The sequence below is a fragment of the Burkholderia glumae LMG 2196 = ATCC 33617 genome (genome assembly GCF_000960995.1).
In the GTDB taxonomy this organism is placed as follows: domain Bacteria; phylum Pseudomonadota; class Gammaproteobacteria; order Burkholderiales; family Burkholderiaceae; genus Burkholderia; species Burkholderia glumae.
The window spans coordinates 3009633-3067303 of sequence record NZ_CP009435.1 but is presented as its reverse complement, the minus strand read 5'-3'; the positions used below and the strand labels follow the sequence as shown (position 1 = coordinate 3067303).

48 protein-coding genes, 1 tRNA gene, 6 pseudogenes and 1 other annotated feature (2 of these 56 cut by a window edge) are annotated in these 57671 nt (G+C 60.4%); of the genes and pseudogenes, 34 read left to right on the top strand and 21 right to left on the bottom strand.

The features are described 5' to 3' along the window. From KS03_RS26215 to KS03_RS26205, 3 genes and pseudogenes are all read right to left on the bottom strand, one after another. Window positions 1–147: pseudogene (locus KS03_RS26215) on the bottom strand (transposase); its annotated part reaches 147 nt to the left of the window's first position; the annotation flags it as partial. Window positions 148–225: 78 nt separating this feature from the next. Then, window positions 226–1224: an IS481 family transposase gene (locus KS03_RS26210; protein ID WP_045678915.1), complete on the bottom strand. Its 999-nt coding sequence runs from the start codon at window positions 1222–1224 to the stop codon at window positions 226–228. A gap of 239 nt (window positions 1225–1463) precedes the next feature. Then, window positions 1464–2456 (bottom strand): IS5 family transposase, encoded by a 993-nt coding sequence (locus KS03_RS26205; RefSeq protein WP_015875913.1) that lies wholly within the window; start codon window positions 2454–2456, stop codon window positions 1464–1466. A 331-nt stretch (window positions 2457–2787) separates the two neighbouring features. Here KS03_RS26205 and KS03_RS31780 point away from each other — a divergent pair, with 331 nt between their 5' ends. From KS03_RS31780 to KS03_RS30555, 4 genes are all read left to right on the top strand, one after another. After that, on the top strand, window positions 2788–3672 hold the full coding sequence (locus KS03_RS31780; protein ID WP_015875930.1) for a phytanoyl-CoA dioxygenase family protein: 885 nt from the start codon (window positions 2788–2790) through the stop codon (window positions 3670–3672). A 48-nt stretch (window positions 3673–3720) separates the two neighbouring features. Next, on the top strand, window positions 3721–4509 hold the full coding sequence (locus tag KS03_RS26200) for a thioesterase II family protein (protein WP_015875929.1): 789 nt from the start codon (window positions 3721–3723) through the stop codon (window positions 4507–4509). Window positions 4510–4708: 199 nt separating this feature from the next. Beyond that, a complete protein-coding gene (locus tag KS03_RS26195) occupies window positions 4709–6028 on the top strand; it encodes a vanadium-dependent haloperoxidase (RefSeq protein ID WP_015875928.1) in 1320 nt (439 codons plus the stop codon). Then, entirely contained in the window at window positions 6025–6972 is a 948-nt protein-coding gene (locus KS03_RS30555; protein WP_015875927.1) for an NAD-dependent epimerase/dehydratase family protein, read from the top strand. The genes KS03_RS26195 and KS03_RS30555 overlap by 4 nt, the downstream gene beginning before the upstream one ends. A gap of 60 nt (window positions 6973–7032) precedes the next feature. On the opposite strand, the gene KS03_RS26185 is transcribed toward KS03_RS30555, so the two are convergent. The 3 genes from KS03_RS26185 to KS03_RS26175 form a co-directional block, all read right to left on the bottom strand. After that, window positions 7033–7671, bottom strand: coding sequence for a CDP-alcohol phosphatidyltransferase family protein (locus KS03_RS26185; RefSeq protein WP_015875926.1), 639 nt, complete (start codon window positions 7669–7671; stop codon window positions 7033–7035). A gap of 77 nt (window positions 7672–7748) precedes the next feature. Then, window positions 7749–8795, bottom strand: a complete 1047-nt coding sequence (locus KS03_RS26180; protein WP_015877383.1) for an IS481 family transposase — start codon at window positions 8793–8795, stop codon at window positions 7749–7751. A 91-nt stretch (window positions 8796–8886) separates the two neighbouring features. Beyond that, window positions 8887–9738 carry a UDP-2,3-diacylglucosamine diphosphatase gene (locus tag KS03_RS26175; RefSeq protein WP_080942768.1) on the bottom strand — a complete coding sequence of 284 codons (852 nt, stop codon included), beginning with the start codon at window positions 9736–9738 and terminating at the stop codon, window positions 8887–8889. Window positions 9739–10072: 334 nt separating this feature from the next. Between KS03_RS26175 and KS03_RS26170 the strand changes: the two genes are divergently transcribed. The 7 genes from KS03_RS26170 to KS03_RS26150 all read left to right on the top strand — a co-directional run bounded on the left by KS03_RS26170 (window position 10073) and on the right by KS03_RS26150 (window position 19454). Then, on the top strand, window positions 10073–11503 hold the full coding sequence (locus tag KS03_RS26170) for an MFS transporter (protein WP_015875924.1): 1431 nt from the start codon (window positions 10073–10075) through the stop codon (window positions 11501–11503). A 39-nt stretch (window positions 11504–11542) separates the two neighbouring features. Next, the gene (locus tag KS03_RS26165) at window positions 11543–14773 is read left to right on the top strand and encodes a non-ribosomal peptide synthetase (RefSeq protein ID WP_015875923.1); all 3231 of its coding nucleotides are present in this window, start codon (window positions 11543–11545) and stop codon (window positions 14771–14773) included. Continuing rightward, window positions 14770–15822 (top strand): nucleoside-diphosphate kinase, encoded by a 1053-nt coding sequence (locus tag KS03_RS26160; protein ID WP_015875922.1) that lies wholly within the window; start codon window positions 14770–14772, stop codon window positions 15820–15822. The genes KS03_RS26165 and KS03_RS26160 overlap by 4 nt, the downstream gene beginning before the upstream one ends. 47 nt (window positions 15823–15869) lie before the next feature. Next, the gene (locus KS03_RS31775) at window positions 15870–16208 is read left to right on the top strand and encodes a N,N-dimethylformamidase alpha subunit family protein (RefSeq protein WP_015875921.1); all 339 of its coding nucleotides are present in this window, start codon (window positions 15870–15872) and stop codon (window positions 16206–16208) included. Between the two features lie 58 nt (window positions 16209–16266). Beyond that, window positions 16267–17325 carry a zinc-dependent alcohol dehydrogenase gene (locus KS03_RS26155; protein ID WP_015875920.1) on the top strand — a complete coding sequence of 353 codons (1059 nt, stop codon included), beginning with the start codon at window positions 16267–16269 and terminating at the stop codon, window positions 17323–17325. 189 nt (window positions 17326–17514) lie between these two features. After that, window positions 17515–18219 (top strand): cupin domain-containing protein, encoded by a 705-nt coding sequence (locus KS03_RS31770; RefSeq protein ID WP_015875919.1) that lies wholly within the window; start codon window positions 17515–17517, stop codon window positions 18217–18219. Further along, window positions 18216–19454 (top strand): Gfo/Idh/MocA family protein, encoded by a 1239-nt coding sequence (locus KS03_RS26150; protein WP_015875918.1) that lies wholly within the window; start codon window positions 18216–18218, stop codon window positions 19452–19454. Before KS03_RS31770 ends, KS03_RS26150 begins: the two co-directional genes overlap by 4 nt. A 25-nt stretch (window positions 19455–19479) precedes the next feature. On the opposite strand, the gene KS03_RS26145 is transcribed toward KS03_RS26150, so the two are convergent. Beyond that, window positions 19480–20454 (bottom strand): phosphotransferase family protein, encoded by a 975-nt coding sequence (locus tag KS03_RS26145; protein WP_015875917.1) that lies wholly within the window; start codon window positions 20452–20454, stop codon window positions 19480–19482. Window positions 20455–20570: 116 nt separating this feature from the next. On the opposite strand from KS03_RS26145, the gene KS03_RS26140 reads away from it, so the two are divergent. The 4 genes and pseudogenes from KS03_RS26140 to KS03_RS30545 all read left to right on the top strand — a co-directional run bounded on the left by KS03_RS26140 (window position 20571) and on the right by KS03_RS30545 (window position 24524). Next, window positions 20571–21743, top strand: a complete 1173-nt coding sequence (locus KS03_RS26140) for an aminotransferase class V-fold PLP-dependent enzyme (protein WP_035983864.1) — start codon at window positions 20571–20573, stop codon at window positions 21741–21743. A gap of 117 nt (window positions 21744–21860) precedes the next feature. Continuing rightward, window positions 21861–22703: a nucleoside-diphosphate kinase gene (locus tag KS03_RS30550; RefSeq protein WP_373419880.1), complete on the top strand. Its 843-nt coding sequence runs from the start codon at window positions 21861–21863 to the stop codon at window positions 22701–22703. Further along, window positions 22693–23367, top strand: a pseudogene (locus KS03_RS26130) (IS110 family RNA-guided transposase); the annotation flags it as partial. The gene KS03_RS30550 and the pseudogene KS03_RS26130, both read left to right, overlap by 11 nt. 284 nt (window positions 23368–23651) lie before the next feature. Beyond that, complete coding sequence (locus KS03_RS30545) at window positions 23652–24524, top strand: gamma-glutamyl-gamma-aminobutyrate hydrolase family protein (RefSeq protein ID WP_169511805.1); 873 nt, start codon at window positions 23652–23654, stop codon at window positions 24522–24524. On the opposite strand, the gene KS03_RS26125 is transcribed toward KS03_RS30545, so the two are convergent. Further along, window positions 24494–25549: a hypothetical protein gene (locus KS03_RS26125; protein WP_017432258.1), complete on the bottom strand. Its 1056-nt coding sequence runs from the start codon at window positions 25547–25549 to the stop codon at window positions 24494–24496. The genes KS03_RS30545 and KS03_RS26125 overlap by 31 nt on opposite strands. Before the next feature lie 412 nt (window positions 25550–25961). On the opposite strand from KS03_RS26125, the gene KS03_RS26120 reads away from it, so the two are divergent. The 8 genes from KS03_RS26120 to KS03_RS26085 all read left to right on the top strand — a co-directional run bounded on the left by KS03_RS26120 (window position 25962) and on the right by KS03_RS26085 (window position 36164). After that, window positions 25962–26954, top strand: a complete 993-nt coding sequence (locus KS03_RS26120; protein WP_015875913.1) for an IS5 family transposase — start codon at window positions 25962–25964, stop codon at window positions 26952–26954. A gap of 12 nt (window positions 26955–26966) precedes the next feature. Beyond that, a complete protein-coding gene (locus tag KS03_RS29025) occupies window positions 26967–27986 on the top strand; it encodes a nucleoside-diphosphate kinase (RefSeq protein WP_080763615.1) in 1020 nt (339 codons plus the stop codon). Between the two features lie 35 nt (window positions 27987–28021). After that, window positions 28022–28309, top strand: coding sequence for a hypothetical protein (locus KS03_RS31765; RefSeq protein ID WP_017433090.1), 288 nt, complete (start codon window positions 28022–28024; stop codon window positions 28307–28309). Window positions 28310–28355: 46 nt separating this feature from the next. Beyond that, complete coding sequence (locus tag KS03_RS26105; RefSeq protein ID WP_015875911.1) at window positions 28356–29522, top strand: nucleotidyltransferase family protein; 1167 nt, start codon at window positions 28356–28358, stop codon at window positions 29520–29522. 81 nt (window positions 29523–29603) lie between these two features. Further along, window positions 29604–31262 carry a class I adenylate-forming enzyme family protein gene (locus KS03_RS26100; protein ID WP_158335152.1) on the top strand — a complete coding sequence of 553 codons (1659 nt, stop codon included), beginning with the start codon at window positions 29604–29606 and terminating at the stop codon, window positions 31260–31262. Further along, on the top strand, window positions 31259–33532 hold the full coding sequence (locus tag KS03_RS31760) for a N,N-dimethylformamidase beta subunit family domain-containing protein (protein ID WP_015875909.1): 2274 nt from the start codon (window positions 31259–31261) through the stop codon (window positions 33530–33532). The genes KS03_RS26100 and KS03_RS31760 overlap by 4 nt, the downstream gene beginning before the upstream one ends. A 65-nt stretch (window positions 33533–33597) precedes the next feature. Continuing rightward, entirely contained in the window at window positions 33598–34551 is a 954-nt protein-coding gene (locus KS03_RS26090) for a cupin-like domain-containing protein (RefSeq protein WP_015875908.1), read from the top strand. Beyond that, window positions 34548–36164: a condensation domain-containing protein gene (locus KS03_RS26085; protein WP_015875907.1), complete on the top strand. Its 1617-nt coding sequence runs from the start codon at window positions 34548–34550 to the stop codon at window positions 36162–36164. Before KS03_RS26090 ends, KS03_RS26085 begins: the two co-directional genes overlap by 4 nt. Before the next feature lie 118 nt (window positions 36165–36282). On the opposite strand, the pseudogene KS03_RS30540 reads toward KS03_RS26085, so the two are convergent. Together KS03_RS30540 and KS03_RS30535 are read right to left on the bottom strand one after the other, a co-directional pair. Continuing rightward, window positions 36283–36603: pseudogene (locus tag KS03_RS30540) on the bottom strand (transposase); the annotation flags it as partial. A gap of 197 nt (window positions 36604–36800) precedes the next feature. Further along, window positions 36801–37606 (bottom strand): IS5 family transposase gene (locus KS03_RS30535; protein ID WP_085962353.1). Its coding sequence is split into 2 segments (ribosomal slippage): window positions 36801–37276 and window positions 37276–37606, totalling 807 coding nucleotides; the frame shifts between segments, so codons are not numbered across the junction. Window positions 37607–37715: 109 nt separating this feature from the next. Here KS03_RS30535 and KS03_RS30530 point away from each other — a divergent pair. Beyond that, window positions 37716–38520, top strand: a protein-coding gene (locus KS03_RS30530; protein ID WP_085962352.1) for an IS5 family transposase whose coding sequence is annotated in 2 segments (ribosomal slippage) — window positions 37716–38050 and window positions 38049–38520 — 807 coding nt in all. Because the reading frame shifts where the segments join, the coding sequence is not laid out codon by codon here. 18 nt (window positions 38521–38538) lie between these two features. Here the strand turns inward: KS03_RS30530 and KS03_RS30525 are convergent. Beyond that, window positions 38539–39356 (bottom strand): IS5-like element ISBugl2 family transposase gene (locus KS03_RS30525; protein WP_085962362.1). Its coding sequence is split into 2 segments (ribosomal slippage): window positions 38539–39008 and window positions 39008–39356, totalling 819 coding nucleotides; the frame shifts between segments, so codons are not numbered across the junction. A gap of 114 nt (window positions 39357–39470) precedes the next feature. Continuing rightward, window positions 39471–39575 (bottom strand): annotated as a pseudogene (locus KS03_RS33450) (IS110 family transposase); the annotation flags it as partial. A gap of 51 nt (window positions 39576–39626) precedes the next feature. Here KS03_RS33450 and KS03_RS26075 point away from each other — a divergent pair. Next, window positions 39627–40864 (top strand): IS3-like element IS1416 family transposase gene (locus KS03_RS26075; RefSeq protein WP_085962428.1). Its coding sequence is split into 2 segments (ribosomal slippage): window positions 39627–39918 and window positions 39918–40864, totalling 1239 coding nucleotides; the frame shifts between segments, so codons are not numbered across the junction. After that, window positions 39908–40024 (top strand) — a sequence feature (AL1L pseudoknot). It overlaps the preceding gene by 117 nt. A 33-nt stretch (window positions 40865–40897) precedes the next feature. Here the strand turns inward: KS03_RS26075 and KS03_RS32375 are convergent. Further along, window positions 40898–41250, bottom strand: a pseudogene (locus KS03_RS32375) (IS110 family transposase); the annotation flags it as partial. 653 nt (window positions 41251–41903) lie between these two features. Here KS03_RS32375 and KS03_RS26065 point away from each other — a divergent pair. The 4 genes and pseudogenes from KS03_RS26065 (at window position 41904) to KS03_RS26050 (ending at window position 47820) form a co-directional block, all read left to right on the top strand. Continuing rightward, window positions 41904–43442 carry a hypothetical protein gene (locus KS03_RS26065; RefSeq protein WP_015875902.1) on the top strand — a complete coding sequence of 513 codons (1539 nt, stop codon included), beginning with the start codon at window positions 41904–41906 and terminating at the stop codon, window positions 43440–43442. 830 nt (window positions 43443–44272) lie between these two features. Then, window positions 44273–46114, top strand: coding sequence for a pectate lyase family protein (locus KS03_RS26060; RefSeq protein ID WP_088499465.1), 1842 nt, complete (start codon window positions 44273–44275; stop codon window positions 46112–46114). Window positions 46115–46637: 523 nt separating this feature from the next. Beyond that, window positions 46638–47685: pseudogene (gene dusA, locus KS03_RS26055) on the top strand (tRNA dihydrouridine(20/20a) synthase DusA). Between the two features lie 59 nt (window positions 47686–47744). After that, a tRNA-His gene (locus KS03_RS26050) sits at window positions 47745–47820 on the top strand. A gap of 23 nt (window positions 47821–47843) precedes the next feature. On the opposite strand, the gene KS03_RS33105 is transcribed toward KS03_RS26050, so the two are convergent. The 3 genes from KS03_RS33105 to KS03_RS26035 all read right to left on the bottom strand — a co-directional run bounded on the left by KS03_RS33105 (window position 47844) and on the right by KS03_RS26035 (window position 49817). Further along, window positions 47844–47975 (bottom strand): hypothetical protein, encoded by a 132-nt coding sequence (locus tag KS03_RS33105; protein WP_254985960.1) that lies wholly within the window; start codon window positions 47973–47975, stop codon window positions 47844–47846. Window positions 47976–48220: 245 nt separating this feature from the next. Further along, window positions 48221–48511, bottom strand: a complete 291-nt coding sequence (locus KS03_RS26045; protein WP_015875900.1) for a hypothetical protein — start codon at window positions 48509–48511, stop codon at window positions 48221–48223. Window positions 48512–49340: 829 nt separating this feature from the next. Continuing rightward, complete coding sequence (locus tag KS03_RS26035; protein ID WP_015875899.1) at window positions 49341–49817, bottom strand: winged helix-turn-helix transcriptional regulator; 477 nt, start codon at window positions 49815–49817, stop codon at window positions 49341–49343. Window positions 49818–49977: 160 nt separating this feature from the next. Here KS03_RS26035 and KS03_RS26030 point away from each other — a divergent pair, with 160 nt between their 5' ends. The 3 genes from KS03_RS26030 (at window position 49978) to KS03_RS26020 (ending at window position 52464) form a co-directional block, all read left to right on the top strand. Further along, the gene (locus KS03_RS26030) at window positions 49978–50415 is read left to right on the top strand and encodes a PaaI family thioesterase (protein WP_015875898.1); all 438 of its coding nucleotides are present in this window, start codon (window positions 49978–49980) and stop codon (window positions 50413–50415) included. 441 nt (window positions 50416–50856) lie between these two features. Continuing rightward, window positions 50857–51918, top strand: a complete 1062-nt coding sequence (locus KS03_RS26025; RefSeq protein WP_015875897.1) for a permease — start codon at window positions 50857–50859, stop codon at window positions 51916–51918. A 123-nt stretch (window positions 51919–52041) separates the two neighbouring features. Beyond that, window positions 52042–52464 carry a hypothetical protein gene (locus KS03_RS26020; RefSeq protein WP_015875896.1) on the top strand — a complete coding sequence of 141 codons (423 nt, stop codon included), beginning with the start codon at window positions 52042–52044 and terminating at the stop codon, window positions 52462–52464. Window positions 52465–52669: 205 nt separating this feature from the next. On the opposite strand, the gene KS03_RS26015 is transcribed toward KS03_RS26020, so the two are convergent. Together KS03_RS26015 and nodI are read right to left on the bottom strand one after the other, a co-directional pair. Further along, the gene (locus KS03_RS26015; RefSeq protein ID WP_015875895.1) at window positions 52670–53500 is read right to left on the bottom strand and encodes an ABC transporter permease; all 831 of its coding nucleotides are present in this window, start codon (window positions 53498–53500) and stop codon (window positions 52670–52672) included. Between the two features lie 5 nt (window positions 53501–53505). Continuing rightward, window positions 53506–54420 (bottom strand): nodulation factor ABC transporter ATP-binding protein NodI, encoded by a 915-nt coding sequence (gene nodI, locus KS03_RS26010; protein WP_015875894.1) that lies wholly within the window; start codon window positions 54418–54420, stop codon window positions 53506–53508. Window positions 54421–54636: 216 nt separating this feature from the next. On the opposite strand from nodI, the gene KS03_RS26005 reads away from it, so the two are divergent. Beyond that, window positions 54637–55140 carry a universal stress protein gene (locus KS03_RS26005; protein WP_015875893.1) on the top strand — a complete coding sequence of 168 codons (504 nt, stop codon included), beginning with the start codon at window positions 54637–54639 and terminating at the stop codon, window positions 55138–55140. Window positions 55141–55300: 160 nt separating this feature from the next. Here the strand turns inward: KS03_RS26005 and KS03_RS26000 are convergent, their stop codons facing one another. The 3 genes from KS03_RS26000 to lexA form a co-directional block, all read right to left on the bottom strand. Then, window positions 55301–55990, bottom strand: coding sequence for a DUF2939 domain-containing protein (locus KS03_RS26000; RefSeq protein WP_088499466.1), 690 nt, complete (start codon window positions 55988–55990; stop codon window positions 55301–55303). A gap of 53 nt (window positions 55991–56043) precedes the next feature. Beyond that, a complete protein-coding gene (locus KS03_RS25995) occupies window positions 56044–56376 on the bottom strand; it encodes a hypothetical protein (RefSeq protein WP_015875891.1) in 333 nt (110 codons plus the stop codon). A gap of 86 nt (window positions 56377–56462) precedes the next feature. Next, window positions 56463–57110, bottom strand: coding sequence for a transcriptional repressor LexA (lexA, locus tag KS03_RS25990; protein WP_035983643.1), 648 nt, complete (start codon window positions 57108–57110; stop codon window positions 56463–56465). Window positions 57111–57381: 271 nt separating this feature from the next. Here lexA and KS03_RS25985 point away from each other — a divergent pair, with 271 nt between their 5' ends. Beyond that, on the top strand, window positions 57382–57671 hold the beginning of the coding sequence (locus KS03_RS25985; RefSeq protein WP_015875889.1) for a sulfate ABC transporter substrate-binding protein. The gene runs 745 nt beyond the window's last position; only the first 290 of its 1035 coding nucleotides appear in the window; the start codon lies at window positions 57382–57384; its stop codon lies beyond the right edge, outside the window.

The window sequence follows — 57671 nt, the reverse complement described above, 5'->3', positions numbered from 1 at the left end:
CCAGTGAAAGAGCTGGTTCGGATTCACGCCGTGCTGGCGCGCTACCATCGAAACCGATTTCCCCGGCTCGAAACTCTCGCGAACCATCGCCAGCTTTTGCTCTGCCGTCCAGCGCCGCCGACGCTCCGGGCCCGTCAACACGTCCATCACTTCCTGCCTGGTGTGAGTCAAAAACACGGTCTTATGCCTACCCGTTATTGTAAGTGGGTGACTGTGTCCGGTGTTTCAGGGGGCTGCTCCAAAAGGCGTGCGACCACAACACATCTTACCTTGATGCGTTCGCTCGCCGTTGTAGTACATCAGCCAAGTATCGAGATCGACCTGCAGTTCCGCCAGCGTCAGATAGAGCTTGTGGCGGAACGCGACCTGATAAAACTCCTGCAGGATGGTTTTATGGAACCGCTCGCAGATGCCATTGGTCTGCGGATGTCGCGCCTTGGTTTTGGTGTGCTCGATGTCGTTCAGCGCCAGGTACAGCTGATAATCGTGCGATTCCGGCTTGCCGCAATACTCCGTGCCTCGATCGGTCAGCATGCGGATCACACCCATGCCGTGCTCCTCGAAGAACGGCAACACCCGGTCATTGAGCAGATCGGCCGCCGTGATCGGTGTCTTGGTCGTGTACAGCTTGGCCATCGCCACTTTGCTGTAGGTGTCGACGAAGGTCTGCTGGTAAATCCGGCCTACGCCCTTGATCGTGCCCACGTAGAACGTGTCCTGCGAGCCCAGATAGCCGGGATGAGCGGTTTCGATTTCGCCATGAGCCACATCGTCGTCCTGCTTTCTTTCCAGCGCGGCCACCTGGTCCTCGCTCAGCACGATGCCTTTTTCAGCGACCTGCTTCTCCAGCGCCACGAGCCTCAGCTTGAAGGACGACAACGCGTGACGCAGCCAGATCGAACGAACGCCGGATGCAGACACGAAAATGCCGCGCCGGCGTAATTCGTTGCTGACCCGAACCTGCCCGTGGGCGGGCTGCTCGATGGCATAGGCCAGCACGGCGATTTCCGTCGCTTCATCGACTCGATTCTTGGGATTCGGCTTGCGCCGATTGCTGTCGAACAGGGCATCGACGCCGCCCTCGGCCACGGCGTTCTGATAGCGGTAGAACGTATCGCGCGACAGCCCCATCACCTTGCAGGCCTTCGACACGTTCCCGAGCTCGGTGGCCAGATTCAGCAGACCGATCTTGTGGCGGATGACATTTTGGTTGAGACTACTCACGGGGTTACTCCTTGGCGCTTGCGCGCTGTTTTGATGAAGATTCGCACCTCTATCAAAACGGGTAACCCCGCCTCTTGGTAAGGCCTTACTGTCAGATCAAGTCTGAACTTCTACAACTGATTAATAGGCCAACGCGCGAGCTTGTCGGCGATGCTGACGCGCAAACTCCGGATGCCGAAGTGAAGCGCAGCGAATTCGGGGAAGTTTGACCCGGGAAAGCGCCTCATTTCCTGCGTTTTTCATACACGTGACGGACTACTCCCGTGAACCGACCGAAACCGGTTTTGCGCAATCACCAAGTTCGCCAAGGCGAACAGGCTGAACAGTTGCGCCGTGTTCTTCGCTAGTCCCTTGCAGCGCACCTTGCAATGGCCGAACAGGTTTTTGACAACATGGAACGGATGCTCGACCCGCGCGCGGATTTGCGCCTTGGTTCGCTCAAGCGCGATCATCAGATCCTTCAGCGCACCATCCTGCATCGCCTTGATCTTTCCGCGCTTGGCCGCCACGCGCCACTTCACCGACCGGCCCTTCATTTCATTGCGCTTGTCTACGCCGATATAGCCCGCGTCGCCGAGCGCTTCTTGCTCGTGATCATGCAACAGCGCGTGCGCTTGCGAAACATCCGACACGTTGGCGGAAGTGCCAACCACGCTGTGAACCAGCCCCGAATCGGCATCGACGCCGATGTGGGCCTTCATGCCGAAGTGCCACGCGTTGCCTTTCTTCGTTTGATGCATGTCCGGATCGCGGCGCTTCTCGGCGTTCTTGGTCGACGGCGGCGCTTCGATGATCGTCGCGTCGACCAGCGTGCCTTCCTTCATCATCAGCCCGCGTTCGCACAGCGATATGCCAATCTCGTCGAACAGCTTGCGCGTCAGGTCATGTTCGAGAAGCAGGCGCCGGAACTTCAGCAGCGCGGTCGCATCCGGCACGTTCTCCACGGCCAGATCAATCCCGGCGAAGGCCCGCATCGCGATGCTGTCGTACAGCGCATCCTCCAGCCCTTCGTCCGACAGGCTGTACCACTGCTGCAGGAAGTAGATTCGAAGCATCCGCTCCAGACCGATCGGCGGGCGGCCGAGTGTTCCTTTCGGGTAGTACGGCTCGATTGCCGTCAGCAGTCGCGACCACGGCACGAGCTTCTCCATCTCGTCCAGGAAACGCTGACGCCGGGTCATGCGCTTCTTGCCCGCGCTTTCCGCTTCCGCAAAGCTCATTTGCCGTTTCATCGTCGTGGGCTCGTTCCGTGAACTATCTTCTACAACGTCCTCGGCTGCGTCAGCGATGACCACCGAGCCGGATTAATCAGTGTTTCCCTAGCGTATAAAACGCTTCGCGTGGGGAAAGCACGCTCGCGAGCAATAATACTTTCGATTTGTAAGAGTTCCGGCGAACAGATTTTGGCTGATACACTGCCAGTCGATGTCAGTAGACGAGATGTTAAAAAACCGGGGGTGCCCGTGTATCAGTGAAAAATTGTATCCAAACATAATTAGCTCATCTACACTAGTATGTCTCCCTGCCTAGGGGCATGCCGCATGCAGATTATGGAGGTTTTGAATGAGCTCGCTGCTCCATCCCTTCGATCTTACGGAAGAACATGTTAATCAAATGCGAACCGAGGGAGCTTTGGTTCTTAGGCAGCTTTTTACTCCCACGGCTCTGAGTGCCTTGGATGAGGCAGCGTCCAATTTGACCGTACCGCCTGATCAGGAGCGTAGGCGAAGGTTTCGGCGGCTTGCATACGGTGATGGCGCTCCGGCGGCAATCGTGCAAACGCTGTGCCAGACCAGCAACTTCAGTTCTCTTCTTGGTCGGCTCATCGGGAAGGAGCAGGTGATCACCAACCTCGTTTCTTTCGAACTCGCTCCAGGAATGAATGGAGAGCCTTGGCACTTCGGACGCCGTAGCTTTTGCTTCATCGGCCCTGAGGTACCGGCCTACACGCTCTGGATTCCCCTTACAAACATCAGGGAACGAGAAGAGGGCGGGGGGCTGGCGTGGGTGCCTGAAAACGTATTCAGTGCCTATAGTCGCGTCCAGCAATGGAGCTTTCTTTTTCGTATGTTAGGCGAGGGCGAGCCCGACTTGGCACTGGCGCGTGCGCTCGCCAAGCAATTCGGAACGGACGGGGATCCATGGGTGGGACCATTTGACCTTCTGGTTCTAGAGGCACGGAAGCTCGAGCAGGACTTTGCTCCAGGGGATGCGTTGATCTTCTCCCGCAATGTTTGGCATCGAACCTCCCCCCTGCTGTCACCCACGCTCGCGAATCGCAAGGCTGTTGTCATGCGATTCGTGGACGGGCGTGCGAAACTCGACAAGAAGATTATTTCCGGTTTTTCTAGAACGCTGCGACCCAAAGTAGACAATTTTCTTTCTTTTTTGTTGGATTCAGACGATTCTCTTCCTATCGGTGAACAGGAATTTTCGCTACACTTCTGAGTGCCCTGATGACTTCCGGATCAACATCGAATTACGCGGAGGCATGCCTTGCCATTTCCCCCTGATTCCGAGACCGAAAGAGAAAGCCGGCACGACCTCCGATGGCTAGCCCCCAATCTTCTCGATCCAACTGCAGTCCCAATTGGCCGCGTGTTCTGTATTCCGCACGCGGGCGGCACTTCTTCACTATTTGCACGGTGGCCCAGCCTTTTTTTGCCCGACATTGAAGTCTGTGGAATCGATTTGCCTGGCCGCGGAACCCGTTTCAAGGAACCGTTCGTAACCGATATGCTGTACCTCGCTTCGCAAATCGCAAGGGTCATCGCAAGAATTGCCGACGTACCTTTCGCGATCTACGGAGAGTGCAGTGGCGGACTGATAGCGCTGGCTACCGCGCGCGCGCTGGCAAGCGAGCATCAGCTCGTGCCTACGCACCTGTTTGCAACAGGCATGAAGAGTCCCCGCGTTGGCAGTGGCCGTGGTGTCTATCGATTTTCCGATGAGGACCTGCAACGCGAGATCGTCGAAAAAGGCCTGCTCGATCCGGCAATTGCCTCGAATAGCGAGGCCATGGAATTTTTCCTGCCGCAGATCCGCGCCGATTACGAATTGTGCGAAACCTATGAGTCGTCCTCGCATGATCGCATAGGCTGCCCAATCACCACCATCGCGAATTCGAGAGACTTTCATGCCGCACCGGCCGCTTTCGAAGACTGGAGGAACGAGACAGCTGTTGTCTGGCAGCATTTCGCAATCAACTTCCCCATGGTGGCGAGCGACCCAGACAAATTACTGAAGTCGCTAATTCGACAGACCCTGGTCGGCGGCGTGCGGTAGAAAACACCACTGTCGGTCACGATCGTCGCGACAGGAGTGCATGCCAACGAGCTTTAACCGCACACCTTCGCTCGCGAGCCGGGCGCAAAGAGCGGCCGGCAGCAGCGCTTGTGCGAAGCAAGCCGGATGCTTCGGAACGACAATCCAGGGCTGAATAACCGAGCGTAGCAGCCATCTCAACTCCAATAGAGAGAGGGTCATGTCGCAATCGAACTTACTTCAATTCTTTAGAAAGTCGATCTCTGCTGGATTAGGTGCGTGGTTACTCATCGGTCCGACAGTGCCAGCGCACGCGGCCGCCGAACCTGCGCCGCGTGCGCTGGAGTGGTCGGACCACCAACTTACACTCTCCATTGTGGAATGGGCCGAGCGTGCCAAGACATTCACCCAAAAATCATTGGCGGGCGGGGCGACACCGTCGGTTGCGACGACTCGCGCACTGAGTTGGACGACGCTTGCGATGTTCGAGGCGCTGAATGCCGTCGATCATCGTTACAGGTCATATGCAGGCGTTACGCTAGCGGACGGTGAAGCGTCGGGCGACGCGGCAGTCCTCACGGCTGCGCACGAAGTGCTTGTCAGTCTTTATCCGGATCAGCGCAGTGACCTAGATCGCATCTATGGCCGGGAGTTGGATGCGATAGCGGATGGCGCAGCAAAGGCCAAGGGTGTAGCGATCGGCGCCAGCGCCGCAAAGGCCTCGCTTCGCCTGGGGGGACGGAACCTGCAGGTTCCGATCGAATTGTATCGTCCTTATACGCTCGCCGGTACGTGGGTGCCGACGACGCTGCCCGTCATCGAGCCGTTTCAGTTGGTGTTGTCGCCGTGGTTTCTGTCTTCGCGCGAGCAACTCCGACCTAGCGGCCCCCCTGACCTCACCAGTGCCCGATATGCCGAGGACCTGAACGAGGTGGCAGCGCTCGGCGCCAAGGACAGCCAGATGCGCACGCCTGCCCAGACGAACGAAGCGCTGTTCTGGAATCGTATCGATCTCATGCCCGTTTTGCGCCAGATCGCTTCGATCGGAAGCCGCTCGGCGGTACAGAATGCCCACATGTATGCAGTACTTAGCATGTCGCTCGATGACGCCGACCTTGTCGCCGAAGATGCCAAAATGCACTTCTCGAGATGGCGCCCCATCACGGCCATACGCAATGCGGATCGCGATGGCAATCCTGCAACGAACCGCCAGGCCGATTGGTTGCCATTGCTCACTACGCCGATTCATCCCGAATATCCATGCTGGCATTGCATCACGGCAGCGACGGTTGCTACTGCGTTAGAGGCTGAACTTGGAGCCGATCGCGACATGCCGCTGGTGTTTTTTTCCGAAAGTGTACCGAACGACGTTCGGATCGAATCGCTCCGCGCCTATTCACACGATGTATCGCGCTCGCGTGTTTACGCCGGCGTTCATTTCACGTTTTCCTGCAAGGACGGCGAGGAAATGGGCAGACGAGTCGGGGCGCTGTCGACGAAAGCTATCCCACTCCTTACTGACAAGAGAGGCTCGCTTTGAACATACTGATAACGGGCGGTTCGGGTTTCATTGGGTCCCATTATGTGGATGCTTTTGTCGATCGCGGCGACCGAGTGACTATCTTCGATAAGAATCCGCAGGTTCACGAATTCCGTGGACGACATATCCGGGGCAATCTTCAGGACCGCACGATGCTTGATCAATACGTGCGCGAGAGCGATTTCGTCATTCATGCGGGTGGCGTGCTGGGTACGCACGAGACGGTAGGATACGCCGCCGATACTGCGCGCGAGAATATTCTTGGAAGTCTAAACGTACTCGACTCAGTCAGGCAGTACGGCAATCGGCTAGTCAATATTTCGAAACCGAATGTTTGGCTCAACCCCTATTCGATCACTAAGGATTGCGTCGAAAAGTTCTGTTTCATGTACGTCCGCGAGTTCCAACTCAAGGTTGCGATCATCAAGCCGTTCAACGTGTACGGTCCCCGCCAGAAGTATTCGCGTGTGCAAAAAGCGATTCCGACCTGGATCGTCCACGCTCTAAAGGGCGAGCCCGTGGAAATATTCGGATCCGGCTCCGCTACCATGGATCTTGTACATGTGAAGGACCTCTGCAACGGCACGATGGCCGTTGTCGATCATTTCGACAGATGTGCCATTGGCGATTCGGATGATATCGCCGTGGATGTGTGGGGAAACTTCCCGGCCTACAATCGCCAAGTACTAGAAATCGGCAGCGGACGAGAAATCTCCGTCAAAAGCACCGTGAGCCTGCTTCAGGAGATCATCGGCAAGAAGCTCGACGTCAGGCACCTAGCGATGCGCCGCGGCGAAGTGGACGGTACGCGCTTGTGTTCCAACAATGCCAGATTAAGCGAACTGACCGGCTATTGCCCACAAACACCGCTCGACGATGGGCTGCAGGAAACGATCGATTACTATCGCGAACACATGGTGAAGATCGACAACGGCGAACTGTGAGGCCACATGCCGAGAGCGACGGCTATCGCGTGCTAAATTGCGAGGCCGTCGTTCCATGTTTCATTTAGGGTCCGCTGCAATACTGGTCGTGCTCAGGGTTGCCGCGCGATCGGTCGGTTGCCGAAGAACGGCGATGACAAGGCAAAGATAACCAGCGCAAATCATTGCAAACCAAATGCGTGATACGCTGATGGCGACCTCGTCGAGAACACCGGAAGGCAAGGGATCGAACAGCGCGAGTGCGAAGAAAAGGGCTTTGCCCAACGACACCGCCTCGAGCGCGATCCCGATGAGACGCTCTCGCAGCTTGGCCGGCCACCGTATCCACCACGCGATTTCGGATCCCAACGGCGCGGGGCGGGCCAGTCTCGTGAGCACGAGCGGCTCGAATCCGAAGCGGATGATCAAGTATGCGAACACCAGAGTGACCGTCAGCCCCGTGCAATGCGTGAGCGAGACGGCAGCACATGCCAGATCGGCTATACGATCGGTTGCTAGATCGAAAGCGGCGCCGAACTTTGAGCAGACGTTGAATCTCCGGGCGACGGCGCCGTCAAGCAGATCGCAAAGCCAGAAGAGTGCGATGAACGCAAGGCAGGCGACGCTGGCTTTCTCGGGGCGAGACACGAGCAAGATGGGCACGCCCAGCAGCTTCGTGAGGGTAATCAGGTTAGCGGGGTTTACGATGGAGACTTTCACTGGCGTGCCTCGCTGGGTGTCATCTGTAGAAGTCGCGACCCGATCTGACAGTTACCCGTTCCGACGGTGCGTGACTGTCAGATCAGATTCAGGTGGCTCACTTTCTCCTTCCACACCTCCTTGCCCGCGATGAGCGTCTGCAAAGGCGTGCGACCACAACACATCTTACCTTGATGCGTTCGCTCGCCGTTGTAGTACATCAGCCAAGTATCGAGATCGACCTGCAGTTCCGCCAGCGTCAGATAGAGCTTGTGGCGGAACGCGACCTGATAAAACTCCTGCAGGATGGTTTTATGGAACCGCTCGCAGATGCCATTGGTCTGCGGATGTCGCGCCTTGGTTTTGGTGTGCTCGATGTCGTTCAGCGCCAGGTACAGCTGATAATCGTGCGATTCCGGCTTGCCGCAATACTCCGTGCCTCGATCGGTCAGCATGCGGATCACACCCATGCCGTGCTCCTCGAAGAACGGCAACACCCGGTCATTGAGCAGATCGGCCGCCGTGATCGGCGTCTTGGTCGTGTACAGCTTGGCCATCGCCACTTTGCTGTAGGTGTCGACGAAGGTCTGCTGGTAAATCCGGCCTACGCCCTTGATCGTGCCCACGTAGAACGTGTCCTGCGAGCCCAGATAGCCGGGATGAGCGGTTTCGATTTCGCCATGAGCCACATCGTCGTCCTGCTTTCTTTCCAGCGCGGCCACCTGGTCCTCGCTCAGCACGATGCCTTTTTCAGCGACCTGCTTCTCCAGCGCCACGAGCCTCAGCTTGAAGGACGACAACGCGTGACGCAGCCAGATCGAACGAACGCCGGATGCAGACACGAAAATGCCGCGCCGGCGTAATTCGTTGCTGACCCGAACCTGCCCGTGGGCGGGCTGCTCGATGGCATAGGCCAGCACGGCGATTTCCGTCGCTTCATCGACTCGATTCTTGGGATTCGGCTTGCGCCGATTGCTGTCGAACAGGGCATCGACGCCGCCCTCGGCCACGGCGTTCTGATAGCGGTAGAACGTATCGCGCGACAGCCCCATCACCTTGCAGGCTTTCGACACGTTGCCCAGCTCGGCGGCCAGATTCAGCAGACCGATCTTGTGGCGGATGACATTTTGGTTGAGACTACTCACGGGGTTACTCCTTGGCGCTTGCGCGCTGTTTTGATGAAGATTCGCACCTCTATCAAAACGGGTAACCCCGCCTCTTGGCAAGGCCTTACTGTCAGATCAAGTCTGAACTTCTACATGTCATCAAGATGCCCGACTCGTCATCGTAGGTAATGCGCCATAGCCGATGCTGGTCGTCCAGCATCAGCGCGGTATAACTCTCGATCCAGTCTCCGCAATTCGCGTAGGTCACTCCGCTGGAGACACTCACCTCCGGCCAGTGGATATGCCCGCATATGACCCTGTTGAACCCCTTTGCGCCTGCAAGAAGACAGACCTGCTCGACGAAACGCCGGCGGTGCGTTTGCCATAGTTTCGATCGTTGCTTGATCGCTCGGATCAAGCCTCCCCGGTTGAACCAGCGCGGCGCCAAGCGGTTCAAGGTGCGATCGATCCGATGCAGGTGGTAATAAAACCAGCAGACTACGTCAACCTTCCATTCGGCGATATTTACACGCGCGCCAGGGTCGGCCTGATGCCCATGAAGCACCAGCGTGGAGTAAGCCGGCCCGGCGAATGCCAGCTCGCTCGCGATCGTCATGTTTCGAAAGGTAGCGCCATCAAGCAACACAAGCAGTTCGTCGTGGTTCCCGACCACGTAAAACACTCTTTCAAATCTGTCGAGCTCTTCGAGAACCGTTGTGGCGATCTTTAAAATGCCGGATTTACCGGTTCCGTTTCGAACAATACTGCGAATATCGACGATGTCGCCGACGAGCACTAGGTTTCGGGCCGGAGCCTGACTCACCAGAGCTAAAAACCTTTCCAACGATCCCTCAGGGGAACCGAGATGAGCGTCCGAAACGAAAAGCGTGCTGCCGTTTAGCTCAATAGCCACTGCATCGGCCCGAGGTGGATCATTCGCACTTGCGCGGAGCGTAGCTCGGTCCTTCGTAGCAAGTCTCATCAGAGTCGTCCCACGGACAGCTGGTTGCGATGGCCGCGTTGTCGCGACAAGGCATGCGTTCAACTGCTCTCATTCGATGCGTAGTTTTCTGCGTCGCAGGAGGCTCGGTAGATTAACTACCATGCGGGTACGCGAGTGTCAACCAACGGGGCTCGCACTTTATTTGGATAGCGCGAAAAGTTCTCCATTCGCCCTTAACATAGGGCCAGAAAAACTTTCGCGAGCACGCAATGCTTTCGAATTGATTCCGAATGATTAAGTGTACGCGAATCAACGGGAAGATGCTATATTCCGCATCATAGTTCCTTTGAATCTCGAAGAGCAAAGGAGGATCATGGGTGGTAACGAAAAGGCGTCGCACGATCGGCGGTCCTCCCGGCCGGGATTGATTCTCCAGGCAGTGGTAGCGATAGCGTTCTTCATGGAAAGCATTGACGGCAGCATAATTTCTACAGCGTTGCCCGTCATCGCGGCCAGTCTGCATGTCGCGCCGGTGCAACTGAAGCTTGCATACGCGTCCTACTTTCTCGCGATGGCCACGTTCATCCCAATGAGCGGATGGTGCGCTGACCGATTCGGCGCCCGGGTCGTATTTTGTGCTTCCATCGCCGTTTTCACGTTCTCTTCCATTGCCTGCGCAGGCGCGACGAACCTGACATCCTTCGTGATCGCTCGAGGCGTCCAGGGGATGGCGGGGGCGATGATGTTTCCGGTCGGACGCATGATTCTCGTCCGCTCAATGCCCAAGAGTGAATTTGTTCGCGCGTTCGCAAACGTGACCATTCCATCCACAATTGGTGCGCTTAGCGGTCCGGTGCTTGGCGGTGTGATCACCACTTATTGGGACTGGCGCTGGCTTTTCTGGATCAATGTACCGATCGGCATGTTGATTATCGTCGCGGGCTTGATATGTGTGCCAGTCTTGAAGGAGCCATCGAGCAAGTTCGACTTGTGGGGGCTTGTAATTTCCGGAGCATCGCTCTGCTGCCTGGGATTTGGGATCACTTCGCTGAGTGGTGGACACCTGCAGGGTTATACCGCATTACTTCTGATTGCAATCGGTGCAGTGGGGCTCTGGGTTTATTTCAGGCGGGCCGCCAGCCAGACCGCCCCGGTTCTTGATCTACGCCTTCTGACAATCGCTACCTATCGAACGGGCATCGTGAGCGGATTCGTCATCCGGGCAGCCGGTGCCGGTGCGTTCTCGTTCTTGCTTCCGCTGACACTGCAGGTAGGTTTCGGCCTCACGCCGCTCCAGTCGGGCACACTGACCTTCGCAAGCGCTGCAGGATTTTTTGCGACGAAATTCGTGGCTACCGGTGTACTGAAGCGATTTGGCTTTCGGCGCGTGCTCGTGGTCAATGCCTGGCTTGGCGGACTGGCGATCGGATGCCTCGCCTTGCTGCTGCCGAACACGCCGCATGCAATCATTCTCGTGATGTTGTTCGCGGGCGGGCTGAGTCGTTGCCTCCAATATATGGCACTCGATACGCTTTCATATTCTAATATGCCGCCTTCCGCGACGAGCCGCGCATCCACCGTGGCAAGCGTTTCAAAGCAGTTCTCGACTGCCGTGGGCGTGGCGTATGCAGCGGGCATGCTGCAGGCCGTTGCTTTCTTGCGAGATGTCCGTATCGGCGATGTCGAGAACTTCCGATGGGCGTTTCTGATGGTTGCATTGCCTGCCGGGGCGACCGCACTGCTTATCCGGCGTTTGGCGAAGGACGCCGGTAGCGAGGTATCGGGCCACCGGCCTGCGGGATAACGATATTCCAGTCAATCCGGAATGCAATGAGGTGGCGAAATGCGCACCAAACTTGGCCCTGACCGTGTTTACTCGCCTGAGGTCAACGATGCAAACACAACCCGATTGTCGATTGCGCAGGAGAGCTTCTGGCTGTTGAGCCGACATGCGCGAAACGACGGTGCATTCAACGTGAGTCGGGCGTGGCGACTGCGCGGCGCGTTGGACGAAGCGGCACTGCAAGGTGCGGTGCAGGATGTGGCACACCGACATGACATCCTCAACAGCCACATCGAGGTGCGCGAGGACATGCCGTACTGGGTCTACGACGCAGGGAGGCCGCTTTGCGTCGAATGTGTGGACCTATCGAGTTCGCCCCAATCCGCCATGGACGAGGCGTTTCGTCTCGTTGCCTCCCTGGCTCGAAACGATCTCGATGTCGAGGCCGGTCCGTTGGCGTCAGTGACGCTCTTTCGTCTTGGCCGTGACGACCACGTGCTGCTCATCGTCCTGCACCATCTGATTTCGGACGCATGGTCGATCAAGGTCTTTATCGACGAGGTTTCCCAATGTTATTCGGCTCGTGTGAACGGTGAAGTGGTTGCGCCGGGCCGGCGCCCCCTCCAGTACATGGACTATGCGTTGCTTCAGAAATGCAATTTGACGACTCCGCTTTTTGAGCGGAAAGCTGCTTTCTGGCGTTCGCGCTTGTCCGATGTCCCTGCGCCCTTTTCCTTGCCGGCTAGAAGAGTGGTAAAAGAGAGGGGGACCACGACCGGGGCAGCTCAACAACACGCGCTTTCTCCTTTGGTGATATCCGCCGTCGCGGGATGGGCAGAAACACGCGGGTTGTCGTTGAACATGATTTGTCTCGCAGCCTACGCGATGGTGATGGCGCGGCAAAGCGGCCAGAGTGAATTCATGATTTGCATGCCGGTCCATTGCAGAACAAAGGTTGAAACGAAGAACATCATAGGGCCCGTGGTCAATCCGCTGGCGATAGCTATTCGCGTAGATCAGTGCATGACGGTCGAGGACTTCCTATCGGAAGTGCGCCGCGCTGTGCTTGACGCTTACAGGCATCACGAATATCCCCTCGAAAGGGCCATTCGCGACATAAAGGCCTACGGAGCGGTAAGCTGGCAGGTGCCCTTTAACCTCTTCTTCAATTTCTATAGTGAGCCGTCGGCCACGCCAATCCTGAGCAGCGTCACTGCAGAAAGGCTGGATCTGGGGCCAAAGGGCGTGAAATTCGACCTCAGCTTGACCGTTCGAATATCGCACGATAACTCTCGGTACTGCATCGATTACGATTCGTCGCTGTTCGATGCGGCGCAGATCGGTGGCGTCTGCCGGCAATTCGAATCGGCATTGACGCGCATCCCGGGGTCGAGCGGGCAGCGTCTAGCGGACATCGAATTGCTGTCCGATGAAGAATGGGATGATTTGGTTGAGTGCAGGAATGCAACTCGCGCGGCGTCAGCTCGACAAGGGAGCCTCGTTGACCGGTTCGCCGAGACGGCCGCCCAGTATGCGGATCGGGTCGCGGTGGCAAGCGGCGACGAGACGTTGACATTTCGCTCACTAAGTCAGCGATCGACCCAATTCGCGGACTATCTGCGGGCTCAGGGATGCGAACCGCAAGCCATTGTCGCGCTTTATTTGCGGCGCTCGCCGGAATTCGTCGTTGCGTTGCTAGCCACCCTGAAGGCGGGCGCCGTTGCGTTACCAATTGACCCGGTTCTGCCGCAGGCGCGTGTTCAGCATATTCTTCGCGACGCCGGCGCGTCGTGGGTAGTGGCTCACGCCGATACGCTCGGCGACCTTCCCTCCGGGTCTCATCGCGTTCTCGACGTGAATGCGCCGTTGCCGCCCATCGATCCCCTGATGTCCAGCATACCGCCTGACGCGCCTCGATCGATCGAAGACATCGCTTACATTATCTATACGTCGGGTTCCACCGGTATTCCGAAGGGGGTGATGGCGACACACCGCGGATTGCTTAATCGAATCGATGCACAGCAGGAAGTCGCACCGTGCGGCCCTGGAAGCATCATTTGCCAGAAGACGTCCGTCTCGTTCGTCGACAGCGTGTTGGAGATACTCGGTCCCGTCGTCAACGGCGGATTGCTTGCGGTGATGCCCGACGACGTTCGATCGAGTATCGCGGGATTCGTCGAGTTTCTCGTCCATCGGCAGGTAACCCACCTCGTCTGTGTGCCTTCGCTCGCGGAAGCACTACTGCCCGAGATCGTCCGGCAAGCGCCTACGTTAAAGTTGCGCTATTGGGCTTTGAGTGGCGAACTCTTGCCGGACGAACTTGGCCGCGCGCTGCACCGGATACTGCCGAAATGCACGTTCGTCAATATTTATGGTTCGTCCGAAGTTGCCGCAGATGCGACGTTTCACTGTTTTTCGGCAAGCCAAGCAGCGCCCTCGTTGATCGGCAAACCGCTGCGCAACGTTGCCGTCTACGTACTCGACGCAACAATGCACCCGGTGCCCGCCGGCACATGGGGAGAGTTGTATGTGGGCGGAGACGGCCTGGCCGCAGGCTATCTCGGTCAGCCGGAACTGACAGCGGCGGCGTTCTTGCCGTCACCCTTCGTTCCGGGCCTGCGACTGTACCGCACGGGTGATCTGGCAAGGTGGGGAGAAGGTGGCAACCTGGAATACATGGGGCGCGTGGATCGTCAGGTGAAACTTCGCGGGCAACGCATTGAGCTTGGTGAGATCGAAGCCATCGTCGGCGAACATCCATTCGTTCGCGAGGCGGCGGTCGTTGCTCGGCCTACGCCGACGGGAAGCCTGCAGCTGAATGTCTATGTGGTCGGCAAGCACGAAGAAACGATCGACGTCGACGCGCTTCGTCGGCATCTTGCACGACGTATCCCGGAGGCCGGCCTGCAGACAGCGATCGTAGTGCTTCGGGAATTGCCCCGAACGGCCAGCGGCAAACTCGATTACGCGGCGTTGCCGACGCGAACTCCTCGCCCCGGCATTAAGCACGTCGCGCCCGCCACGGCGAACCAGATGCGCTTACTCGATATTTGGCAGGAGGCGCTGAAAATCGATGGCCTCGGCATTCGCGCTGGCTTCTTCGACCTGGGAGGTGATTCGCTGTCAGCGATGAAGGCCGTGGCGCGCATTGCCGAGCAATGGGGTATTCGGGTTCCGCTACGCGCGATGTTCGAACATGACACGGTGGAAGAATTTGCACAGTGGCTGGAGGATCGTCTCGGCGCTGAACGCGCCGATGCACAATCGCTGGCCGGAGGAGGCGCTCTATGAATCTTGACCCGGCTGCGCGCGCTGTTATGTCTCTCCCCGACCGATATGCGCCGGCGCACAATCCTCTGGAGCCCGAGGCACTGCCCCGGTGGCTGTCCTGTTTTCCGGAGAAGCTGGCCTTTTACGCCGCTGACGAAGCGTTTTGTGCAGGCTGGAGAACGATCGAGGCAATGGAGCGGGACGGCATGCTCGTGCTTTCGCGCCTTTGGAATATCGGATCGGTGCTGTTCAAAGCCGACAGCCTACTCAGGGGCAACACCCGAATCGGCATGGACGCCTTGGCGCAAGCCGGATTTCAAGTGCGGGTGGGGCGTGAAGTGACATTCGCACAGCCCTTGGTCCGGGAGTTCTGGCGGTATTCGCTCGGAAGATATTCCGACGAACGCATCGCGCTGCTGGCGCGCTTGCTGTCCGAGGCGCCTTCCCTCTATCTCCTCGTCGAAGCTGAACATCCCGACGAGCGCGTCCCGACCGCCCTTAGGTTGACCGATTTCAAGGGGGAACCCGTACCCGAACTGCGCGCACCGGGAAAACTGCGCTCGGCGTTGGGGCCACCCCAGTCGGCATTGCTGAACTATGTTCATACAGGTGACGAACCGGCCGACGTCGTGCGCGAACTGGGGCTCCTGTTCGACCAAGCGGAGCGCCATCGTTGTCTGGTGGATGCGTTAGCCGGCAGTGGGGCCGCCGCACGGGCGCTGTGCGATCGGCTATTGGCTGGCGCAGCACCTCGCGCAGACCTCGATTTCGAATCGGCACTTAAGCGCGTGCGCGAACGGGTGAGCCTTCGTCTATCGGGCACGGAAGCGCGGTGGGCGCATGTCATAGCGCGCCTCGAGCAAGTCGGCCGAGGGGAATCGGACGCTTGGTCGCCACTCAAGCTGACGCTGAGCGAGTTCGGTGTCGATATCGATCCATTGGACGACATCGTCATCAGGGCACGGCTCGTGCCGTTGAAGAAGGCGCAGCCCACCCAGCCATTCCCGAGCTGCGAACTCCGCCATTGGCTCGAGTACGGTGTTCGCTCGCCGATGGACCCCGCTCGATAGTCGTGGCGGACCGACCGTTTGAATGCAACGGAGAAGATGGTGAACCTATGTTTGTGTTCGATCCCACTCGTCTTGATCTGGCAGCCGAATTTCGCAGGCAACCGTACGGCCGCCACAGCGCAGATCTGCAATATTTGTTGAATTTCATGAGGCGCCCGACGAACGAGGCATTTCATGTCTTGCTGATCGAGCGGCCTGGCATGTGCTGGCGACTTGCAACAATGCGGCCCGGCGCCCGACAGCCGCCGGAGCCGACGGAATACACGTTCGATAACCTGGAAGAAGCGGAATGGCACGTTTTCACACTGCGTTGGGCTCGGCTGGTCGGACTTGGCGCGATGCCGCCCGGTTGGCCGGCTGGTGCTGACGCAGATTCACCGGAATAAAGGCGAACTCCACCGCCGCCTGCGTGGGATAAACCGTTGACGTGGTACGGAGGATTGAATGCAAGCAAGGCGAGTGGTATTCTCTGCGCCCGGGCGGGTCGCGCTCGAGACATTCGAGTTGCCGGCCCCGGCGCACGATGAGGTCATCGTCGAAACGAAGGCGAGCGTCATCAGTCCGGGCACGGAGCGCGCATTCCTGCTCGCCGAGCCGAATACCGCGACGCGGCAGTTAGGGTTTCCCTATTATCCGGGCTACTCGAACGTAGGGCGTGTGGTCGGCATCGGGAAAGCAGTGTCCAACGTACAGATCGGGGATCTGCTTGGAACGATGTGCGCGCACCAAAGCCACGTGCTCGTCCGGCCACCGCTCGACCATCCGCGGCAGCATGGGCACGGCGCACTATTCGATTCTGTCGAGCCCAGCGGCCTAGCGTGGCGCCTGCCCGGGCGGCATCCCTCGCTGCCGCCGGCCGCGCTGGCGACGTTCATCATTGCCGCGGTGGCACTCTACGGCGTGACGCGCGCACAAATCAAGCCTGGTGACCAAGTCATTGTGGCGGGGCTTGGGCCGATCGGTCTGCTGGCGGGCCAATTCGCCCGTCTGTCCGGTGGGTTGCCGATTGTTGGTATATCCGCTACGGACGCACGGCGGAAGCATGCCGTCAGCCTGGGCTTCGATGAGGTCTATGCAAGCATCGATGCATTCCGGCAACAGCGCGCTAATTACTCCTATGCCGCGAAAACAGTCGTCATCGAAGCGACGGGCCGGCCTGATAATGTACTGACGGCATTGACCTGTTGCCCGACAGGCGCAACGCTGTTGCTTCTGGGCAGCAGTCGGGGAAGCGTGAACGAAGTTGATTTTTACACGCTGCTTCATCGCAAGGCGATCACCGTAATCGGCGCGCACCAGCCCACGCGTCCCGCAGCCAATCCGCTGGAAAACAGATGGGCGCAGTATTGGGATGCCGATACTGCGTTGCGAATGATAGCGTCGGGGCGGCTCGATGTAGCGCCGGTCATCAATCGCGAATTTGCCGTGGAGCGAATCGAGGAGGCTTACCGGTTCGTATGCAATGCGCCAGACGCTCTTTGTGTGTCGCTCTCGTGGAGTTGATCGGACAGCGACGCAGCACGGCGGTATCCGGTGTTTTAAACGAGGCGCTGAAAAAGCGCAATTTTCGCCGGGTGCGATGTTGACCTGGTAATAAAGTGCGAATAGACTCGGGGCTGAATTTCCCGTTGTTATTCCAGATTGCGTTTGGCAGTTCCTTTTTGGTGATGAGAGTAGCCAGGAGCAACGCTGATGACGCCGCATAGTCAATTATTTTCCATACACCAGGATGCTGACGGCCCACTCTTTGAGAGCGTCGGCGGCGATATCCGAGAGAGGATATGGTTCTGGAATAGTACGGTGTCCGATGATTCGCCCGATCGAACCACATATGGCTTTGTCATGTCGGGAGAATGCAAGCTTGAACTCGAAGCGTCTCGTCATGTCCTGGGGGTGGGTTGTTATTTCTCGGTTACTGGCGCGTTCACGATTCGAGGCGGCAAAGGGATGTTGATTCACGTGCCGGCATATCTCGGCCTGAACGCCGTGGGCGGCCCAATAGAGAGTCGCGGGCGGCTGCGATATATCGACGGCTGCACCGATACGTTGCTTATTCCACCCGTGAAACTGGGCGATCCTTGTCTGAATGCGCTTTATTTTCCGCGCGGCATTTCTCAGACGGCGCACACGCATCCCAGCGTGCGCCTCGGCGGCGTGTTGTCAGGCAGCGGAGTATGCAAGACCAACCTAGGCGATTACGTACTGGAGTCGGGTGTTTGCTTTTGTTTACCCGCCGGTCTTTCGCACGGCTTTCACACGACAAGCAGCGAATTGGTTGTCATGGCTTATCATCCTGACAGTGATTTCGGCCCGCAAGACGAAAACCATCCGATGTTGAATCGCACGATCGTCGATGGCGTCAGCGCGCGTGCGCTACCTGCGCTGCATACGCGATGAGCAAAGCGCCTTTGCGTTTTCGCCCACAGCGCCGGGCCAGCGGGCCAAGCGTGGGTGTCTTGATCGTCGGTCTGGGGCAGGCAGGCGCACGGTTCGTGCGGGCGTGCATGGCGATGAACACAGGGTTGACCAAAGTTGTCGTCGTGGCGGGTGTCGACGTCGGAAAGGAGCGCTGCGAGGCGTTCGAAAATGGTCTCGCGTTTCCTTGCTTCGGTTCGATCGAGGAGGCCGCCTCGAAAGTAACGCCCGACATCGTCGTTGTGACTGCCGCTGAGGATCAGCACTTTCGAATCCTTATGTCGATACGGCGATGTTTCCCTCGCGTTCGGCGCGTTCTTTGCGAAAAGCCGTTGACCTCCACTGCCAGCGAGGCGCGCGAACTGGCGCAGCATTATGGTGAGAAAGAGGTTTCCGTCAATTTCGTCGAGCGGTTCAGTCCTATCGTGACGGCCTTGCAGCGGTTCATGCAGCAACGCCGACGCACCATACTGAGGGCGAACTGCTTTTGGGGAAAATATCGCGTCAAGGATGCACGACCCACACTTGGCGTCATTTCGGTGGAGTTGGCACATCCTGTCGATCTAGTTTTGATGCTGGCATGCGTCCACCCCGGCACACATTTCAAGGTCGCCTCGGCTGTGGCGTCGCGCAGCAATTTCGATGTCGGCGAGCACAGCGTACTGCCGCTGGATACCGTTCATGCATCGCTGGAATTCGCAAGCGGCCTGCAGATGATCGTATCCACTTCACTGCTCTGGGCGGAACGTCAGCGCAAGATCGAATTGACGCTGGCGGACCGTGACGGGAACGCATCGGAGCTGGTGGTACTGACGTTCGATAAGCCAATGTGGGATCTCGATCGGCTGGAGGTCTATGAAATTCGGCAAACGGGCGGGCGGCCTGATCTCATTGAGACGATGGATGTCGACGCCGCATCATGGAATACTGACCGCCTCACGATAGGGAAAGTCTGCGCATTTCTGGAATCCAATCTCCGGGAAATCGCCGGCGAAACACATGATTTGGTGCCGAGATTGTCACAAGCGATGTACGTGCAGGAAGTGCTCGAGCGCATTGAGGATGCAGCAAACGTCACGGCCATGTCGACGGCCTGTTACGTGGAGCCTCGGATAAGCGGGGGGGTCCCCCTGTCTGCCCATGTTCACGTGCTTGCGCGTATCGCCGACGGTGTGCCGATCGACGGACCGGAATACATTTGGGATAACCCATATTGAGGCGCGGCAGCGAGAACGGCGGTCATCACGAGACTATGGAGAGCAGGTCGCGCTGGTGAGCGAGGTAGGCGCGGTATCGTGGAACCGAAACGTCACGAAAGTAGGCTTCGCGGTGCGGATTGCGGGCAGGGAGTGGAAGGCGTTGGTTGATGAAAGTATTGGCCGCATCAGTGAGCAGAATGAACGCGGGATGAAGTGTCATCCAGGCTTTGATGACATCGGGCTTGTACCAGTCCGGCTTCCCATAGCCCTCGAGAAAAGAAGTTGCGAAGATTCCAATTTTGCTCGAATGGGCGGTAAAGTAGTAAAGCGATTGTGCGATGTCGGCACATACGGGCCCGATACAAGATTTTTCCCAATCTAGTACGGTCAGCCCGTGCTCGTGAATCAGTATGTTGGCTGGCGTGAAGTCGCCATGGATGAGCCCGGTGGGCGACAAACGGAGCGTTTCGATTTCGGTGGCGTGATCGAATTGTTGCAGCGCATAGCGCAGCAGTGCGGCCAAATCGGCGGTCTCCGCGATGCTGGCGACGGCGTCGCGAATCGTTTGCCACTGGCGGTCGAGCATATCTAGGACGGGCGCGTAAAAGAACTTCCGTGCGATCACGGGTTGCGGGAACTCATGAATCGAACGAAGGACTTCGCCTAGCCTGCGCGCGTCGGGCCAGGTGGCGGGGGGAAGTTCTGCGAGCGTGGTTCCGGCCAGGTGCTGACGGATTACCACGGTGGCGTTTCCTAGTTCATGGATCAGCCAGTTTCCCGTGGGTGCATTGATTCCGTTGCGAACGGCGAGCGTGCCGAGCATGCGGTCTTCGCGAATGTCGGCGGCCGTGCGGCGCGTATCGTATCGAACGACGCGGGTGGTACCGTCCATACAAACAATGTGGAAGTTCCGTGCCGCAATTCCATGCCGATATTCGACGATCCGGGAGGCTTCGATGCCTAGCATTTGCAGGAGCCGCAGGATGTCGGTATCGCGAGTGGGATGGCGGATAGTCATCGCGTGAGCACGAATGAGTCAGGGTAACAGCCGGGTGGCCGATGCGAATCGTCTGTTGATCACGCTCCGCAGCCTGGACTACAGGGTTCAAGCCGCGCGTTATGAGGTTCTGCACGATGTTACAACGTTTCGACGTCGCCGGCATACGCCGCCTTTTTCCGATTGCAGACCAAACGCTTTATTTCGACTCGGCGCGCCACACACCTCTTGCCGTGCCGGTCCGGCGTGCGTTGGAACGATTTCTTGCCGAGAGCGAGGCGCACGCAGGACCTAAATCGGTATGGCTCGATCGCGGTGAGCGGGTGCGCGAGAAGATGGCGAAACTGATCGGCGCGCGTCCCGAGGAGGTTGCATTTACCAAGAATACATCCGACGGACTCAACATCGCAGCGAATGCGATCCCTTTCTGCGAAGGCGATGAAATCCTGTTGAACAATGCTGATCATCCTAATATCGGATCGATTTTCCGGTATCGCGGGCGCGGCGGCGTGAACATGCGCAGCGTGGATCGACTGCGGACAAGTGAAGATCTGGACACATTGGTGGGGGCTATCGGCCCACGGGTCAAGGCAGTCGTCTTGTCCCACGTCGCATTCGATTCCGGATTCCGCTCCGACATTGAAATGATCGGGCAGCAATGCGCTGAAACCGGTGCTTATTGGGTGGTCGACGGCATTCAGTCGGTGGGGGTGTTGCCCTTCGACGTCGATCGATCGCGCATCTCTTTGGCTGCGTTTGGATGCAACAAGGGGTTGCTCACCCCTCCGGGCCTCGGGGTGATGTATTGCAGAAGCGGGCAGCCGCAATTGCAACCGCTGTACGCACCTGCCACATGTGCGGAAGGCGACGGGAAACGTGAGGGCGATCGCGACGACGCAAAGCGGTTCGAATACGGGCTCGCAAATCTGCCGGCACTGCACGCATTGGATGCCGCGCTGGACTTGATCACCGACATAGGGGTGGCGGATATCGCCGAGCACGTGCTGGATTTGGGCGAATACCTCTCCGACCGAATGGCTGAACTACGTGTCGGCGTGTTGGCGGGCGGCCCGCGCGCTCGTCGCTCGCACATATGTTTGCTGGATCTACCCGGGCCGGGCTGGCAGACGTATCTCGCGGAAAATCGCGTGCGGTTCTCCATGGAGCGCGACGGAGTGAGAATCGCGTTCGCTATGTTCAACACCCGGCAAGACGTCGATCAACTCGTCGAGTTGATTCGAGACAGGTTGCATGCAACCGGCGACTACGTTCGGGACGGCAAGCGAGTCGAGGACACCCGCGCAAATTGACGTTTACGGAGAATCGAAAAGTTGCTGCCCAGCTTTCCACTCGTCACGCTACTCACGCCCAACCGCGTAAAACGGTCCGTCTACGACCTCAACGCGGACTATGTCCGCTCGCTCGAAATGATTCGGCAGCGCTGGGGGGGCAGCGGGACAATCCGAGAACGTCTCTGGAACCATGCGGCCATGCTGCTGCGGCCAGACGCGATCGTAGGACGCCGTGCCGCGGCGGTGTTTCCTGCGCTGCGAGCACACGGATTCATACCGGTTGCGGTTCGTCGCGTTGCGCTGGATTCGCCGCGGACTTCCGCGCTGTGGATCTACCAAAGCAACGTGTCAACCCCGGAACGACTCCGTCTCATGGACCGCTTGATGACATCCGCGCCGTCAGTGTATGTGGTACTGCGTGACGTCCGTTCGCGCACGATGACGCCGGCGACGGTGCATGCCACTTACATCAAGGGGCCGACGGTGGCCGCAAAAAGAAAACGTGATCATTTACGCAGCCTGGTGGGGCCGCCCATTGCGAACCTACTGTCGTACATCCATATGGCTGATGATCCGGCCGATCTCGTGCGGGAAATGGGAGTATTGTTCGACGCGGCTGAACAAGCCGGAATACTCGCCGAAATCGACGCGCGACAGGATCGCACCGGTGTGGCTTTACGGATCATTTCGCAACTAGAAGCGAGGCTGCCTGATTCGGGCGCGTTCGCCGCGGGCGGCTCCCAAGCGGGTGGCCTCGGTGGCGACACCTTAGCCAGCCAACTCGGCCGTTGCGACGCCTGCCCCCCCGAACTCCCGACCGACGCGGGGTGGAAAGCATTCGTGGAGGAAGCGATTAACTGCAAGAGCTTCATTTCCGGCGAGAGCTACGACACGAGCCTAGCGACGGTCCCAGACGACAAGCGCTTGTCCTTGCCGGTGGATACGTATCTGATCCGCGCCGAGTTCGGCCTGCCATAGGATAGGCACGATGCGTGAGCAGTTGGGGAAACTCCGCACGATGCAGAGCAATGGGCTGCGCGGCTTGCTGACCGAATACGGTGAAGTGATGAGCAAGTGACGAGCGAAGTTGGACACGGAAATACCGGCTGCGCTCAGCCGAATCGCAGAGCGGTTACCTGCGGCACTGATCGATACGTTACGCGAGCAATGGAACGGGTTGGCGAAGCTCGACGAACAAATCGCGGAAATCGAACGCCGGATACGCGACTGGAAGAAGGAAGACAAGGCAGTGAAGGCGATTAGCGAGATACCCGGCGTAGGTTTGCTGACGGCCACAGCAGCAGTCGCAATGATGGGTGACCCGAAGGCGTTCAGCTCAGGGCGGGAGTTCGCGGTGTGGGCCGGGTTGGTGCCGAAGCAGACCGGCTCGGGCGGCAAGGTGAACCTCCACGTGATCAGCAAAAGAGGCGACACGTATCTGCGCGCGCTGCTGATCCATGGCGCACGTAGTGTGCTGACACACGCGAAGGAGCCCGGGGAGTGGGTCGAGCAGATGAAGAAACCGCGACCGCCGAATGTGGTGATAGTCGCATTGGCCAACAAGATGGCACGGACGATCTGGGCGGTAGTGGCACACGATCGGCCGTACCAAATGGGGTACGTGAGCGTGAAGCCGGCTTGATAGGCGACTGCCACGTTGAAGATCAACGTTTAACACAGGGTGAACGTCGAAAGGTTGCGCAGTAGTCGAATGTGATGACGAATCAGGTAGGACCTGGGACTCGCTAACTGAATGGTCTGTCGAGAATTGAGCTCGCTAGAGGAATGAGGTGCGAGTCAGCGGATTTCATAGGGGGCCGCAGCGGCAATATCGGCTGCAAGAAGGCCGGATATAGAGCTGCAGCCCATCCTGTCAGTCTAAACATGCGAAAACTGTTGCAAACGGAACGCGTTCATATAGTGACCATGACGATTTCCCATGCCCGTGCAATCCGCCCACTGGTGGGTGTTTCGTGTTGTACGCGAGAGATTTCAGGAGCGATATTTCATACCGTGCTCCAAAAATATCTGATCGCACTGTCCGAATACAGTAGATGCGATACCGTGCTCATTCCCGCACTAGGCGGCCGCGACGGTGCACACGCAACCGATCTTAGGCATCTGATTGCGCGCCTTGACGGCGTACTGTTGACCGGCGGCCGCTCGATGGTGGAACCGAAGCACTATGGCGGGCCTTCGGATGGCCCCGATACCCTGCACGACCCGGGTCGGGACGCGACCACGATTCAGGTCGCGCGTTTGGCAGTGGAAATGAGCGTACCGCTGTTTGGTATCTGTCGCGGACTGCAAGAGATCTGCTGTGCGTTCGGGGGAACGCTCGACCAGGATCTGTCCGCCGACCGCGAAAAGCTGAATCACCGAGCACCGGTCAATGTCAGCTACAGGGACAAATATCTGCCGGCTCACTGGGTCGAGAGTGCACCGGGAAGCATGCTTGCGAGTATGGCAAGTAAATCAATCGGTGCGCTCCGCTTTCAGGTCAACTCGCTGCACCAGCAGGGTATCCGTACGTTGGGCACGGGGTTGAGCGCCGCAGCCTATGCGGACGACGGCGTCATCGAGGCAGTCGAGGTCAATATCTCGACTGCGTTCGCGCTGGCGGTGCAGTGGCACCCGGAATGGAACCTTGAGGCCAACCCGGTGAACCGTGCAATGTTCGATGCTTTCGGATCTGCGTGCAAAAGTCGACTCGGCGCGACCATGCAGCTTCGTGACCTCGTGCCTGCTGGGCCTCTGCGCCCGCAGGTTCAAAAGGAGGCGAGGCCTTTGAACCGATGACGTGTTGGTGCGCCGCGCTGCCCGTAGGCCTTGGTCCGGTATTCGTATTCCCAGGCGGCATACTCGTTGGTGAATTCGCTGTTCGCTCGATCCCGCTCGAGCAGTCTCAGGCCTGACTCACCGGACGGCACGCCTGGCATGGCCGCAAGCAGAGGGCTCGACAATTCGAACAGGTAGTCCACGAAGTCGAGCGAGCGGGCGATAAATGCGCGCTTGCCTGCGTCATTGTCGGTGTCTCGCAGATAGGCGAGGTCGAGAAACCGGGCGAGTAGCGGCGCCGTGTCGGGTAATCGCCTCAGGTAAGTGAGCAGCCATTTGCGGCGCAGACTGGTGACGCCACGAAGGCGCAGATAACCTGATGTCTGAATGAACACGTTCTCACGAGCCAGCTCGACCGCACGGTCCACGTCACCCGAATCCCACGCACCTGCCAGATCGAGCAAAATAGCGAAATCGGAGGCGACCCAACGGTATGCGACATAAAGGTATTCCTGCTTCGAAATCCGTCCCATGAGACGCTGGAACGCGTCCGCACCGCGCAGCACAATGCAATTGAATAGGCGATGAATCATGACCTCTTCCCGATCTGTCAGGCGCTTGGTCAGTAGGATCAAATTGCGGGTTGCATAACGGTAGATTTCTCGTAGCCGGTCGAACACCGAATCGACTTCGGCGAAAGTCTTGAACTCCACGTCCACCTTGATTGACGTGCCAGGCACCACGGTATGAATGAGCAGGACGTTGCACGCGTCGGTTTCTGGACGGATGATGTCGCGCTCAACGCTAATCACCCTGTGATGCCGCTCAAGATCGATTGTTTTGCTTGAACGATATGAGTTCGTGAAAACGTACACATCGATATCTGAATACGCGTTACCGATACCCTCGATCAACGTTCCGGCTACCACCACGATATCGTCCGGTTGCACGTAACAGCTTTGTAAAAGAAACGCCGTATCGAGTTCCAGCGCGCCCCCCGGGAGTGAAATCGTCGGCATTATCGATGTTTCTATCATGTCACTCATGAGAGATCCTTTTCACGCGCGTGCAAAGAAAGGGGCGGCCCGGTGGCTGCGGCCGTCGCGAGCAGCAGTTAATTTACCGCGCTTCCTTTTCAGTGTAAACGGAGCGTGAATGCCCGGAGTAGGCTTGCCGCATTCGGACTACAAGATCGTGGCATTCGGTTCAGTTTGGAAAATGTAATGCGTTTGACATAGCGCGTTCCACCCGATTTTTTTCGCTACAGCGTTGCAAGCCATAAGCTTGCGTGCTACGCTCGGTTTCTGTTGTAGGTAGTGGCCGGATAGACGAATGATTGGAAATCGAACAAAGGACGATCCTTTTACTTAAGGAAACACTGATTAATCCGGCTCGGTGGTCATCGCTGACGCAGCCGAGGACGTTGTAGAAGATAGTTCACGGAACGAGCCCACGACGATGAAACGGCAAATGAGCTTTGCGGAAGCGGAAAGCGCGGGCAAGAAGCGCATGACCCGGCGTCAGCGTTTCCTGGACGAGATGGAGAAGCTCGTGCCGTGGTCGCGACTGCTGACGGCAATCGAGCCGTACTACCCGAAAGGAACACTCGGCCGCCCGCCGATCGGTCTGGAGCGGATGCTTCGAATCTACTTCCTGCAGCAGTGGTACAGCCTGTCGGACGAAGGGCTGGAGGATGCGCTGTACGACAGCATCGCGATGCGGGCCTTCGCCGGGATTGATCTGGCCGTGGAGAACGTGCCGGATGCGACCGCGCTGCTGAAGTTCCGGCGCCTGCTTCTCGAACATGACCTGACGCGCAAGCTGTTCGACGAGATTGGCATATCGCTGTGCGAACGCGGGCTGATGATGAAGGAAGGCACGCTGGTCGACGCGACGATCATCGAAGCGCCGCCGTCGACCAAGAACGCCGAGAAGCGCCGCGATCCGGACATGCATCAAACGAAGAAAGGCAACGCGTGGCACTTCGGCATGAAGGCCCACATCGGCGTCGATGCCGATTCGGGGCTGGTTCACAGCGTGGTTGGCACTTCCGCCAACGTGTCGGATGTTTCGCAAGCGCACGCGCTGTTGCATGATCACGAGCAAGAAGCGCTCGGCGACGCGGGCTATATCGGCGTAGACAAGCGCAATGAAATGAAGGGCCGGTCGGTGAAGTGGCGCGTGGCGGCCAAGCGCGGAAAGATCAAGGCGATGCAGGATGGTGCGCTGAAGGATCTGATGATCGCGCTTGAGCGAACCAAGGCGCAAATCCGCGCGCGGGTCGAGCATCCGTTCCATGTTGTCAAAAACCTGTTCGGCCATTGCAAGGTGCGCTGCAAGGGACTAGCGAAGAACACGGCGCAACTGTTCAGCCTGTTCGCCTTGGCGAACTTGGTGATTGCGCAAAACCGGTTTCGGTCGGTTCACGGGAGTAGTCCGTCACGTGTATGAAAAACGCAGGAAATGAGGCGCTTTCCCGGGTCAAACTTCCCCGAATTCGCTGCGCTTCACTTCGGCATCCGGAGTTTGCGCGTCAGCATCGCCGACAAGCTCGCGCGTTGGCCTATTAATCAGTGTTTCTCTAACGGTCCTATGCTTCCATTGGAAACAGTATTGACGCCCAATCGGATCAAACACCGCTATTATTGGGCAGACGCCGATTTTAGGCACGCCATGGAGGTGATCCGTGGGCACTGGATTTGCACCGATCGGATCATCCATCGCCTGTGGAACTATGCAGCGCTGATACTGCGTCCGGACGCGATTGCCGGCGGCCAGTCCGCCGCGGTGTTGCCGATGCTGCGGCAGCATGGATTCATACCGGTTGCCGTGAAACGGGTTCACGTCGGCGCGTCGAGGGCTGAGGCACTTTGGCGCTACCAGTTCAACGTCGCCACGCCGGAACGGCGATCTGTGCTTAAGCATTTGATGTCGATGGGCGATTCCGTCTACTTGATCGTGCGCGACGATACCGTCCGTACGTCCGCGCCCGCCACGGTTCATCTGACGTACCTGAAGGGAACGGCCGTGATCGAGCGGCGGAAGCCCGGCCATCTCAGGACGGTGGCAGGACCCGCCGTGGCGAATATTTTTTCGTATGTGCATGTATCCGACGATCCAGCGGATGTCCTGCGCGAAATGGCTGTGTTATTCGACGATTTCTCGATCCGGGCGCTGCTTGCACAAATCGATTCGGGGGTTGACCGCTCCGCCGAAGTTTACGCTGCGCTTCGCGAGCTGCAATCGCTCGTTCCAAAAAATGCGCTGTTTCATGGCGTTGGTGCGTCGATAGACAGAGCGGTCGATGAAGAAAAATGGCAAATCGCATCTGAGTGGCGTGACCTGGTTGAAAGAGCGAAACGAGTCAGAAATTTCATGACCGGCGAAAGCTATGCCGGAGCCGATGCGACGATTCCGGACGACACGGGGTTGTCGTTGCCTTTGGACGGACATCTTGTCTTTGCTGAATTGGGCCTGAGGTAGAGCCCGACCGTCCGTTTCTGCATTGAGGAAAGGACATGACTGACACCAGAGCGGGCGAGGGCATGGAGTTGGCGGCGATTCTGGCGCGCGTGCGGGACGCGCTTGTTGAGTTTAATGACGACGCCGATCTGGCGGAACTGGGTAATGAAGATTCGTTGAGCGACACACTCGAATCATTTACTCATTTCGCATTCCTGATGTCGCTGGAAGAGAAGTTTAACCTTACTATTCCCGATCATGAGTTCACGTTCTCGAAAATGGGAACGCTGGCCGCGATCGCAAGGGTGTTGTCCCGTTATGCCAAGTCCGGCCCCGACGCGTAGTGCTTGGGGACCGAGGTTAACGCGACCGGCCGCAGAGGAGCAACCGATGACCGAGTTTTCGGACGATAGCTTGCTGATGAACGGGACTCGTGAGCAACGGACCCTAATAGCGCTTTCCATGGTGGACAGGCAGGTCCCGGCCGCTTTCTTTGACGAGGTTTTTTCCGCGCGGCTCGATTGGCCCTGGATCGTCATGCAAGCCATGCATCAGCGGGTACTTTGCTACGTGTGGGAAAACCTGAAGCACCGGAATCTCATCGGGCCGGCTGCGCGCAGTGGGCTGGTGAAGAATTGGATCACGTACATGGACCAGCTCAGCCAAGCCAATCTAGAAAAGAACACGCTTTGGCTGAACCTGCTCAGGCGTACAATCGAGGCAGTGAACAGGGCGGGTGTACCGATCGTATGCATCAAGGGTAGCGCCCTGATCGGCGACATCTATCATCCGGGCAATCGAATGCTGGGTGACGTCGACACGTTGATTCCCCAGAGCGCAGCAGCAGAGGTTTCGGCGGTGCTGAATGAGCTCGGGTTCGTCCAGGGCACGGTCAATTTCGTGAACAATACAGTCGAGCCTCTTTCGCGCGAAAAAATTCGATTTTGGAATTTCAACGCGCATATTATGGCCAAATTCACGCTGTTGACGAACCACCCGAGCGTTCCGTTTTTTCGTTTCGCCGCAGGGTTCGATTTCTTCGACCCACACGATATCTATAGTTTTCCAAGTGACGCAGTACTGTCGCGGCGCGTGCCGAAAAGCGTCGATCCGATCATTTCGATACCAGACGAAGCGGATATGGTGCTCAATTTGTGCATCCACATCTACCGCGAGGCCGTGTCGGCAATTTTCGCCGCTTCGGCCGATAACTGGCACCTGGGTAAATTTAGCGACCTCAGAATCTATATTTTGAAGCACGACAGCGAAACGTTGCGCAATGCGGTGAAAAGCCGTGTGGCGGAAAATCATCTGGAGAAACCTTACTATTTCGCGCTGCACTACACGCAGGCTGTGTACGGCGACTCCGCGCTGGCACCCTGGGCCAATCTCGTCGATCCAGGGGACGATAAGGAGTTCATTTATGAAATGCTGGATGGAGAGCGCCGGGTCATGTATCGCGCACCGTTTTCCGAGCGGCTCTTCGATACGGCGGGCACGGAAATCCCCGGGCTCGACCCCGCGTGGAAAAAAGTGATGACCGACGACGCATGGTAGTACGAAGGCCAACGCGGTCGATTGATCAACCAGTAAATGCCGAATGGGCGACCGATGACGCAGACAGCGAGTAAAACAACTATGAACCGCGACCCCTGGTGTTATCGGGGAAAGCGGCTCACCGAGCGGATTATCCAGCTAACCACATTGCCGACGGTGATCGATCGACATGCTGCCGGCGAGGGGATGGATCGGCCTGCGTTGACTTGGTATGTTGATCAAGCGCGAACTACACATTGGACGTACCGGGAGATGATCGCGGACATTCATTGTCTTGCTGCAGAGTTGGCTCTACATCATCGCGTGTCGCGAGGTGATCGCGTGATGGTCATTTCGGCCAACTGCCCCGAAGCCTACCTTACTTATCTGGCGATTCTTTATATCGGCGCTATTGCGGTGCCCGTCAATAATGTCGAGTCGACGCGCAATCTGCAATACATTGCCGGACAAGTCCAGCCTGTATTGACGGTCACCGGCCTGGGCGTCGGCGCCGATTTGCTGGTGGCGATCGATGCATCCAGGATAGGGACTGAGGAACTATTAGCGAATGCGAGGGCACGGGGGGCTGCGAGTATGCCGTCTCCGGCCGTCGAGCCCGACGATCTTGCGGTGCTGTTGTTTACCTCAGGCACGACTTCATCACCCAAGGGCGTCCGCCTGAGCCATTACAACATCTTGGTCAATGCCGAGGGATTGAGGATCGCCCACGCTCTCGACGTGAATCAACATCATCTTTGCATCCTACCGTTGTTTCACGCGAATGCCTTTGGTTTCTCGATGATTGGTTCGGTTTACGCAGGATGTCACACGGTTTTATGCAACCGCTTCTCAGGCCAGGGGCTTTGGGAGATCGCCAGCCGCGAGCAAATCAACATCTTGTCGGCAGTTCCGGAAATCATTCGTTTGCTCGGCAGCCGCCGGTCGAAGCCGGAGCTGTCGCCTGATTTCCGCTATGTCGTGTCCGCTGCCGCACCCCTGTCGCGCACCGACGCCGCATCGTTCGAAAAAAACCTCGGTATTCCCATACACCAGGGTTACGGTCTCAGCGAATGCACGAATTTCGCCGCTACCACGCCGGCGTCGATCGATCCGATCGTTCGCAGGCGTTTGATGAATGAGTGGAACGTACCGAGCATCGGCCCGGCGTTGTTTGGCACCGAACTGAAGATCGCGCGGCGGGATGGTTCGCCTGCAGACCAGGGCGAGGAGGGCGAGATTCTGATTCGCGGCCACAACGTGATGTCCGGCTATTGGCGGGCCGACGAAGAAACCTCTCTGGCATTCGCCGACGGATGGTTGCACAGCGGCGATCTCGGCTTCTTCGTCCAGGTGGAGGAGGTGCCGTATTTTTTCGTCACGGGCCGCCTCAAGGAGATCATCCTCCGGCGCGGCGACAGCATCAGCCCCCGAGCAGTGGAGGCGGAATTGGCTGCTCTGTCGCATGTCGGCCGCTTCGCCGCTTGCGGTTTTCGTAACGAATGGGCCGGGGAAGAAATTGGCGTCTATGTCTTTACAGACGACATCGACCATGCGTTGGCCGAGGTGCGAGCGATCGTGGAGCGCTGCTCGCCGCGGTATCGTCCTGGCGTTGTGATGGTCGGTGCGCGCACGATACCGGCCACGGTGACAGGAAAGATTCAGCGTAGGCAACTTGCTTCGCGGTTTGGTGTTTTTGCTGCCGCAGCGTTGGGTGGAAAGCCCCGTGTGGTGGCCGACGAAGCGACCGGTGGTAACGGATGAGCGCGATCATCGCTTATTCGGATCGTTGGAGCGTGGCGCCGGGTGAGACGATTCGCTTCATGGTGAGCAGCGCGAATGCTGAACCGTATGATGTACAAATTGTCCGGCTGCGTCAGCCGAACGCCGGCCCGGGGGCTTCCTCCTTCGAACCGGAGTGTGTTGCAACTCCTTGTAACGGTCGTTATGAGGGCCGCACTCAGACAATTCCGATCGGTTCACTGGCCGTTTTCGATCGTCTCGCCCTGGACGTTAGCGACGGGTTTTCGTTGACCGCGTGCATCCGCCCGACGACACCGCGCAAGGGCCGTCAGGCGATCATGGGCGCGTGGTCTGAACACCAAATGACTGGCAGTGGGCTGGAATTAGATGAGCGCGGCGCGTTGCAGCTTGTGTTGGGGCGGCCCGGACTGGCGCCGGTGTATGTGTCCACCGGTGTGCCGATGACTCCACGCTGGCATCGCGTTGCGGCATCGTTCGACGCCGCGGCGGGTGCCGTGACACTGTGGCAAGAGCCGTTGAGCCGTCATGATTTCCATAATGAAGCGCCAGTGTCGGTGACGGTCAACGTGCCGTTCTGCCCAGCTGCGTTCGCCGGACCGTTCACGATGGCTGCGTGGAGCGCGGATCGCACGGACGAACCGTCCGCGTGGGAAGGCTGGCAGTTCGCCTGTCATTTCAACGGTTGTATTGCGCGACCACGCGTCGCACGTGGGCCGCTTGCGCGTGATGAAATCGCCCTGTTGGATGCGTGGCCGGAACGCGCCGATCTGGGGGAGCGTGTGGTGGCGGCGTGGGACTTCACTCAGGGAATATCGGGCGACGCGGTTACCGATCTCGGGTTGCGGCAGCACCACGGGATATTGATCAATCAACCGACCCGCGCCGTGCCTGGACACGATTGGGAAGGCGAAGTGTTCGCGTGGCCGCTTGCCCCAGATCGCTATGGTGCGATTCATTTTCACGACGATGATCTGGTCGACGCTTGCTGGGCGTCAGATTTCGAATGGGTCGTGCCAAACGCATTACGATCGGGCGTATATGCGGCGCATCTTACCAGTGATGTGAGCGAATTCTGGATACCGTTTGTCGTACGGCCACCGCGCGGCAAATCGAACAAGTCGACTGCACGTATTCTGCTGTTGCTCCCGACCGCCACCTATATCGCCTACCAGAATCATCGCACTCGTTTTTCCTCGCTTGCGAGCGAGCGTCTGCATGGTTGTCTGTCGCTGCTCGACGCCGTTGACGTCGCATTCCTAGATACGCCAGAAATGGGGCTGTCGACTTACGATCGCCATAGCGATGGAAGTGGGGTCGCTTACGCAAGCCGGCACCGACCGGCACAGAACGTCCGGCCGGACGGCCGCTTGTGGAATTTCAATGTCGACCTTTTCATCGTTGATTGGCTTGAAAAGCTCGGCGTGGCCTATGACGTCGTCACCGATGAAGACTTGCATGCGGAGCAGGCAGCTTTGCTCGCGCCTTACGCGACCGTCATTACTGGTTCGCATCCCGAATACGCGTCGCGTGAAATGCTCGATGCGATCGAGTGCTATCTCCGAACGGGCGGCCGGCTCATGTACATGGGAGGCAACGGCTTTTACTGGCGCATCGCATTTCATCCCGAGCGCAGCGGTGTGATCGAGGTTCGGCGAGCGGATGGCGTGCGCGCCTGGGATGCGGAGCCGGGCGCACTGCATTTGAGCTTCAATGGCGAGCGCGGTGGGTTGTGGCGGCAGGCGGGCCGAGCGCCACAGAGATTGGTCGGTGTGGGCTTTGTCGCGCAGGGCTTTGATCGTTGCAGCTATTATCGACGCACGTGCGCGTCGTACGATCCGTGCTTGGCGTGGATGTTCGAAGGCATATGTGGCGAAGTTTTCGGTGATTACGGAATGTTGAAAGGAGGCGCGGCGGGCATCGAGATCGATGCCTGTAGTGATGACCTAGGTACGCCACCTCAAGCAATCGTGATCGCCCGCAGCGAAAATCATTCGAATACGTATGAACAGGCGGGCGAGGAAGTGCTGGTTCCGCACGGTGCGACGGATGCACTACTCAATGCATCCGTCCGCGCAGAGATGGTTTTCTTCGCCATTCCCGGTGGCGGCGCCGTTTTTTCGACCGGCTCGATCGCTTACGCCGGCGCACTGGGCTGTAGCGGTCGCGATCATGATGTGTTCAGGTTGACGACGAACGTGCTGTGCCGGTTTGTCGACCCTGCGCCTTTCGATTTCGATAAGCGCCAAGGCAGGCCTTTGAAGCAATCGTGACCGATGGCCGCCAGTAAGATGAACGTGACGCCTCGAGTTCGGCCCGGCGGCGTCGGGAGAGACCGATGGCAATAACGAAATGTGGCGAGCTGTCTGAACAGGCTTTTATCTCACGCTATCTGACGACCAATCAGCCTGTCATCGTCGCCGGCGAGATGGACACATGGGGCATTTACCAGGAGCCAGCGCTTCAGTATTTTGCGACCAAATGCGGCGACGAGCAGGTCCAGGTTTATGACAACCTGTTCGGCCTAATCGACGTTTGTAGCTTGCGCGCTTACTTGCTCGCAAGCGAGGAAAACCAGGACGCAGGCTCACTTCCTGGTTACGTGAGATGGTACGCCCAGTTCAGGGATGTCGATTTCGTCTGGTCGGATCCGGCGTTTAGCATGATCGAGCGAGAATGGACGCATCCGTCATTTTTACCGAAATCGTCGTACTGTCTGCCGCCTTCAAGGAAAGGCCAGGAAATCGATGTCACGCGAGATGCATTCCCATACAAGGGAATTTTTATTAGTTTCGCAGGCTGCCGTACCCGGCTGCATCGTGACCCGATAGGAACGCAGGCGATCATTTGCCAGCTGCAGGGCACCAAGCGAGTCACGCTTTATTCGCCCGACGCGGCATCGAAGCTCGAGTGCGATGGCGCCTTCTTCGATCCGATGAACCCGGACAAGCAGATGTTTCCGATGGGCGAACATGCGCGCCCCGAAGGCGAGATCGTGCTCCAGCCCGGAGAGATTCTCTTCATACCGGACGGCTGGTATCACGATGTCCTGACGCTCACTGCGAGCGTGTCGATCACGTGGAATTTTGTCCATTCAGCTCGGATCCGGGGTTTTATCAATGGGCTAAAAGGCCAGCTTACCGCCCCCGAGGCAAGCATGGTTCGATATTTCTTCAAAGGCGTTGACGCCGGCCATCTCGACGAGATGGAGACCGGACTGCGCCGAGCGTTGCACCGCGCAAACGTGCTTTCCGACACCCTTCAGAAGGGCTCAACCGAAGGAACGACATGACACCTCCACCCTCGAGCGACACGATCGCGACGTTCTGGCGGCGCATTCTGGCCGTCGACACACTGGCCGAGACCGACAACATACTCGCTAAAGGCGCGACGTCGCTGCATGTCTTGCAGTTCATCAATTGGATCGAGAAGCATTGGCATCGGCGGCTTCCGATCAGGGCGGTCTACATGGGGCCGACGATCAGCGAGTGCGCCATGGCTGTAGCGGTGCTGGCACCTGTATCACCGGACGATTCGGCCCGTACCGCCTACGCCGCGCCGAACACAGTTGACTTTCTGCAGGTACTGACCGGCGCGCAGCGCCACTTTCATGCGGAAGCGCGTCGCGATCCGGCGAACCCATCTCTGTACGTCGAGGCGTCTTTCCATATCACGGGCGACGTTAATCTCCCGGCGCTGAGGCAAAGCTTCGACATTGTGGGCCGCCGTCACGAGGCACTGCATTGCTATTTCGTGCACGAGGGCGCCGCTGTCGAGCGACGGCTCGATCCGGATGCTCAAGCTAGCATACGCTGCCTCAACATAGACGACACTGGAGCGCCCCGCGATATTTCCACGCTGTCAGCCCGCCTCGCGGCGGACCTGATCGAGCAAACGATCGACCTTTCCCGTGCGCCCCTCTATAGGGTGGTGCTGGCCGAGTTGGGACGTCGTGAATGGCTGGCCGTCATCTGTGCTCATCACATCATTTTGGATGGGCCGGGTCTGCATCTATGGCTTAAAGAAGTATCGGACGTTTATGCAGAGATCCTTGCGACAGGAAGCGTGAGGCCTGCGCTAGCGGCCCCACAGCAGTCGACATATCTTGCGTGGCTCGACGCGCAACTATCCAGCGATGTCGTCGTGGACGCAGTCGACGCGTTTCGGCAGACGATGTCGGGTGCCGAAACAACGATTTCTTTCGCTCCCGTCGAACGAACGAGCGGTGGACCAGGCCTCATGCACGGCTCGTATAGAATTCTGCTTTCGGAAAATGCGCGCGCCGCAATAGCGGGATTTGCCGCAGATCATGGATGCAGTCACTACGCGGCACTGATTACGGCCTGGAACATCGTGATTTATCGTCGTCTCGGCATCCAAGACATGACCTTTCGCGCGGCGGGCAGCGCCAGAGACCACGCCGAGTTTGCTCAGATGATTGGCATGTTATGGGCGCCACTCTACGTTCGATGCCAGTTTTCATCCGACACGACAGTTGGCCAGCTCGCAGGGCTCGCGCAAGCGTCCGTCATCCGGTCCCAGGCTTTTCTGCACATGCCATTTGATACGTTAGTCGACGCGCTACGTCCGGAGATCGACATGGAAAAAACGCCCCCGAATTTTCACTTTACGCTTCATGGCAATCGACTGGACCGTTCGCTGAGACTGAAAGGGGCCGAGGTCAGCCCCTTGTCTTTCGAGCGAATCGATCATGGCGCGGACATCAAGATCCACATGAACGACGGGGGCGACCGTTTGAGTGGTCGCCTTGTCTATCGGGCGGACAGGTTGTCGGAGTCATTCGTCAGTGAACTGGGGCGCGAATTTTGCGGGGTGGCGGCGCGATTGCGTGATTGGGCGCAGCAGCCAATCAGCGCATGCCGGCGCATTTACGCTTTGGCTTGAACCAGCTCGCACGGAAGAAGCGAGATCGATCACCTGCGATGCTTTTCTGCGCGGACCATAGTGTCCGCGCCGACGGAATTTTGAGCCACCGGGGATGCGGCCATTTTCTTGGACTGATTTACGTTGTTAACCCAAGGCTTTCACGGTACTCGATGGGGCTGAGATAGCCGAGGGAGCCCTTGATCCGTTTTTCGTTATACCAGCGAATATAGGCATCCAGTGCCTCAACGAATTCCGCGTTGATCGTCGAACGCCAATTGCCAGGGTAAAACATTTCGGTCTTCAGCCTTCCGAAGAAACCTTCGCAGGCCGCATTGTCTGGTGAGCAGGCTTTGCGCGACATGGATCGAATGAGGCTGGCGTTCGCAATCCGGGACAGCCAACTAGGCCAGAGATAGTGACCACCTCGGTCGGAATGCACAATGGGCTTCTCGTCGCCCTCGACGTCCCCCCGTTTTCAGTAGCGCGCGGCCTGAGAATCAGGAGTTGATGTCGCTGTTTTTAAAGAAAATAAGAATGGTATTGCCCTGCCGGAAGGCGTGAATCAGTTGAGATTGTATTTGAGGGGTAATTTAAATATCGACAAACGTTTTGCAACGCTAATATCTCGTATTATCGGCATTGCGTTTAGAGTCGCTAACACAAGTCATCCACGAATCTCGAGCAGATAACGGCGGCAGCCAGGAAGAGCAAAGCAGCATGAATATCGAGACGGCGCTCGAAGCGAATCCGGAGCTTTCCAAATCCGGCGAACCAAGCGTGCGTGCGCTCGACGACCCAACGATGTCGCCCCAGCCGTTCGCTGCTTTCGATACCGCGGCGGGCGATACGGGTCTTGATGCCGCGCTGTCTCAGATAACGCCGGCAACGCGCGAAGTCATACCCTTTGTCAGCGTGCAGTTTGCTCGGACGCTTGCGCGGCTGGCCGTTCAGGCCCGGTACCGCAGGAATGGCATCAAGCGTGGGTTCGAATGCCATCGAATCGTGCCGGTTGGCTCCCGTAATCGTGATAGCCAGCGGGATGCCGCGTGCATCTACGACGATGTGTCGTTTCGATCCGAGCTTGCCTCGGTCCGTCGGGTTGGGGCCGGTTTCCTGCCCCCCCGGGGGCTGGAGACGCTGGCTCCATCGAGGCTCGCGCGCTCCCAATCGATCTGGTCGTGTTCACGCAACCGACGCAGCATCGCCAGATGCAGTCGCTGCCATACGCCGGCTGCTTGCCAATCTCGTAGACGTCGCCAGCACGTCATGCCGCTGCCGAAGCCCAGCTCTTGTGGGAGGTCCTCCCACGGGATACCGGTTTGCAGCACATACAGGATGTCGTTGAGCGCAGCTCGATCATCGACCGTGCGCCGGCGTCCGCCTTTGGGTGATGGCGAGAACTCCGGAATCAGCGGTTCCAGCGCCACCCACAACTCGTTGCTGATTTTGCGTCTTGCCATGCAGCGGACGATACGACGTATGCTGCATCATGTCCAGGTTGTGTTAGCGGCTCTTAGAGCCGCCAACATAACCTAGACATGACGTAGCAGAAATCGTATCGTCTGCGATATGGCAAGACGCAAAATCAGCAACGAGTTGTGGGTGGCGCTGGAACCGCTGATTCCGGAATTCACCCCATCGCCCAGGGGCGGACGGCGGCGCACGGTCGATGACCGAGCTGCGCTCAACGACATCCTGTATGTGCTGCAAACCGGTATCCCGTGGGAAGACCTCCCGCAAGAACTGGGCTTCGGCAGTGGCATGACGTGCTGGCGACGTCTACGAGATTGGCAAGCAGCCGGCGTATGGCATCGGCTGCATCTGGCGATGCCGCGTCGGCTGCGTGAGCACGACCAGATCGATTGGGAGCGTGCGAGCATCGATGGAGCCAGCGTCTCCAGCCCCGGAGGGCCAGGAAACCGGCCCCAACCCGACCGACCGCGGCAAGCTCGGATCGAAGCGACACATCGTCGTAGATGCACGCGGCATTCCTTTGGCCGTCACGATCATGGGAGCCAACCGGCACGATTCGATGGCATTCGAGTCCACGCTCGATGCCATTCCTGCGGTACCCGGGCTGAACGGTCCGCCACGCAAGCGCCCGAGCAAACTGCACGCTGACAAAGGGTATGACTTCGGGCGTTGCCGACGTTATCTGAGACAGCGCGGCATCAAGGCTCGTATCGCACGCCGCGGTATCGAAAGCAGCGAACGGCTGGGCAGGCATCGTTGGGTCGTCGAGCGTACGCATGCCTGGTTCGCCGGATTCGGCAAGCTTCGAATTCGCTTCGAACGACGCCTCGATATTCATACCGCTCTGCTTGTCCTGGCTGCCGCCGTCATCTGCTCCAGATTCGTGGATGACTTGTGTTAGCGACTCTAAGAGGCCAGTTCAAAAACCCTGCTCAGCTCGTCTGAAGATGTTCCAACAGATGATCGAGCAGCCAAGTTTGAGGAATGCTTCGTGAATGTAGGCACTTCGCTCGAAGCGAGTGCGTAGGCGCCGGAAATTGTGGAGCCAGGAATGCGTACGTTCGACCACCCAACGATACTTGCCCAGACCACTGCCATGCTCGGTCCGGCGCTTGGCGATCACGGGCTTGATACCGCGTTCGCGCAACGCGCGACGATGTCGGGTGGAATCGTAGCCGCGATCGGCGTAGACGACGCCGGGCTTCTGAAGCGGTCGGCCACGAACGCCGCGAATGGGTGGAATCGCATCAACGAGCGGCAGCAACTGCGTGACGTCGTTGGTGTTCGCGCCAGTCAGGATCGCAACGAGAGGAACGCCGTTGGCGTCTACGAGGACGTGGTGCTTGGAACCGGGTCGCGCGCGATCGGTGGGGTTCGGGCCAGTTTTTCGCCCGCCCCAACGGCGCGCACGGACGACGAATCGACCGCAGCGTATGACAGATCGATTTGGCCGGCCGCACGCAACTTGTCGAGTAGCAACTCGTGCAGTTGGTCCCATACACCAGCCTTTTGCCAGTCGCTCAATCGCCGCCAGCATGTGGCGCCCGAGCCAAAGCCCAGACGAGTCGGCAAGTGGTTCCAACGAATTCCCGTTTTGAACACGAACAGGATGCCGTTGAGAGCCGCACGGTCGGACACGCGCGGGCGACCAGGATCGCTCTTCGCTCGAAGCTTCGCAGGTGGCAGCAATGGTTCGATCAGTATCCACAGTTCGTCGTCAATGATTGGCGCTTCCATCCTTGGACTTCCGTTGTTCTGATGCCCAAGGTTAACAGCTTGCCGAGGAAGTAAACAGCCCCTCTCGGGAGTTTTTGAACTGGCCTCTAAGACTGCAGCGATATTCGCGTCGAAAGCGCGTCGGCTTGCCGGCATCACTTCGCCGTATTCGCCCAAGAGTCCGCGGATGCAATTGATCTGGGAGGTGCGAAACTTCACGAGTTGCTGGCGCAGCCGATGCTGAACCGCACCGAATTTTGTGGAGGCTCGGATTCTTGAGAGAATGGAGCCATGAACAAGAAGGCAACCAAGTTTTCCCCGGAAGTCCGGGGGCGCGCAGTGCGTCTGGTACGTGAGCAGCGTAGCGAACATCCGTCGATGTGGGCGGCGGTCGAATCGATTGCGCCGATGATCGGCTGTACGCCGCAGACGCTGCTGGATTGGGTCAAGCGCGAGGAGATCGATCGTGGGGAACGTGATGGCGTGAGCACGGCCGAGCGTGAACGCATCAAGGCCCTGGAGCGTGAGGTCAAGGAACTGCGCCGTACCAACGAGATTCTCAAGCTGGCGAGCGCGTTTTTCGCCCAGGCGGAGCTCGACCGCCGATTCAAGTCCTGAAAGCCTTCGTTGATCAGCATCGCGACACCTTCGGGGTCGAGCCGATCTGCAAGGTCTTGCGGATTGCCCCGTCGGGCTACCGACGCCATGCTGCGCGGCTTCGTGATCCGTCCAAACGCTGCGCTCGTGCCAAACGCGATGAGGTCCTGCAACCCGAGATCAAGCGTGTCTGGCAGGCCAACATGCAGGTCTACGGTGTGCCGAAGGTCTGGAAGCAGATGAACCGGGAGGGCATTGTGGTCGCACGCTGCACGGTCGGGCGGCTGATGAAGCTGCAGGGCTTGCGTGGCGCAGTTCGCGGCAAGCGGGTTCGCACGACGAATCCCGATACGAGCGCTGCGCGCCCGCTGGACCGGGTCAACCGGCAGTTCAAGGCTGAGCGCCCAAATCAGCTTTGGGTGTCTGACTTCACCTATGTCTCGACATGGCAGGGTTGGCTGTACGTGGCGTTCGTGATCGACGTGTTTGCCCGTCGCATCGTCGGTTGGCGCGTCAGTTCGTCGATGAGCACGGACTTCGTTCTGGATGCGCTCGAACAGGCGCTGTACGCGCGCCAACCGGGCGACGATGGGACCTTGATACACCACTCCGATAGGGGGGCTCAATACGTCAGCATTCGGTACAGCGAACGTTTGGCCGAGGCGGGTATCGAGCCGTCCGTCGGCAGCCGTGGCGACAGCTACGATAACGCGCTGGCTGAAACGATCAACGGTCTCTACAAGACTGAACTGATTCATCGGCGCGCCCCTTGGAAAACGAGGGAATCCGTCGAACTGGCAACGCTGGAATGGGTCGCCTGGTACAACCATCATCGGCTGATGGAACCGCTCGGCTATATCCCGCCTGCCGAAGCTGAGGCAAACTACTACAGGCAACTCAGAAATGCTGCTGAAGTGCCTGCATTAACTTAAACCAACCGGCCTCCACGATTCCCGGTGCGGTTCATGCCGAGCCAGCACGGCCTGTTGCGCCTCGCTCTTCACTGCTACCTTGTTGCCGGGTTGCTGGACGGCAAGCCAGATTGCCCGTGCATTCGCCGCGTCGTTCTTGTTACCGATGTTGAATGCCTTGGCAAAGCGCGGGGCCATGAGACGGACCTTGTGTCCGAGCTTGCTGAGCGATCGTGCCCAGTGTTGGAGCCCCCACAAGCCTCCATGCCAATCAAGCAGGGCTCCAGGTTGGCGAAATATTCGAGAAAGTTGGCGCGCTTAAGCGGTTTGTTGATGATTTCGCCGCTGCCGGTCGCAATGTAGTGGATCTGGAAGACGTTCTTGCCGATATCGACACCCACAGGGATGGGATTCGTAGCTGCCTCCGTTCAGAAGTACCGCACGCGTATGATGCGCTCAGTGCGCAGCGGCGTTCATCCCATCGGATTATCGAGATTATTTGCTCGATGCTCACTGGCGCAATCCTCGATTTGTAAAGGGAATTTCAGTTGTCGCGAATAAGTGCGGCTATGTGATCCACGAAATTTAATTGAATATTAAAAATCGAAATAATACGATTTCGTGTGTTTGATTTGATTGCTATTTTTCGGGAATTGGTCAGTCGGCTTGTTTATTTTTAAGAAAATTGACGATGCCACTGATGCCCTGATTTTCGAAAATCAAAGCCCATGTCGCAAAGGCGCTTGCTGACCAGACCGAGGAAATCATCGGTGGTGGCATATTCCGGCCGTGCGATCAGCCGCCCTCGCATGGGGCGATCGACGATTCACCGGTTTTTCATCTGAACACGGTGTACGCCGCGTTCCGCTGGCTTGGCCTGCGTGCTTGACGTGGGGGCGGGTGGCGGCACGCTCGTGTGGAAGAGCGGCGCTGATCTGCATGTCGATCGCGCCTGGAAACGGGCAACGTCCCTGACGGATCGGGGGGAAGAGTTGCATTTGGTAAGTCATGGTATTCCATCTTAAACAATTAGCATTGCCAATATATTTTTGAGTGAAATATGAAAGAAAAAACGAATCCTATCGGGTTGAATCTCTGCGTAGCCGCGGTGTTGTCACTGACGGCAATGTCGGCCGCGCATGCGCTCCTGATCGATCAGGCCACGTTCAAGCAGAACGGTGGCAATCCTGCGAACGTACCGGGGACCATCAAGGCCGCCAACAAGAAGCTCGCCGACCTCAGCAAGGAAGCGGCATGGCGCAGCGTCGGTAGGCTCGATCTGGCCCCGGTGAATCGCCGCTTGCCGGGTATCTCCTGCACCGCGACGTGGATTGGCGACGCAGGCCGTTGGTCCTATTTCATGACGGCGGCGCATTGCCTGGCCCCGCGCGGCGGTCGCCCCGAAATGCCGGTCTCGGCCCGTTTCACGGACTGGAGCGGTCGCACGGTGGCGGGTGGCCGCGGCACGGCCTATTTCACGGACCCCAACTTCAGGCCGGGCGTGCTCGTGAAGACGCAGACGTTGGGCAATGGCGCTTCGGGCCAGCTCGCGATCGTCAAGCTGCCGCGGCACGACTTCATCAAGGACCGCTTCCGGCTGACGCCGATCGAGCCGCCGATCATCAACGACATCGCGGACGAGATCGGCCGCGATACCATCTTCGTCGGCTATGGTATGTGGGGCGTTGGCCCGAACCGGACCGCCTTCAGCCACAACCTGGCCGTCGGCGACGGCCGCCTGTACGGCCGCAGCCGCGTCGACGGCGTCTCCAGCGACGGGCTCGGCCTGATTGCCAACTATCAGCCGGCCGGCCCGTCGTCGCACTGGGCGCAGATCACGCCCGGCGACGACGGCGCAGCGTGGTGGCAGATCCATGGCACGCGGCCCACCATCGTCGCGGTCACCGATGCGGGCGCCTTCAATCTGTCGGCGGCGGTACGTGTGGCGAAATTCACAGACTGGATCAAGTCGGTCTATCCGCAGGCGCGCTTCCTGTCTCAGGTCAAGCCGCGTGCCTGCCTCGTCAATGCGCTGTTCGGCGTGAAATACTGCTTGAGCGAGGGCCAGGAAAGCTACAACGGCGACGGCAAGTGGACGGTGATGTTCTCGGGCATGGACCTCGGCGTGCAGGCCGACGATGGCGTGGCGGTGCAGTTGTCGACCGACCGTCGCATGGATGCTGTCGGCAGTGGCAAGTCGGCAGAATTCGTCGGCACGGTGGAGAGCAGCCGGCTCAAGCATGTCAAGGCCAACGACGGTCAGTACCGCGACTTCTCGCGGCCGAACGCGATGCGCGTGAGGTCGAGCGGCAAGCCGCTCGGCTGCATCGTGAGCCTCGATTCGGCTCAGAAATACTGCCTGCCGGCCGGCCAACAACCAGTCCAGCAGCTACCGGCATGGATCAAGGGGCAGGACGTGTTCGTGCAGGCTGATCAGGGCGTGGCGGTGCGGCTGTCCGACCGCCCGAACTTCGCCTATAACCGCGTGGCGACGTTCAGTGGCACGGTTAGTCACGACAAGCTAATCAAGGTGCGCGCCGACAACGGTGAGGATCTCGATTTCTCGCGGCCGGTGTCGATGGAGGTGATCCAGCATTAACACGTACTGGGCGTAGTGTAATGGCCGAGGCGGGATGTATTCCCGCCTCGGCCATTTGAGAGTAGTCACACGGCTTATTTCCCTTCGATCGATCCACCCATTTTCTCGGGTCGTTTCAAGCTGAACCGCATACCGAATCGGCATACCAAATCGTTTGGGTGTGCTCACGCAACCGACGAAGCCTCGCCAAATCTAGCCGCCCCCATACGCCTGTGGCCTGCCAGTCTCGTAGCCGCCGTCAGCATGTCGTGCCGCCGCCGAAACCTGGCTTCTGAGACAAGTCTTCCCATGGAATGCCGGTTTGCAGCACATACGGAATACCGCCGGAGATCGTGAACGCCGGTCAGGTAGCCGATTCACGGCGGGGGCGTTGACCGAGACGGTGCCGGGCCCAGGCATTCGGCTGTCGATGGACGGCAAAGGCGGGTGGCGCGACAGCGTATTCGTCGAGCGCGTATAGCGTCGCATCAAGTACGATGACGTCTACTCTGGGGCCTGCGAGTCGGTCAGTCAGGCCCGACGCGCCATCGGCGACGGCGTCGAGTTATATAAGCGGAAACGACGCAATTCGAGCCTGGTGGGCCAGACGCCCGATGAGGCATACTTCGCGACGCTGCCAGCGATCCAATCGGCTGCATGTTTGCCTCGGCAATCCACTTGAAAATCTCGGATAACTGTCCGAATGAGCGAGGCTGCCTCTGTCGGTCGCCTCGAGCAACTGATCGCAAGCGAACATGAAAATTGTTATCAAGAAAGTTGCCGGCATACTGCTGCTGACGACTGCCTGCATTTCGAATGCCGCTTTTGCTCAACGGGCGCCGGGCCAACTGATGACGGCACCGCTGCTGAATTCCGCGTTCGTCGCCGACAACGCGGTGCCGGTGGCCGATGGCCCGCTGCGCGGCACTGCGGCGACGTTCGATTCCGGGCACTTCACGAGCCTATCGAGCAGCGGCCCGGTGACGTTCTCGACGCCACAGCCGTTCGCCCCGAACGGCGCCGGTGCGACAACTGCGCTCGGCGCAACCGGCAATCTGCAGTTCCGGGCGTCGCTGTCCGGCGCCGGCGGCCGCTCTGTCGCGAGCAAGCTGAGCGACGTCGTGAGCATCCTCGACTTCCCAGGCTGCGACAAGACCGGGGTGGCCGATAGCACGGCCTGCATCCAGGCCGCGCTGAACTCGGGCGCGCGCACCGTCTACGTTCCGGCGGGCCAGTATCGCGAAAGCGGCCTCACGCTGCCGCAGACGCAGGGCTTCACGCTCTATGGCGACGGGCCGAACAGCGTCTTGATCCAGACGGGCGGCTCGATCGGCTATCCGGCGATCTCTGGAGCCGTCACGTTCGACTCGCACTCGACAATCCGCGACCTGAAGTTCGACGGCACGGCCGGCACCGGCAATACCATCGATACGTCCTACGCTCAGACGCTCGACCTGCTGAATCTGGCATTCAACAACGTGCCCGTCGGCTACGCGTCGATCAAGCTCGACGGCAACCCGAGGGCGGGCGTCTATATGCACGATGTTCGCGCGAGGAACATCCGCATCTACTCGACGACGGCGGGCAAGGCCGGCATCGAGCTCGGTGCCTACGCGTCTGACTCGACCATCGACGGCTTCATCATGAACGGCGGGTTCGTCGTGAACTACTGCCTCTACGCGAATCCCGGTGCGCAGACAACGATGGTCCAGAACTCGCACCCGTACAACGCCGCGATCAACGTCGTCCGGCTGGCCGGCAACAACAACGATTTCGGCTTCATCGGCGACACGATCGACAACGCGCTCGGCGACGTCTTCTACATCAAGAACTCTACGCACACGCGCATCTCATCGACTTGGATCGAGTCTATCAACAGCTTTCAGCGCGGACTCGTGCTGGATGGCTCGTCGAACAACACCGTAATGGGGCTCGGCTGCCAGACATACGGTGTGACGAACGCCACCTCGTGCGTCGCGGAAATCAACGGCGCCGCAGGCAATCAGATTTTCGGCGCGCAGCTCGACCGCGCGTCGAACTACTCGATGCCGTTCAATCTGAGCGGCGCGGGCAGCTTCTATCAGTCGATGAACAGCGGCAACTCGCTGAACACCATGAGCGCGGCGAGTGGTGCCTCGCCCTCGATCACGGCTACCGGTTCCGACGGGACGATCCCAATCACGCTAAACCCGAAAGGCGGCGGTGGCGTGGTGTTGAACTTCAGCAACTCCGTGACCGCGAGCTACTACTCGGACACGGCCGGCGAACTGGCGCTCGAGGTCTACAACCGATCGACGCCCACCAAGAAATACAACCTGAATCTCGTGAAGTACGGAGGGCGCTTGCTGCTTGGCGGCGTCGACGACGGAGCGAACAAGTTGCAGGTCGGCGGCTCCGCGGCCATTTACGGGAACCTGACCGTAGCCGGCACCGGCGCGATGCCCTTGTACTCGACGGCTGGCGCGGCCGCCAATGCGCCGCACATGGTGAAGGGGACGGCGACGCTCGCCTCGGGCGCGGCCACGGTCGCGCTTTCGGGCGCCGCCGCCTATACCTCGTCAACCAGCTACGCCTGCACGGCAACCGACACGACCACTGCAAACCCGGTGCGGGTCTCGCAGACATCCGGGACCTCGTTCGCCTTGAGCGGCACGGGAACGGACGTCGTGCAGTTCCTATGCGCCGGCAACTGACGTCGCGCTGGCAGGCTGCCAAAATGCCATTTTGCGAAGGGGGGAAGTTCGGCCGTCTCAGGACGGCGCATCGGCCCCCGCGCCACCTCGGTCAGGGGGCAAGGCCCCCTGATTCGACTCGCCGATTGCCGGGCGGCGGTCGCCTGTCCGTCGAAGTCTATTGCCTCCAGCGCCTAGCCCAAGCCGGCCGCGCGACGCGGACAATCGCAGCAGGGGTGACATGTCGTTGCCGTCCGCTGCGGCTCCGCCTCCAGGCTACGCGCGAACTGGACGTGGATGGTGCGGCCGCTCTCGGCGCGAAGGTCCGCGCCTGCGCATGCACGACTTTTCCCTTAACTTTCAAGCGGATCTGTGGCGTGTAGCCTATACTGCCGTCCTTTCTGCTTCTCGACTGGATTGTTCCTGCGGCCGCGGTGCTTACGTGCTGTCTTTGGGAGCGACATTGTGGCCTGTCGCTTCGAAATGAGCGAAAAACGAAAGACACCAAGGTCGAACCAGGCCGCCCCAGGACGCTCGCATCATCATGAATTTTCAGGAAAAATCAGTTGAATCAAGGTCTCGGCGCGTGTCCGTCGCGCCGATGATGGATTGGACGGACCGCCATTGTCGCTCCCTGCATCGAACGATCTCGCGCCACACTTGGCTCTACACGGAGATGGTGACGACAGGCGCGCTGATGCATGGCGACGTCGCGCGCCATCTCGCGTTCACGCCGGACGAGGCGCCCGTCGCGCTGCAATTGGGCGGCAGCGAACCCGACGATCTCGCGAAATCGGCCAGGCTCGGTGAGAACTGGGGCTATGACGAAATCAATCTGAATTGCGGCTGCCCGTCGGAGCGTGTGCAGCGCGGCGCGTTCGGCGCCTGCCTGATGAACGAGCCGGGGCTCGTGGCCGATTGCGTGAAGGCGATGCGCGACGCGGTGTCGGTGCCGGTAACGGTCAAGCACCGGATCGGCGTGGACGCCGTGGAGGAGTACGCGTTCGTGCGGGATTTCGTGGGCACCGTTGCCCAGGCCGGCTGCGACGTGTTCATCGTCCACGCGCGCAACGCGATCCTGAAGGGTCTTTCACCGAAGGAGAACCGCGAGATCCCGCCGCTCAAGTACGACTATGCCTACCGGCTCAAGCAGGACTTCCCGGACCTCGAGATCATCATCAACGGCGGCATCACGACACTGGACGAGGTCGAGGCCCATCTGCAGCACGTCGATGGCGTGATGCTGGGCCGAGAGGCTTATCACAATCCCTTCGTGCTCGCGGAGGTCGATAGGCGTTTCTACGGGGCGGCCGCTGCCGCGCCGACGCGCGAGGAGATCGAGGAGCGGCTGATCGCCTACTGCGTCGCCGAGATCGCACGCGGCACCTATCTGGGGGCGATCGTGCGGCATGCGCTCGGGCTTTATCGCGGCGTGCACGGCGCGCGCGGCTGGCGGCGCGTGCTGTCGGACAGCAAACGGCTGGCGCGCGGCGACGTGGCCGCGATTTTCGCCGAGGCGCGTACCCACCTGACGGCTCCTTCCGAAATTTTTTAAAAAAGGGGCTGTACAAAGCGAAAAAGTGCCCATATAATCTTGCTTCTTCGCTGCTGAAACGAAACGGTAGCGATTCAGAAGCAAGCAGTAACAGTGGTGGCTGTAGCTCAGTTGGTAGAGTCCAGGATTGTGATTCCTGTCGTCGTGGGTTCGAGTCCCATCAGCCACCCCAAAGAATTCATTCAAAACAGGCGCTCAGGCGCCTGTTTTGCTTTTCGCGATGCGGATTTCGGAATTCGCGCCCTGGCGTTCGCCGCTTTTCCCTTCCTTCGAGCTTTTCCCTTCCCCCCGGGTCGTGGTGCCGATGCGCCGTGTTGCGATGTACATGCGCAGCCGAATCGCGGGCATCCGCGTCCCGATTCGACGGCTCGGTGACCGGCACCGCCCCTCACGCCAGGCACGTCGCCCGTCACCGAATGCCAGTTCGGGATCGTGACGGCAGACGCCTGGCTAGCGCGATCGTGAATCGGCAGTTGGCGCGCGCAGTGGGGACGCAGCCGTGTCGGGAGATCGGCGCGATGGTCCGCAAGACATCGCGGCTAAACGGCAAGGTCGCTGCGGCGGGTTGGATCTCAGCCGCCCAGCTTCTCCCATGTCGACAGTTCCGGGCCAGAAGTGCCTTGCTCCAAGGTGGGCTCGGGCGGCAGATCGAGATAAACGCTGACAGCGACTTCGTTCGGCCGATATCGAAAGACGCGTCCGATCACGATGAAGGTTTGTGGCCCGCCGGGGAGTTCGTTTTCGAGGAAGTCGCCGGTCTGAGGGAAGGGGGCATCGGCTTCGTAATGGAAGGTGGCGTTCTGCGCTCCCGTCATGACTGCGCGAGCGCGCTCGGTGTAGTTCAAGGTGATGTTGATGGCCATGCGAACCCCGTCGTGGTGGGTTGAGGAACGGAAGAGTTTCGATTCTCGCATAGCCATGATCGGTATCGAGCATCACGCTGGCGACGGCGTCTCCGGAATCGGGATGGATTGCACCGCAGCCTTCGAAAGCCGTTACGGGGCCGGGAAGTACAGGTCGACGGCGCGCAGCGGGCAAATGATTGGCAAAGCTAAGCATGGGAGAAAGCAGGCCGGGCCCTTGCGGACAGAGAAGCCGCGCCGGGATCATAAGACCGGCAAATAATCGATTCCAGTGATAGACGGCAAGACGCGGGCGAGAGAGGGACCACTCGCCGTGCTTGTGAACGCCGTGCCAGCCGGCGTAGAATCGCGGATGCTTTTCGGAGCGTTCGTCGCTCCGAGGTCCCAGGGTGCCCAGTTGTTCCCACATTCGATGCCCGGGGCCATGAGCCATATAACGGAAAAGGCGGTTGACGGCGGCGCTCGTGCTGCCGCAGTGCGGGCTCCGGTTCGTTCAGCCGCCCTCAGGAACTCAGAAGCGGGTCTAGTTATAGACGGCGCCAGCCGACAGGTTGGCGCCGTTTTTGTTTGGCGCTTCAATGCGCACCACAGGTTTGGGCTTCGTAAACAAGCTTGTCGCTCGAAGTAAACTTGATCTTGCGCAAGACTCGGGGAAAGAAACCGAAGCTTTCCCGCGCCTTGCCGTTATCCTTCGATCGACAGCTGACTTGCCTCGGCTGACTTGAGTTTTAGCCCGCTTCGTCGACACCGAAGCGGGCTTTTTTACGCGTAACGACGGCTAAGCTTCCGGCGCGGGCCCTGGCGACGCCGGTGCCGAAGCCAGGCCTGATCAGTGCGCTTCGCCGGCGGCTTTCGGCTTGGTCCCTGGGCCCGGCAGCAGTTCGATATCGCGAGGATCGAGCGGTTCGCCGCACTCCGAGCAGACCATGAGCGGCCGCAGCAGCGCACCGCAGTGCTTGTGGCGGATCAGCACGGGCGGCCCGGCGCCTTCGTCCTTCCAGCGGTCGCCCCAGGCTGTCAGCGCCAGCAGCACCGGATACAGGTCGCGCCCCTTGTCGGAAAGCCGGTACTCATGGCGCGGCGGCCGCTCCTGGTATTGCCGCCGGACAAACACCCCTTCCTCCACGAGTCGCGCGAGCCGGTCGGCAAGCACATGGCGCGTCAGCCCCAACTGGGCCTGGAACGCATCGAAGCGGCGCACGCCGTAAAACGCGTTGCGCAGGATCAGCATGGTCCAGCGATCGCCGAGCACGGCCAGCGTGCGCGCAATCGAGCACGGGAACTCGCCCACGTCGTCCCATTTCATCGGTAGCTCTCGCTTGGTTGGCCTAGTGGGTTCGATTATAGAACGCTCGCTCGAACTGACGATTACCGCGTTGACAGCATTCGATTGCGCAAAGAATAATGCGTTCTGTTTTGGAACTAACTAATGCGCCGGAATTCGCCCGGCGATAAGGAGTGTGCTGATGAAACCGCTCGATTTTTCCGGCATCGACCTGTTGCGTGCGGCGGCCGCGGGCGACGTGCCCGCACCGTCGATCACCCGGACCATGCCGATGCAGCTCGACACGGTCGAGCTCGGCTACGTGAGGATGACGGCACGCGCCGACGAGCGCCATCTGAATCCGCTGGGCGGCGTGCATGGCGGATTCGCCGCCACGGTGCTCGATTCGGTGACGGGCTGCGCGGTGCATTCGATGCTCGAGCAGGGCGTCGGCTACGGCACGGTCGACCTGCACGTGAAGATGCTGCGCCCGGTGCCGCGCGACGTCGAACTGATCGCCGAGGGGCGCGTGACGCATCTGTCGCGCACGCTCGGCGTTGCCGAGGGCACGCTCAAGACCCCCGACGACAAGATCGTCGCGCAAGGCTCGGCCACCTGCTTCATCCTGCGGCCCGAATAAGCGCGCAGCGGGGGCGAGGGCGCGCCACGGCCCACGCCTTCGGCGCCGTCTTGACCGCTGCCCGCCGCGCGGCCGCCGCGGCTACGCGGTGCCCGATGCGTTCACGCATGGCACGAGCGAGCCGCGCGTGAGCCGGCTGCGGCGCGGCGACGGGCGCGATTGCGATACCTTCGCCGTGCCTTGAGCGGCACGCCACCCCTGCGCCGCCACCCGGCGGCATGGGTGCCGAAGCCCGTCCAGGCCGCCGCGCCTCGCATCGATGCGCCGCCGGCTGCCGCCTCGCAGCCGCCGCATGCGATAATCCACGCTTCGCCCGTCATCACGCGCCAGCCCTGGCACCTGATGACGGGCGCCGCGCCTGGCTTTGCGCAGGCGCGGATCCATGCAGGCGGGCGACCGAGCCCGCCGATCACGCTCACGGGCCCGCACGCAGTCAAGGACATGAACACGACCCGCACCACGACCACTTCTCCGGCGCTCGGCTGGGCGACATTCGCGCTGATCGCGATCGTCGGTCTGTTCTACGTGAAGTGGTTTCCGTACTACCACCGCGCCTTCGTCGCGGCCGAGCATCATTCGATCGGCCAGTCGATCCTGATGGGCGCCGCGAGCAACGCGCCGGCGCCGTCCTGGCGCGCGGCGCTCGATTACGCCTGGGCCTACGGCAAGGCGATCTGGCAGGCGATGGTGCTGGGCCTGCTGCTCGGCTCGGCGATCCAGGCGCTGTTGCCCGCGCGAGCGATCGCGCGGCTGCTCGGACGCACCGGCTTCGGCAGCGTCGTCGCGGGCGGCCTGCTGTCGTTGCCGGGCATGATGTGTACCTGCTGCGCCGCGCCGGTGGTGGCCGGCCTGCGCGCGCGGCAGGCGTCGCCGGGCGGCGCGGTGGCGTTCTGGCTCGGCAACACGGTGCTCAATCCGGCCACGCTGGTCTTCATCGGCTTCGTGCTCGGCTGGCAGTGGGTCGGCCTGCGGATCGCGTTCGGCGTCGTGATGGTGTTCGGCATCGGCTATCTGCTGAACCGGCTCGCAGCACCGGCTGCGCCGCCCCTCGACGACGCGACGCTGGCTCGCCTCGCGGCCGGGCAGGCCGTACCGGGCAATCCGTTCGCGCGCTGGCTCGAACTGCTCGCGCGCATGACGCTGCGCCTCGTGCCCGAGTACATCGTGCTGGTGCTGCTGCTCGGCGCGGCGCGCGCGTGGCTGTTCCCGCATGTCGGCGCGGACGTCGGCAACACCGTGCTGTGGATCGTCGCGTTCGCGGTCGCCGGCATGCTGTTCGTGATTCCGACTGCGGGCGAGGTGCCGATCGTCCAGGCCATGCTCGCGCTGGGCGTGGGCGTCGGCCCGGCCGCGGCGCTGCTGCTGACGCTGCCGCCCGTGAGCGTGCCGTCGATGGCGATGCTGTCGCGTTCGTTCCCGGCCCGTTCGCTCGCGCTGGTCGCGGCGCTCGTGGTGGGTTTCGGCATCGTGGGCGGCTTCGCCGCGGTGGCGCTCGGCTTCTGAGCGCCGGCGTCCGACCGGCTCCGTGTCTCGGCCGCGCCGCCCATCCCGTGCGGCCAGAAGCATGACGAATCGACCGCCGCCGCGATCTCGCGGCGGCTTCCCCCGAAGCAATCAGGATTAGGCATGAAGCAACACAAGATCCATCCGAAACTCGAACAGGCGCTGACGCGAGGCGATCTCGCGATCCGCCAGGCCAATTCCGCACGCGCGACGGCGGTGCTGAACGCACTCGGCAAGATGATCGTCGAGGCGTCCTCGACGATCGGCGTCGAGGCCAGCATCGACATCCCGCAGGGCGACCGGATCTACGATCCCGTCAATGGCCTCTGGCCGCAGCGCATGCGCGTGTCGTTCGACGGTCCGGTCGAGGAAGCGGACGAGGAGGAGCTGCGTTCGGTCTACCTGCTGGCCGACGATCCGGGCACGATGTTCCGTGTCGAATGGCATCGTGCCGACGGCAAGCTCGGCCGCCACGAAGGCGGCCCGATCGCGACGGTGGCGTTCCTGACCGATGTCGAGATGCCCTGGGGCGACGACGACGCGTAAGCACCGCCACGGTGGCCGCCGAGGCGCCCGTTGGCCGGGCGCTCGCAGGCGCGAAGCGGCACCGCGGATGCGTGTCTGCCTGCGGTGAGCGCCGCGCATGCGTCTCGCTCTGTTGCGGGATGGCGCGGCGGGGCGGCATGCGCGGCAGCGCACGGTGCCGCCGCGCAATGGGGCGCGCTCGGGCGCAACCGCGCGCGCCGCTGCTTCAGCGCATCATGCGGCGGCGGAACAGCCAGGCCGAGACGAGGAAGCCGACCAGCGCGTAGGCGGCCAGCACGCCCGCATGCAGCGCGACGTCGCTGACCGGCCGGCCCAGCATGGCGGGCCGGATCAGGTCGATGGCGTTCGCGAGCGGCAGCGCGTTGGCGGCATAGCGCGCGACGGCGGGCAGTTGCTCGACGGGAAAGAACACGCCCGAGAGCAGCAGCATCGGCGTGAGCGCGAGCGTCTGGTAGAACATGAAGAAGTCGTAGGACGGCGCCACTGCCGTCACGATCATCGTGACGCTCGCGAACGCCAGGCCGGCGAGCGCGATCGCCGGCACGGCCGCCAGCAGCGAGGGAAACGATGCGTAGCCGAGCGCGCCCGCGACCAGCATGATCGCGGTGCCCGACAGCATCGCCTTGCTGGCGGCCCAGACGATCTCGCCGAGCACGATGTCGCCGAGCGCGAGCGGCGTATGCATGATCGCCTCCCAGGTGCGCTGCGCATGCATGCGCGAAAACGCCGAATACATCGCCTCGAAGCTGGCCGACATCATCACGCTCGAGCCGGTCGTGCCGGCAGCCAGGAAGGCGATGTACGACACGCCGTCGACGTGGCCGACCATCAGCCCGAGCCCGAGGCCCAGCCCGAACAGGTAGATCATCGGATCGGCGAGGTTGCCGATCATCGACGCGAACGCGAGCTTGCGCCAGACCAGATAGTTGCGGCGCCAGACGGCGATCCAGTTGGTCGCGTTGGCGGGCAGCGCGATCGTGATGCGGGCGTCGCGCGATCGCGGCGCCGCGGGGGACGGCGAGTGGCCGGTAGGCATGGCGGTCAGTCCTGCATGTCGCGGCCGGTCAGCCGCAGGAACACGTCTTCGAGATTTGCCGGCCGGTGCAGGTAGCGCAGGCCGGGCCGGCCCTTCAGCGTTCGGGCGAGCGGCTCGGCATCGTCCACGTAACAGAACAGCGTCTCGCCGCTGATTTCGGCACGCGCGACGAGCGGCGCGAGTTCGTCGCGCAGCGCGGCCGGGTCGGTGCCGTAGATTTCCACCACGTCGCAGCCGATCTCGGTCTCGATCAGCGCCGGCGGCGCGCCCTCGGCGATCTTGCGGCCCGATTCGACGATGCAGAGCCGGTCGCAGAGCCGCTCGGCCTCCTCCATGAAGTGCGTGGTCAGCAGGATCGTCTTGCCGCGCGCCAGCAGCGAGCGCAGCCGCTCCCACATCAGATGCCGCGCCTGCGGATCGAGCCCCGTGGTCGGCTCGTCGAGCACCAGCACGTCCGGATCGTTGACGAGCGCGCGCGCCAGCGTGAGGCGGCGCTTCATGCCGCCCGACAGCTCGCCCACTTTCGCCTCGGCCTTGCTCTCGAGTTTCGCGAATTCGAGCAGCGACGGCACCAGCTCGCGCGCCTGGCCGGCCGACAAGCCGAAGTAGCGTCCGAACACGAGCAGATTCTCGCGCACCGTGAAGTCGGGGTCGAGATTATCGAACTGCGGTACCACGCCCACGCGCTGCCGTGCATGGCGCGCGCGCCCCGGCACCGGCTCGTCGCAGAGCCGGATCGAGCCGGCGTCGGGCTGCGTGATGCCGAGCAGCATCCGCAGCGTGGTGGTCTTGCCGGCGCCGTTCGGGCCGAGCAGCCCGAAGCATTCGCCGCGCTGCACGCGAAACGACAGATGATCGACGACGAGCCGCGCGCCGAAGCTTTTTTTGACATCGAGGAATTCGATCGGAGCGACGGACATGACGGTGCGCGGGGCGAAAGGGGCGGAAGGGCTCACGAAGCCGCCATTCTAGTGCATCGGGCCCGATAACCGCCCGCACCTGCCGCGCCATCGTGCAAGCGTGCACCGTGACGCGGCACGCCTGCCCGGCAAGGGCCTGGGTGTTTTCCAGCCCTTGCATCCCGAATTGCGGCGCACGATCATGGAGCGACGACCGATCTCGCAACGGAGGCGATCATGGCCAGTTATCAGAAAATCCTGCTCTGCTACGACGGCACGCTCGAGGGCCGCAAGGCGCTGCGCTGCGGTGCCGACCTCGCGCTCGAACTGAAGGCCGAGACCCATCTGCTGTCGGTGGTGGACATGCGCTCGAGCATCGCGCAGAGCGCCGGGCTGCTGACCGACGTTGCCTGCGGGCGTTTCGAGGAGACGGCGCGCGCGATCCTGCAGGAGGGCGTCGACTGGCTGACCGCGCGCGGCGTCCAGGCGCAGGGCCATTTCGCGTTCGGTTATCCGATCGACGAGATCGCGAATCTCGCGAAGGAGCTTGGCGCCGATCTGGTCGTCGTCGGCCACCGCTGTCGCAGCGGGCTCTCGCGCTGGTGGATGGGCGCCGGCAACACGCAACTGCTCGACCGCGTTTCGTGCAGCATCCTGGTGGCCTGCGCGTCGTCCGACGAGCAGCGCGAGGAGCTGGCGAAGGAAAAGGAAGCCGCGCTCGCGGCGGCCTCCCAGGCCTGAGCGCCGGCCGGGCGGGACGATCGGCACGATCGGCACGATCGATCGGCCGGACCGGCCCCCTTGCTTGGCAGGCGAGCCGGCGCGGCGCGAATTCCGTGCCCGCCGGCGGCGGCTTTCGCCCCTGTCGCCGGCCGCTTTCGCTCCTGGCGGCGCGGATGCGTCAGGGCTGCAGATCGATCGCGCTGAGCTTCCAGCCGAACAGGCCGCTGCGCCGGAAGATCGCGGCGTAGCGCGTGCCGCCGGCGTTGCGCTGATAAACGGCGACGAACTCGTTGATGCCATGGTAGGCGGCGCTCGATTGCGGCGCCGCAGGCGGCACCGCAGCGCTGCCGGGCGGCGGCGCGCTGGCCGTGGCGGGGGGCGCGGCCAGCGCGCCGGATGCCGGGGCGGGTGGGGCAGCCGGCGGCGCGGGCCGATCGAGCGCCGGCGGCTGCTGGCGCGGATCGCCGTTCGGCGGCAGGCCGCTGAGCAGCGCGGCGACGCCCTCGGGCGTCGCGTAGGCATCGACGAGCGGGCCGATCAAGGCCGAGCCGACCATCGCGCCGAGCATCGCGAGCGGATTGTCGTGCCGCTGCAGGTCGATGCGACGCATCAGTTCATCGGTCAACTGCTGTTTCAGGCTGATGCGCAGGGCCGGGTAGTCGACATAGCGGCTGATCGCCTGCGCATCGCGCGCATCGACTGCCTGCTTCAACCCGCGCAAGGCGAGATAGGGCGACGCGGCCGCATACAGGATCACCGCGAGCAGTGCGACGGCAACCACGGCAAGCAGCCAGCCGAGCCGCCTGCGGCGCGGGGGCGGAACGGACGACGAATCGGACGATGAATCGGACGACGGGGAAACGGACACCAGGCCTCCTGTCTCGAAAGACGGTCTCGGAACCTGGAGAGCGTATCAGACCATCAGGCCGCCGAGCGCTCCTCGGCGATACAACGATCGATCATGCGACACACTGCATCGATCGTTCCCACCATGATCACGCGCGATTGCCCGTGGTAGACGCGCACCGGCGCACGGCGTGCCGGCTCGGCATGATTAAGCCCGGCATTCAGCGAGACGCGCGCGAAGGCCGGCAGCGCCGACGGCAGCGCGGCCGCCGCGGCCGGCTCGATGGCCAGCGGCAGGGCGCCGGTTTCGGCGGGTTCGCCGGCCAGCGGTGCGCAGGGCGTGCGGCCCCGCAGATGGCGCAGGCGGCCGAATTGACGGAAGGGCAACAGGCGGGTGAAGCGTTCCATGTGTTCTCCAGATCGGATGGAGGGACGAACGTGCTGAGCAGATTCAAGCCGGCAGCGGACGAAGCGACCGGCAGCCGGCCCCGGTATTACAGTTCCCCGGAGCGGATCAGCCCGACGGCGATGCCTTCGAGCGCGAATTCCGCGCTGCCGGCCTTCACGAAGATGTTTTCGTAGTCGGGGTTTTCGGCGATCAGCTCGATGCCGGTGGAATGGCGCTTCAGGCGCTTGACGGTGACGTCGTCGCCGAGCCGCGCGACGATGATCTGGCCGTCCTTGGCTTCGCTGCGCTTCTGCACGGCGAGCAGATCGCCGTCGAGGATGCCGGCGTCGCGCATCGACAGCCCGCGTACCTTCAGCAGGTAGTCGGGTTTGCTCGTGAAGAGGGCCGGGTCGCAAGCGTAGTGCTGCGAGATGTGTTCCTGCGCGAGGATCGGGCTACCTGCCGCGACACGCCCGACGAGCGGCAGCGACAGTTGCATCAGCGCCGCATGCGGCAGCGTGAGCTGGTGCGGCGCCTCGTCGAGACCGAGCAGGCGAATGCCGCGCGAGGCGCCGGCGGCCAGCTCGATCACGCCCTTGCGGGCAAGGGCGCGCAAGTGCTCCTCGGCCGCGTTCGGCGAACTGAAGCCGAGTTCGGCCGCAATCTCGGCGCGGGTCGGCGGGAAGCCGGAGCGCTCGATCGCGCGGCGAACCAGGTCGAACACTTGCTGCTGGCGTGCGGTGAGTTTGGTCATGGTCGGACTGTATGGATAGACAGTGATCTGTATTTTTATACAGTAGTCGGGGAAATTCAAGCGTTACTTCAGGTTCGGCGCTATCGCGTCGATTCTGCCGCGATCGAGCGACGTCGAAACGGCGGTTTCGATGCCGCAACCGTCCGTCGGACGGTCCTTACCACTTTTTCATATAAAAGAATTCGGAACGATTATTTTTAATGATGTAAGCCCTTCGCTAGACTGGCCCGGCATTGCAAAAAACGATCCACGCACCTCGGGAGATCACGGGATGGTCAAGGGCAACATGGGGCTGGCGGGCGGGGTCCGCCGTCTGATCGCCACGCTGGCGGTAGGCACGGCGGCGCTCGGCGGCGTCACGCACGCACTCGCGGACACGACGTTGCTGAACGTCTCGTATGATCCGACCCGCGAGCTGTATCAGGACGTCAACCAGGCGTTCGGCAAGGAATGGAAGGCCAAGACGGGCGAGACCGTCAACTTCAAGCAGTCGCACGGCGGCTCCGGCGCGCAGGCGCGCTCGGTGCTCGACGGCCTGCAGGCCGACGTGGTGACGCTCGC

Bases quoted from the DNA above. Each gene is read 5' to 3' on its own strand.
- KS03_RS26205 (WP_015875913.1), bottom strand. From the start codon at position 2,456: ATGAAACGGCAAATGAGCTTTGCGGAAGCGGAAAGCGCGGGCAAGAAG.
- KS03_RS31780 (WP_015875930.1), top strand. From the start codon at position 2,788: ATGAGCTCGCTGCTCCATCCCTTCGATCTTACGGAAGAACATGTTAAT.
- KS03_RS26195 (WP_015875928.1), top strand. From the start codon at position 4,709: ATGTCGCAATCGAACTTACTTCAATTCTTTAGAAAGTCGATCTCTGCT.
- KS03_RS26175 (WP_080942768.1), bottom strand. From the start codon at position 9,738: ATGAGACTTGCTACGAAGGACCGAGCTACGCTCCGCGCAAGTGCGAAT.
- KS03_RS26170 (WP_015875924.1), top strand. From the start codon at position 10,073: ATGGGTGGTAACGAAAAGGCGTCGCACGATCGGCGGTCCTCCCGGCCG.
- KS03_RS26165 (WP_015875923.1), top strand. From the start codon at position 11,543: ATGCGCACCAAACTTGGCCCTGACCGTGTTTACTCGCCTGAGGTCAAC.
- KS03_RS26160 (WP_015875922.1), top strand. From the start codon at position 14,770: ATGAATCTTGACCCGGCTGCGCGCGCTGTTATGTCTCTCCCCGACCGA.
- KS03_RS31775 (WP_015875921.1), top strand. From the start codon at position 15,870: ATGTTTGTGTTCGATCCCACTCGTCTTGATCTGGCAGCCGAATTTCGC.
- KS03_RS26155 (WP_015875920.1), top strand. From the start codon at position 16,267: ATGCAAGCAAGGCGAGTGGTATTCTCTGCGCCCGGGCGGGTCGCGCTC.
- KS03_RS31770 (WP_015875919.1), top strand. From the start codon at position 17,515: ATGACGCCGCATAGTCAATTATTTTCCATACACCAGGATGCTGACGGC.
- KS03_RS26150 (WP_015875918.1), top strand. From the start codon at position 18,216: ATGAGCAAAGCGCCTTTGCGTTTTCGCCCACAGCGCCGGGCCAGCGGG.
- KS03_RS26145 (WP_015875917.1), bottom strand. From the start codon at position 20,454: ATGACTATCCGCCATCCCACTCGCGATACCGACATCCTGCGGCTCCTG.
- KS03_RS26140 (WP_035983864.1), top strand. From the start codon at position 20,571: ATGTTACAACGTTTCGACGTCGCCGGCATACGCCGCCTTTTTCCGATT.
- KS03_RS30550 (WP_373419880.1), top strand. From the start codon at position 21,861: ATGATTCGGCAGCGCTGGGGGGGCAGCGGGACAATCCGAGAACGTCTC.
- KS03_RS30545 (WP_169511805.1), top strand. From the start codon at position 23,652: ATGACGATTTCCCATGCCCGTGCAATCCGCCCACTGGTGGGTGTTTCG.
- KS03_RS26125 (WP_017432258.1), bottom strand. From the start codon at position 25,549: ATGAGTGACATGATAGAAACATCGATAATGCCGACGATTTCACTCCCG.
- KS03_RS26120 (WP_015875913.1), top strand. From the start codon at position 25,962: ATGAAACGGCAAATGAGCTTTGCGGAAGCGGAAAGCGCGGGCAAGAAG.
- KS03_RS29025 (WP_080763615.1), top strand. From the start codon at position 26,967: ATGAGGCGCTTTCCCGGGTCAAACTTCCCCGAATTCGCTGCGCTTCAC.
- KS03_RS31765 (WP_017433090.1), top strand. From the start codon at position 28,022: ATGACTGACACCAGAGCGGGCGAGGGCATGGAGTTGGCGGCGATTCTG.
- KS03_RS26105 (WP_015875911.1), top strand. From the start codon at position 28,356: ATGACCGAGTTTTCGGACGATAGCTTGCTGATGAACGGGACTCGTGAG.
- KS03_RS26100 (WP_158335152.1), top strand. From the start codon at position 29,604: ATGAACCGCGACCCCTGGTGTTATCGGGGAAAGCGGCTCACCGAGCGG.
- KS03_RS31760 (WP_015875909.1), top strand. From the start codon at position 31,259: ATGAGCGCGATCATCGCTTATTCGGATCGTTGGAGCGTGGCGCCGGGT.
- KS03_RS26090 (WP_015875908.1), top strand. From the start codon at position 33,598: ATGGCAATAACGAAATGTGGCGAGCTGTCTGAACAGGCTTTTATCTCA.
- KS03_RS26085 (WP_015875907.1), top strand. From the start codon at position 34,548: ATGACACCTCCACCCTCGAGCGACACGATCGCGACGTTCTGGCGGCGC.
- KS03_RS26065 (WP_015875902.1), top strand. From the start codon at position 41,904: ATGAAAGAAAAAACGAATCCTATCGGGTTGAATCTCTGCGTAGCCGCG.
- KS03_RS26060 (WP_088499465.1), top strand. From the start codon at position 44,273: ATGACGGCACCGCTGCTGAATTCCGCGTTCGTCGCCGACAACGCGGTG.
- KS03_RS33105 (WP_254985960.1), bottom strand. From the start codon at position 47,975: ATGTACATCGCAACACGGCGCATCGGCACCACGACCCGGGGGGAAGGG.
- KS03_RS26045 (WP_015875900.1), bottom strand. From the start codon at position 48,511: ATGGCCATCAACATCACCTTGAACTACACCGAGCGCGCTCGCGCAGTC.
- KS03_RS26035 (WP_015875899.1), bottom strand. From the start codon at position 49,817: ATGAAATGGGACGACGTGGGCGAGTTCCCGTGCTCGATTGCGCGCACG.
- KS03_RS26030 (WP_015875898.1), top strand. From the start codon at position 49,978: ATGAAACCGCTCGATTTTTCCGGCATCGACCTGTTGCGTGCGGCGGCC.
- KS03_RS26025 (WP_015875897.1), top strand. From the start codon at position 50,857: ATGAACACGACCCGCACCACGACCACTTCTCCGGCGCTCGGCTGGGCG.
- KS03_RS26020 (WP_015875896.1), top strand. From the start codon at position 52,042: ATGAAGCAACACAAGATCCATCCGAAACTCGAACAGGCGCTGACGCGA.
- KS03_RS26015 (WP_015875895.1), bottom strand. From the start codon at position 53,500: ATGCCTACCGGCCACTCGCCGTCCCCCGCGGCGCCGCGATCGCGCGAC.
- nodI (WP_015875894.1), bottom strand. From the start codon at position 54,420: ATGTCCGTCGCTCCGATCGAATTCCTCGATGTCAAAAAAAGCTTCGGC.
- KS03_RS26005 (WP_015875893.1), top strand. From the start codon at position 54,637: ATGGCCAGTTATCAGAAAATCCTGCTCTGCTACGACGGCACGCTCGAG.
- KS03_RS25995 (WP_015875891.1), bottom strand. From the start codon at position 56,376: ATGGAACGCTTCACCCGCCTGTTGCCCTTCCGTCAATTCGGCCGCCTG.
- lexA (WP_035983643.1), bottom strand. From the start codon at position 57,110: ATGACCAAACTCACCGCACGCCAGCAGCAAGTGTTCGACCTGGTTCGC.